At 43.6% G+C, this 57,671-nt stretch carries 45 protein-coding genes and 1 pseudogene (1 of these 46 running past the window's edge); 19 read left to right on the plus strand and 27 right to left on the minus strand.

All coding sequences use genetic code 11. The features are described 5' to 3' along the window. Window positions 1-50: 50 nt before the first annotated feature. Window positions 51-1,478 (minus strand): Cof-type HAD-IIB family hydrolase, encoded by a 1,428-nt coding sequence (locus I2D56_RS00005; protein ID WP_123159515.1) that lies wholly within the window; start codon window positions 1,476-1,478, stop codon window positions 51-53. Between the two features lie 64 nt (window positions 1,479-1,542). Between I2D56_RS00005 and I2D56_RS00010 the strand changes: the two genes are divergently transcribed. Then, window positions 1,543-2,505, plus strand: coding sequence for an asparaginase (locus I2D56_RS00010; RefSeq protein WP_195347693.1), 963 nt, complete (start codon window positions 1,543-1,545; stop codon window positions 2,503-2,505). A gap of 356 nt (window positions 2,506-2,861) precedes the next feature. Here I2D56_RS00010 and recG read toward each other — a convergent pair whose 3' ends face one another. The 6 genes from recG to manA form a co-directional block, all read right to left on the minus strand. Further along, window positions 2,862-4,877 carry an ATP-dependent DNA helicase RecG gene (recG, locus tag I2D56_RS00015; RefSeq protein ID WP_195347694.1) on the minus strand — a complete coding sequence of 672 codons (2,016 nt, stop codon included), beginning with the start codon at window positions 4,875-4,877 and terminating at the stop codon, window positions 2,862-2,864. 97 nt (window positions 4,878-4,974) lie between these two features. Next, window positions 4,975-6,102: an alanine racemase gene (gene alr, locus I2D56_RS00020; RefSeq protein WP_123159518.1), complete on the minus strand. Its 1,128-nt coding sequence runs from the start codon at window positions 6,100-6,102 to the stop codon at window positions 4,975-4,977. Beyond that, entirely contained in the window at window positions 6,092-6,454 is a 363-nt protein-coding gene (acpS, locus tag I2D56_RS00025; protein WP_195323644.1) for a holo-ACP synthase, read from the minus strand. Before acpS ends, alr begins: the two co-directional genes overlap by 11 nt. Before the next feature lie 83 nt (window positions 6,455-6,537). Next, the gene (locus I2D56_RS00030; protein WP_154853652.1) at window positions 6,538-7,569 is read right to left on the minus strand and encodes a 3-deoxy-7-phosphoheptulonate synthase; all 1,032 of its coding nucleotides are present in this window, start codon (window positions 7,567-7,569) and stop codon (window positions 6,538-6,540) included. 20 nt (window positions 7,570-7,589) lie between these two features. Further along, window positions 7,590-10,109, minus strand: coding sequence for a preprotein translocase subunit SecA (secA, locus tag I2D56_RS00035; RefSeq protein ID WP_154853657.1), 2,520 nt, complete (start codon window positions 10,107-10,109; stop codon window positions 7,590-7,592). 205 nt (window positions 10,110-10,314) lie between these two features. Beyond that, on the minus strand, window positions 10,315-11,259 hold the full coding sequence (manA, locus tag I2D56_RS00040; RefSeq protein WP_129822430.1) for a mannose-6-phosphate isomerase, class I: 945 nt from the start codon (window positions 11,257-11,259) through the stop codon (window positions 10,315-10,317). Between the two features lie 143 nt (window positions 11,260-11,402). Here manA and queG point away from each other — a divergent pair, with 143 nt between their 5' ends. Then, window positions 11,403-12,536 (plus strand): tRNA epoxyqueuosine(34) reductase QueG, encoded by a 1,134-nt coding sequence (gene queG, locus I2D56_RS00045; RefSeq protein ID WP_135782752.1) that lies wholly within the window; start codon window positions 11,403-11,405, stop codon window positions 12,534-12,536. A gap of 61 nt (window positions 12,537-12,597) precedes the next feature. Here queG and I2D56_RS00050 read toward each other — a convergent pair whose 3' ends face one another. The 4 genes from I2D56_RS00050 to I2D56_RS00065 form a co-directional block, all read right to left on the minus strand. Beyond that, on the minus strand, window positions 12,598-13,113 hold the full coding sequence (locus I2D56_RS00050; protein ID WP_048691120.1) for a phosphatase PAP2 family protein: 516 nt from the start codon (window positions 13,111-13,113) through the stop codon (window positions 12,598-12,600). Between the two features lie 45 nt (window positions 13,114-13,158). Then, a complete protein-coding gene (locus I2D56_RS00055; RefSeq protein ID WP_195347695.1) occupies window positions 13,159-13,569 on the minus strand; it encodes a peptide deformylase in 411 nt (136 codons plus the stop codon). 107 nt (window positions 13,570-13,676) lie between these two features. Continuing rightward, the gene (gene scrK / locus I2D56_RS00060; RefSeq protein ID WP_135782755.1) at window positions 13,677-14,570 is read right to left on the minus strand and encodes a fructokinase ScrK; all 894 of its coding nucleotides are present in this window, start codon (window positions 14,568-14,570) and stop codon (window positions 13,677-13,679) included. 198 nt (window positions 14,571-14,768) lie between these two features. Then, on the minus strand, window positions 14,769-16,658 hold the full coding sequence (locus I2D56_RS00065) for a sucrose-specific PTS transporter subunit IIBC (protein ID WP_195347696.1): 1,890 nt from the start codon (window positions 16,656-16,658) through the stop codon (window positions 14,769-14,771). A 380-nt stretch (window positions 16,659-17,038) separates the two neighbouring features. On the opposite strand from I2D56_RS00065, the gene I2D56_RS00070 reads away from it, so the two are divergent. Next, complete coding sequence (locus I2D56_RS00070) at window positions 17,039-18,493, plus strand: sucrose-6-phosphate hydrolase (RefSeq protein ID WP_195347697.1); 1,455 nt, start codon at window positions 17,039-17,041, stop codon at window positions 18,491-18,493. Next, window positions 18,474-19,439, plus strand: coding sequence for a LacI family DNA-binding transcriptional regulator (locus I2D56_RS00075; protein ID WP_129270095.1), 966 nt, complete (start codon window positions 18,474-18,476; stop codon window positions 19,437-19,439). The genes I2D56_RS00070 and I2D56_RS00075 overlap by 20 nt, the downstream gene beginning before the upstream one ends. A gap of 249 nt (window positions 19,440-19,688) precedes the next feature. Here the strand turns inward: I2D56_RS00075 and nusB are convergent, their stop codons facing one another. From nusB to uvrA, 5 genes are all read right to left on the minus strand, one after another. Continuing rightward, window positions 19,689-20,117, minus strand: coding sequence for a transcription antitermination factor NusB (nusB, locus tag I2D56_RS00080; RefSeq protein WP_195347698.1), 429 nt, complete (start codon window positions 20,115-20,117; stop codon window positions 19,689-19,691). Then, window positions 20,110-20,499, minus strand: a complete 390-nt coding sequence (locus I2D56_RS00085; RefSeq protein ID WP_006595687.1) for an Asp23/Gls24 family envelope stress response protein — start codon at window positions 20,497-20,499, stop codon at window positions 20,110-20,112. Before I2D56_RS00085 ends, nusB begins: the two co-directional genes overlap by 8 nt. A 36-nt stretch (window positions 20,500-20,535) precedes the next feature. After that, entirely contained in the window at window positions 20,536-21,096 is a 561-nt protein-coding gene (gene efp, locus I2D56_RS00090; RefSeq protein WP_006595686.1) for an elongation factor P, read from the minus strand. Between the two features lie 85 nt (window positions 21,097-21,181). Beyond that, window positions 21,182-22,249 (minus strand): M24 family metallopeptidase, encoded by a 1,068-nt coding sequence (locus I2D56_RS00095; RefSeq protein WP_129270093.1) that lies wholly within the window; start codon window positions 22,247-22,249, stop codon window positions 21,182-21,184. Further along, window positions 22,246-25,071, minus strand: coding sequence for an excinuclease ABC subunit UvrA (gene uvrA / locus I2D56_RS00100; protein ID WP_195347699.1), 2,826 nt, complete (start codon window positions 25,069-25,071; stop codon window positions 22,246-22,248). Before uvrA ends, I2D56_RS00095 begins: the two co-directional genes overlap by 4 nt. A 121-nt stretch (window positions 25,072-25,192) precedes the next feature. Here uvrA and I2D56_RS00105 point away from each other — a divergent pair, with 121 nt between their 5' ends. Beyond that, window positions 25,193-26,137 carry a magnesium transporter CorA family protein gene (locus I2D56_RS00105; RefSeq protein ID WP_006597173.1) on the plus strand — a complete coding sequence of 315 codons (945 nt, stop codon included), beginning with the start codon at window positions 25,193-25,195 and terminating at the stop codon, window positions 26,135-26,137. A gap of 28 nt (window positions 26,138-26,165) precedes the next feature. Further along, window positions 26,166-26,840: a DUF1129 family protein gene (locus I2D56_RS00110; RefSeq protein ID WP_048716414.1), complete on the plus strand. Its 675-nt coding sequence runs from the start codon at window positions 26,166-26,168 to the stop codon at window positions 26,838-26,840. 34 nt (window positions 26,841-26,874) lie between these two features. Here I2D56_RS00110 and I2D56_RS00115 read toward each other — a convergent pair whose 3' ends face one another. The 4 genes from I2D56_RS00115 to rpsF form a co-directional block, all read right to left on the minus strand. Beyond that, window positions 26,875-27,396 (minus strand): GNAT family N-acetyltransferase, encoded by a 522-nt coding sequence (locus I2D56_RS00115; protein ID WP_195347700.1) that lies wholly within the window; start codon window positions 27,394-27,396, stop codon window positions 26,875-26,877. A 207-nt stretch (window positions 27,397-27,603) separates the two neighbouring features. After that, a complete protein-coding gene (rpsR, locus tag I2D56_RS00120) occupies window positions 27,604-27,843 on the minus strand; it encodes a 30S ribosomal protein S18 (RefSeq protein WP_000068664.1) in 240 nt (79 codons plus the stop codon). Window positions 27,844-27,884: 41 nt separating this feature from the next. Continuing rightward, on the minus strand, window positions 27,885-28,379 hold the full coding sequence (locus I2D56_RS00125) for a single-stranded DNA-binding protein (RefSeq protein WP_195347701.1): 495 nt from the start codon (window positions 28,377-28,379) through the stop codon (window positions 27,885-27,887). A gap of 26 nt (window positions 28,380-28,405) precedes the next feature. Beyond that, window positions 28,406-28,696: a 30S ribosomal protein S6 gene (gene rpsF / locus I2D56_RS00130; RefSeq protein WP_023024266.1), complete on the minus strand. Its 291-nt coding sequence runs from the start codon at window positions 28,694-28,696 to the stop codon at window positions 28,406-28,408. 277 nt (window positions 28,697-28,973) lie between these two features. Here rpsF and I2D56_RS00135 point away from each other — a divergent pair, with 277 nt between their 5' ends. Genes I2D56_RS00135 through I2D56_RS00145 form a run of 3 tightly spaced genes read left to right on the plus strand, consistent with a single transcriptional unit; the run spans window position 28,974 to window position 31,312 of the window. Then, a complete protein-coding gene (locus tag I2D56_RS00135) occupies window positions 28,974-30,026 on the plus strand; it encodes a bifunctional glycosyltransferase family 2/GtrA family protein (protein WP_023024269.1) in 1,053 nt (350 codons plus the stop codon). Then, complete coding sequence (locus tag I2D56_RS00140) at window positions 30,013-30,915, plus strand: phosphodiester glycosidase family protein (protein ID WP_023024271.1); 903 nt, start codon at window positions 30,013-30,015, stop codon at window positions 30,913-30,915. Before I2D56_RS00135 ends, I2D56_RS00140 begins: the two co-directional genes overlap by 14 nt. Continuing rightward, entirely contained in the window at window positions 30,896-31,312 is a 417-nt protein-coding gene (locus I2D56_RS00145; RefSeq protein WP_081697810.1) for a hypothetical protein, read from the plus strand. The genes I2D56_RS00140 and I2D56_RS00145 overlap by 20 nt, the downstream gene beginning before the upstream one ends. 108 nt (window positions 31,313-31,420) lie before the next feature. On the opposite strand, the gene I2D56_RS00150 is transcribed toward I2D56_RS00145, so the two are convergent. Continuing rightward, on the minus strand, window positions 31,421-33,805 hold the full coding sequence (locus I2D56_RS00150; RefSeq protein ID WP_195347702.1) for a phosphoketolase: 2,385 nt from the start codon (window positions 33,803-33,805) through the stop codon (window positions 31,421-31,423). Window positions 33,806-34,165: 360 nt separating this feature from the next. Here I2D56_RS00150 and I2D56_RS00155 point away from each other — a divergent pair, with 360 nt between their 5' ends. Beyond that, complete coding sequence (locus I2D56_RS00155; protein WP_195347703.1) at window positions 34,166-35,137, plus strand: hypothetical protein; 972 nt, start codon at window positions 34,166-34,168, stop codon at window positions 35,135-35,137. Between the two features lie 109 nt (window positions 35,138-35,246). Here I2D56_RS00155 and hutI read toward each other — a convergent pair whose 3' ends face one another. Next, window positions 35,247-36,494: an imidazolonepropionase gene (gene hutI, locus I2D56_RS00160; protein WP_195347704.1), complete on the minus strand. Its 1,248-nt coding sequence runs from the start codon at window positions 36,492-36,494 to the stop codon at window positions 35,247-35,249. Between the two features lie 200 nt (window positions 36,495-36,694). Between hutI and I2D56_RS00165 the strand changes: the two genes are divergently transcribed. The 8 genes from I2D56_RS00165 to hutG all read left to right on the plus strand — a co-directional run bounded on the left by I2D56_RS00165 (window position 36,695) and on the right by hutG (window position 46,861). Continuing rightward, the gene (locus I2D56_RS00165) at window positions 36,695-38,725 is read left to right on the plus strand and encodes a urocanate hydratase (protein WP_195347705.1); all 2,031 of its coding nucleotides are present in this window, start codon (window positions 36,695-36,697) and stop codon (window positions 38,723-38,725) included. A gap of 81 nt (window positions 38,726-38,806) precedes the next feature. Further along, window positions 38,807-39,706, plus strand: coding sequence for a glutamate formimidoyltransferase (gene ftcD, locus I2D56_RS00170; protein WP_126404779.1), 900 nt, complete (start codon window positions 38,807-38,809; stop codon window positions 39,704-39,706). 12 nt (window positions 39,707-39,718) lie between these two features. Then, on the plus strand, window positions 39,719-40,348 hold the full coding sequence (locus tag I2D56_RS00175; protein WP_195347706.1) for a cyclodeaminase/cyclohydrolase family protein: 630 nt from the start codon (window positions 39,719-39,721) through the stop codon (window positions 40,346-40,348). Between the two features lie 52 nt (window positions 40,349-40,400). Continuing rightward, window positions 40,401-42,074 carry a formate--tetrahydrofolate ligase gene (locus I2D56_RS00180; RefSeq protein WP_195347707.1) on the plus strand — a complete coding sequence of 558 codons (1,674 nt, stop codon included), beginning with the start codon at window positions 40,401-40,403 and terminating at the stop codon, window positions 42,072-42,074. 15 nt (window positions 42,075-42,089) lie between these two features. Further along, on the plus strand, window positions 42,090-42,668 hold the full coding sequence (locus I2D56_RS00185) for a HutD family protein (protein WP_129270067.1): 579 nt from the start codon (window positions 42,090-42,092) through the stop codon (window positions 42,666-42,668). A gap of 20 nt (window positions 42,669-42,688) precedes the next feature. Then, window positions 42,689-44,017, plus strand: a complete 1,329-nt coding sequence (locus I2D56_RS00190; RefSeq protein WP_048716383.1) for an APC family permease — start codon at window positions 42,689-42,691, stop codon at window positions 44,015-44,017. Window positions 44,018-44,245: 228 nt separating this feature from the next. Next, window positions 44,246-45,787, plus strand: coding sequence for a histidine ammonia-lyase (hutH, locus tag I2D56_RS00195; RefSeq protein ID WP_048716381.1), 1,542 nt, complete (start codon window positions 44,246-44,248; stop codon window positions 45,785-45,787). Window positions 45,788-45,874: 87 nt separating this feature from the next. Continuing rightward, window positions 45,875-46,861, plus strand: coding sequence for a formimidoylglutamase (gene hutG, locus I2D56_RS00200; RefSeq protein WP_048716377.1), 987 nt, complete (start codon window positions 45,875-45,877; stop codon window positions 46,859-46,861). 102 nt (window positions 46,862-46,963) lie between these two features. Here the strand turns inward: hutG and I2D56_RS00205 are convergent, their stop codons facing one another. From I2D56_RS00205 to I2D56_RS00230, 5 genes and pseudogenes are all read right to left on the minus strand, one after another. Then, on the minus strand, window positions 46,964-49,900 hold the full coding sequence (locus I2D56_RS00205) for an AAA family ATPase (RefSeq protein WP_195347708.1): 2,937 nt from the start codon (window positions 49,898-49,900) through the stop codon (window positions 46,964-46,966). A 132-nt stretch (window positions 49,901-50,032) separates the two neighbouring features. Then, window positions 50,033-50,908, minus strand: a complete 876-nt coding sequence (gene metF, locus I2D56_RS00210; protein ID WP_048716370.1) for a methylenetetrahydrofolate reductase [NAD(P)H] — start codon at window positions 50,906-50,908, stop codon at window positions 50,033-50,035. A gap of 71 nt (window positions 50,909-50,979) precedes the next feature. Continuing rightward, complete coding sequence (gene metE, locus I2D56_RS00215; RefSeq protein ID WP_129822445.1) at window positions 50,980-53,229, minus strand: 5-methyltetrahydropteroyltriglutamate--homocysteine S-methyltransferase; 2,250 nt, start codon at window positions 53,227-53,229, stop codon at window positions 50,980-50,982. Between the two features lie 272 nt (window positions 53,230-53,501). Further along, window positions 53,502-55,111: pseudogene (locus I2D56_RS00220) on the minus strand (alpha-glucosidase). Window positions 55,112-55,224: 113 nt separating this feature from the next. Continuing rightward, window positions 55,225-56,265, minus strand: a complete 1,041-nt coding sequence (locus I2D56_RS00230) for an acyltransferase family protein (protein ID WP_195347710.1) — start codon at window positions 56,263-56,265, stop codon at window positions 55,225-55,227. Between the two features lie 120 nt (window positions 56,266-56,385). Between I2D56_RS00230 and pabB the strand changes: the two genes are divergently transcribed. Beyond that, on the plus strand, window positions 56,386-57,671 hold the 5' portion of the coding sequence (pabB, locus tag I2D56_RS00235; protein ID WP_123160589.1) for an aminodeoxychorismate synthase component I. 442 nt of this gene lie beyond the right edge of the window; only the first 1,286 of its 1,728 coding nucleotides appear in the window; the start codon lies at window positions 56,386-56,388; its stop codon lies beyond the right edge, outside the window.

The raw sequence follows: 57,671 nt of genomic DNA on the forward strand, positions 1-57,671 counted from the left end.
GCCCTACTCAACTGTGCGGAGGTGGGACGACGAAATCGAATTCTAACGAATTACCGATTTCTGTCCCACTCTCTTTTATTTTCTTCAGATTCTACTGTCTTTTCAGAGCAATGTTTTTGATAAGCTTTGATTTGCCGTTCCAGCTCTTTTTGAATAGCTGGTTCAGGTGCATACTTTTCTTCCCAGTCGTCTGGTTTTAAAATTTTATGCGTGACTTCATCAAAGTGAGCCTGACCATCTGGGAAAATTTTCCCCATATTGGCGCGGTGAACAATCTCAAAGACCTCTTCAGGATCGACCCCCATTAGAACGAAACTACCATAAGTCAGATACAGCGTATCAATCAAGGCATCGACCTGCCCTACCATGGAGATCTCGGCGGGATGCTTGCTGCGAACCTTATTCGCTGCCTCATCTAGAGCTTGATGCAATTTTTCAATTGAACGATCGAAGATTGCTTCATCCTTACTAGCTGCCCGAATAAATTCAACCAATTCTTCCTGCTTAAACATGGTTCGGTAAAGAGCCTCTTGATTGTCCCAGGCCTTTGGTTCTTCCTGAGTTTGACCATCCATGAGTTGATGGAAGGCTTTGACCTTATTAAAGTGGTCGTCGCGACTGACAAAAAGAGTCTGATCCGTAATAATTCCAAAATGTTCCAGCGCTTTTTGAATTCCGTCCTTGGTATTACTAGTCGTTGTGTGCTGAGCCACTTCTTTGACCTTGCTGGTCCCATTCCCCATCGCAATTGACAGACCGACACCCGAAAGCATCTCTATGTCATTATCAGAATCTCCAAAGGCCATAACTTGGTCCATCGAGAAGCCAAATGCTTCTCCTACAATCCGAATCCCCTCCATTTTTGAGTTATCAGGGTTGATGACATCTGCCGCAAAGGGACTAGAACGAGTGAATTTTAATTCAGGAAAAGCTTGCTCAACTTTTTGGGTGTCCTTGGGACTAGCTAATAAGAGAACCTGATAAACCGGTCCTTGAGCAATTTGTAGCAGTTGCTTTTGATCCTGAGGAACAGCCTTGCTGACTACCTTATTGAAGCCCTGACTAACTGCCTTCGAAAAACCTTTCGGTACAAAACGTGCAGACCATTGAGAAATCGGACTCAGGCCAAAACTCATAATGCGAGAGCCTTCGACTCCATCTTCTGTTCCTAAGGCGATTTCGATGCGATGTTTCTTTGCATATTCAATTAAGAGACGAAGATTCTTCTTATCAATCGGAGAGGCAGATAAAATCTTGTCCTTGGTAAAAATATACTGACCATTATAGGTGACCGCAAAATCAAAGTCATAGCGCTCGATAAAAGGACGGACAAAGAAGGGTCCTCGCCCTGTTGCCAAACCAACAAAAATTCCTTGTTCCTTTAAGGCGCGAATGGCTTTTTCAGTTGACTTCAAGACCATTCGACTATCATTGACCAAGGTTCCGTCAATGTCAAAAAAGACCGCTTTTATTTCCATGATGACTGCTTTCTTTCCGTTTTATGATACAATAAATTATAACACACATTCCAAGGAGACACACATGATTAAGAAAATTTTGGCCCTTCATACAGGAGGGACCATCTCCATGCAGGCGGATGACTCTGGAGCTGTCGTGACCAATTCATCCAACCCCATGAACCATATTGATCTGTCACTGGCAGGGGTTGAGCTTACTTCAGAAGATTTTTTAAATTTACCCAGCCCTCATGTAACTCCTCAGCACATGTTACAACTCTATCATAAGATTCAGAAAGAGGCTTCCCACTATGATGGGATTGTCATTACCCATGGTACCGATACTCTTGAAGAAACAGCCTACTTCTTAGATACCATGAACTTGCCAACTATTTCAGTAGTCTTAACAGGAGCCATGAGAAGCTCCAATGAATTAGGAAGCGACGGCGTCTATAACTATCTGACCGCCATCCGAGTAGCAGCAGATCCCAAATCACAAGACAAGGGTGTCTTGGTCGTGATGAATGATGAAGTCCATGCAGCCAAGTACGTGACCAAAACACATACCACCAATGTCAGCACCTTCCAGACTCCCACACATGGCCCTCTAGGCTTGGTCATGAAAAAAGAAGTTCTTTTCTTCAAAACAGCTGAACCCCGTGTGCGTTTTGATTTGCAAGAAATCAAGGGAGTTGTCCCCATCATTTCAGCCTATGCTGGCATGAAAACAGAACTCCTTGACCTACTAGATGTCCAACAAATGGATGGTTTGATCATTGAAGCCTTTGGAGCTGGAAATCTTCCTAAGGAAGTAGCTGAGAAACTCTTTGAATTTCAAGAGGCTGACCTTCCTATTGCCTTGGTTTCCCGTTGCTTTAACGGGATTGCAGAACCCGTCTATGCTTACGACGGGGGCGGAGTTCAACTTCACGATCACGGTATCTTCTTTGTGAAAGAGCTCAATGCCGCCAAGGCTCGGTTAAAACTCTTGATTGCCATCAATGCTGGCTTAAAAGATGAAGATTTAAGAGACTATATGGAAGGGTAAAATAAGGATAGAAGGCGTGATGGTTAATCCATCCGCCTTTTGAAGTTAAAAATAGCTTTGATGGACTGAGATAATGACTGACAAAATGAATTTTAACATGGTTCTCATAGCTAGGACCTCTTTTCTGTTTTTTAGAATTATAGGTCCACAAACTTAAAATAAGATAAAAGAGGCTGGGACAAAAGTCCTAGCCTCTCAATTGTCTTTGGATTGTCGAGCAAGACGCAGTGGTTGAGTGGCCTCTACTACGTTGATTTCATCAGCTTTTATAGCCCTACTCAACTGTGCGGAGGCGGGACGACGAAATCGAATTCTAACGGATGACCGATTTCTGTCCCACTCTCTTTTATCACTTCTTAATCCAGGTGTTCTTTCTGTTCCAAATGTAGAGACAGACAGTGCCAGCCTGGGTGTTCCCGCCAATTAGGAGTTGTCACCACCTGAACAGCTACCTTTCGCGCTTCCTCTAAGATCGGATAATCTTCAATGAGGTTGGCCACTTGAAATTCTGGTATGCCTGATTGACGCGTTCCAAAGATTTCCCCAGAGCCCCGTAGCTTGAGATCTTCTTCTGCCAAGACAAAACCATTAGTCGTTTCGGTCATGATTTTCATACGACGCTTGCCTGATTCCGTTTTGGGATTGGCAACTAAGACTGCGTAAGACTGCTTGTCTCCACGTCCTACCCGACCTCTCAGCTGGTGCAATTGGCTTAAGCCAAAGCGATCTGCATCCATGATGATCATGACAGTGGCATTGGGAACATTGACCCCGACTTCGATAACGGTTGTAGAAACTAGCAAGTCTATTTCTCCTAGCTTAAAGGCCTGCATAATAGCCTCTTTTTCTTCCCCCTTCATCTTACCATGGAGGAGGGCAATACGGGCACGATCTCCGAAGTAGGCAATCAATTCTTCCTCTAAGGCGATAGCATTTTTGAGGTCCAGTGCTTCAGATTCTTCAATCAAGGGAGAAATAACATAGGCTTGGGAACCTTTTTGAATTTCTTTAACCAACCAATCCAAAACCAAGTTTAACTGTTGGTGCTTGACCCATCGGGTGATGATGTCTTTTCGACCAGCTGGCATTTGGTCGATAATCGAAACATCCATATCACCAAAAGCAGTGATCGCCAAGGTCCGAGGGATTGGGGTTGCTGTCATCATCAAGACATCAGGATTTTGGCCCTTTTCACGCAGGATCCGTCTTTGGGCTACACCAAAACGGTGCTGCTCATCAATAATGACCAAGCCTAAATCATGGAAATGGACTCCCTCCTGAATCAAGGCATGGGTCCCCACAATAAGGTCCACTTCCCCTGCTTCAATCGAAGCCAATCGCTCTCGTCTCTCCGCAGCTTTTAAACTTCCTGTCAAAAGAAGGATTCTAAGATTAGGAAAAAGAGAGGTCAAACTTTGTAAATGCTGCTCGGCCAAAATTTCTGTCGGTACCATCAAAGCTGCTTGCTTGCCAGCTGTCACAGCAGCATACATGGCTAGTCCAGCAACGACAGTTTTTCCACTTCCGACATCCCCTTGCAAGAGACGATTCATGTGGTAAGGAGAGCGCATATCTGCTAGAATTTCCTTCAGACTCCGCTCCTGGGCTTCTGTCAAAGCAAAGGGAAGATTGGCTTGAAGAGCTTTTAGCTTCTTCTCATCCCAATCCAGTACAATTCCCTGCCCGACTGAACGATTTTCTTCCTTCAAGACCTGCAGTTGCAATTGGAAAAAGAGCAGTTCTTCAAATTTCACTCGTCTCAGGGCCTGCTTGTATTCCTCAAGGTCCTTGGGAAAATGCATAGCCCTGACCGCCTGCCTGCGAGAAAGCAACTGGTACTTGTCCATTAGGACTTGGGGCAAATTTTCTTCCAATAGTTGGTCCAAGCCTGCTTCAAAAGCTGTTTTGATAACCTTCACTAGAGCAGACTGACTCACCCCTTGAGCCAAGCGGTAGACCGGTTGAAGGTCATCTTCGACTTGCGCGAGTAGCTTCATCCCTGTCAAGGCTCCCTTGGCCTTGTCCCATTTACCAAAGACAGCCACCGTTTGCCCCAGTTCAATCTTGTCCGCTAGATAGGGCTGGTTAAAGAAACTAACTGCTAACACCAGCTCCCCTTGTTTAATGGTGAAGCGAAGACGGTTGCGTTTGTAGCCGTAATATTGAACATTGGCTGGAGTTGCGACAAGTCCAGAAACGACCGCTTTTTCTCCATCTTCCAAGTCTAAAACATTTTTTGATTTAAAATCTTCATATCGAAATGGAAAGTAGAGCAAGAGATCTTCAACCGTTTCGATACCCAATTTTTTGTATTTCTCTGCTGATTTTGGTCCAATTCCTGGTAAGACAGAGAGTGGTTGGTGTAAGTTCATTCATTCCTCCTAGATAAGAAAGGAGGCTGGGACCTCCGTCATCAACCTCTTTCATCTCGAACTTTTTATGAAAGGAAGCTAGGAAAACTTAAACAGCTTACTTCCCACTGACTTCCTTTGTTGGACGATAAACTCTTGGTACGCGATCGCTCAAGACACAAACCACCTCATAGTTGATCGTGCCTCTATAGACTGCTACATCCGTTGCCGTGATAGCTAGATCACCATCTGTTCCAATCAATACCACCTTGGTCCCAATCGGATAGCCCTTGGGTAGGCGAATGGTGATTTGGTCCATGGATACGCGACCGACAATTGGACAGAATTGACCATCAATAAGGACATGAAAACCTTGCATATCTCTAGTCCAGCCATCTGCATAGCCAATCGGAATCGTCCCAATCCACTCTTCCTCAGTAGTCTGATAGGTCGCTCCATAGCCAACTGTCTGCCCCACCTCTAGTGGCTTGACATGCACCAATTCTGTTTCCAAACTTAAAGCAGGACGGATATTGTAAGGTAGTTCTAACTCTCTTCCACTTGGATTGAGGCCATACATGACATCGCCCAGTCGGACAGCATTAAAAATGGTATCAGCATGCCATAAAGTCGTTGCTGAATTGCTGGCGTGAACGATTTCTGGAGTATAGGGCAAAAGCTCCAACAGGGTCTTAAATCGTTGCAATTGTCCTTGGAAATGACGGTCATCTTTCTCGTCAGCTGTTGCAAAATGGGTAAAGATCCCTTCCACTTCTGCCCCATGGTTTCTTAATAAGATCATAGCCTCTTGCAAGTCTTCTGCTGAACGGAAACCAATTCGTCCCATTCCTGAATCCACTTTAATATGAAGCTTCAAACCAGTCAAATCAGACTTTTTAGCTAATAAAGATTTCAACCACTCGAGACTAGCCACTGTATAACGAATTCCTTCTTTGATGGCAATCTCTATGAAATCTATTGGAGCAACTCCCAAAATTAAAATCGGCTTTTCGCCAGCTACTTGGCGAACTTCTATGGCTTCGTCTAGGTTGGATACACAAAAAACATCTACCATTGGCAATAAGCGTTCTACCACTGGCTGAACCCCATGACCGTATGCATTGGCCTTGACAACCGCAAAGGTCAAGGTCTCTTTCGGAATATGGGCCTGTATTTGTTGAACATTATAGGCAATAGCCTCTACATCCACATATGCTCGCGTTGGTCTATGTATACTAGCTTTCATTTCTTTCCTCCAAAATGACACTGGTCGAAACTAAATCGCCTGAGTGACTAATCGAAACCCATATCTTTCCACTAAAAGGGGCTTTAGAAAAATAGGGAGCTCCTTTTTGATTGGTTAGAATTTCCAGATCCTGAAATCCTACTGGACCAATTCCTGTTCCCCAAGCCTTGGAAAAGGCTTCTTTTGCAGACCATCGTCCGGCCAGGTATTCCATTTTCCGTTTCCCGGATAATTGATCGAACCGTTCTCGTTCTGTCTCTGTCAATACCTTGGTAGCAAATCTGGGATGTCTCTGGTAGGCCTCTTCAATGGATTGGATCGATTCGATATCTATCCCATGTCCAACAATCATATCTATTCCTCTTTGATAATTCTCTATCCGCAACTCCATTTAAGAAGGAAAGGGCTGAGAATATTTTCTCCAGCCCTCTCCTCTTATTCAGCTACATACTGATAAATTTCTCGTACTAAGCTTTCTGTCTTTTCCCAACCCAAGCATGGGTCTGTGATCGATTGACCAAATACTTCTGGTTGATCTTGACGACCGTCCTCTAGATAAGATTCAATCATAAATCCACGGACTACATCATGGATAATTGGATTCCAGCTACGATTTGTAAGGGTTTCTCTGACAATGCGAATCTGCTCAGCAAATTTTTTCCCAGAATTATCATGATTGGTATCAACCAGGATAAATGGATGTTGCAAGCCCAAGGCTTGGTAGCGATGCGCAGCTTCTAGTAGATCTTCATAGTGGTAGTTCGGAATATTTTTCCCATTCGCGTCTAAGGCTCCACGCAGAATAGCATGTCCGAATGGATTTCCACTTGTCTCCACAGAACGACCGTTATAGAAGAAATGGTGCCCATGTTGTGCAGCATAAATTGCATTAAACATGACCGACAGATTTCCAGACGTTGGATTTTTCAATCCAGTTGGGACTGAGATGCCACTTGCTACAAATCGATGGCCTTGATCTTCCACAGAACGTGCCCCAATGGCAACATAAGAAAGGAGATCCTCAACAAATGGGTAGGTCTCTGGATACAACAGTTCATCTGCTGTTGTCAAACCAGTCTCGGTAATCACTCGATGATGCAGGCGACGAACTGCCTTTAAGCCAGCTACAAAACTTGGTTCTGAAGCAGTATCCGGTTGATGCATCAAGCCTTTATAGCCATCTCCATTGGTCCGAGGTTTGGCAGTGTAGACCCGCATCACAATGAAGACCCGATCTTTAACTTCTTCTTGAAGGGCTGCAAGGCGACGAGCATATTCCATCACTGCTTCCTCATTATCTGATGAACATGGTCCCATCACAAGCAAAATCCGCTTGTCTTCTCCCTTTAAAATAGAGGCTAATTCACGGTCACGCGCTTCTTTGCGAGCCAGATGTTCACCTTCTAAGCGATAAAGAGAAGTTACTGCTGTTTCATCAATGATTGGGCTAGTAGCTGTAAAAGACATAGGCTGATCCTTTCATACGATTAGAGTTTTTTACCGTGGCAGTTTTTAAATTTCTTACCAGATCCACATGGACAGATGTCATTGCGTTTGATTTGACTCAAGTCGAGATCTTCTGGTAAATCAGTTTTTTGAGCGGCAATATTACGAGTCGCTGTCGTTGAAATACTGTGTTCTGTACGTGGACGCTCTTGTTCGTGGATTTGAGCTTTCATCATCAAACGAGTCACATCAAACTCGATGGAGCCAATCATATCGTTGAACATACGGAATCCTTCTGATTGGTATTCAACCACAGGATTGTTTTGTGCATAACCACGGAGACCAACAGCATTGCGCAATTGATCCAAGGCATCGATGTGATCAGTCCATTTGCTATCCACAACACGAAGAATCAAGACCTTTTGGAATTCTCTGACTGCTTCTTCATCGCGTAATTTCGCTACTTGGTTTTCATAAACCTCTTCAGCACGTTTAAACAAGTAATCAATCACTTCTTTATCAGATTTGCCTTCAATATCGCTCTCTGAAATCGTATCTTCAGGGACCAAATTGTATTTGGCAAAGTTCAAGATAGCTTCGATTCGCTCTTCCTTGCTTGAGTGGCTTGCTCCTTCAACGATCCGTTTAATCGTTCGCTTGATCATGGCCTTGATTTCTGGCGCCAAGTCACGATCCGCAGTAATCACATCATAGCGTTGAGAGTAGATAATCTCACGTTGTTCCCGCATGACATCGTCATACTGAAGGACTTGCTTACGAGTGTCATAGTTGTTCCCTTCCACTCGTTTTTGAGCTGCTTCGACTTGGCGTGTAAACATGTTAGATCTGATGACAGATTCTTCTTCGCTTAGTTTGAAGCGGTCTAGCAAGGCTTTGATACGCTCTGAACCGAAACGACGCATCAACTCATCTTCAAGAGAAAGGTAGAATTGAGATTCACCTGGGTCCCCTTGACGTCCAGAACGTCCTCGCAACTGGTTATCAATACGACGACTTTCATGACGCTCTGTACCAATGACACAAAGTCCACCGAGTTCACGAACTCCTTCGCCGAGCTTGATATCGGTACCACGTCCGGCCATATTGGTCGCGATCGTAACGGCACCACGTTGACCAGCGTTCATGATGATTTGTGCTTCTTTGTAGTGGTTTTTCGCATTCAAGACTTCGTGAGGAACGCCTGCTTCGACCAAAAGGCGAGATAGGTAGTCACTGGTTTCAACAGCAACAGTACCCACCAAGACTGGTTGGCCTTTTTCATAGCGAGCCTTTACATCTTCTACTACAGCTTTAAACTTCGATTTCAAGCTTGGATAGAGAAGGTCTGGATGGTCAATACGTGCAATCGGACGGTTAGTTGGAATTGGAATGACGCGAATGTTGTAGATTTCACGGAATTCTTCTTCTTCTGTTTTACCAGTACCTGTCATCCCTGAAAGTTTCTTGTACATACGGAACAAGTTTTGGTAGGTAATAGAAGCTGATGTTTTGGTTTCTTCTTGAACCGGCACACCTTCTTTAGCCTCAATCGCTTGGTGCAAGCCGTCTGAATAACGACGACCTTCCATGGTCCGACCTGTAAATTGGTCGACGATCAAGATTTCTTGATCCTCACTGACCACATAGTCGATATCCAAAATCATGATGTAGTTGGCACGGAGAGCATTGTCAATGTAGTGCGTTAAAGCAACATTTTCAATGTCATACAAGTTTTCAAGCTTAAAGTAGCTTTCAGCCTTATCAATTCCAGAATCTGACAAACCAATCGTTTTTGAAGGGACATCAATAATGTAGTCTTCTTCTTCCAAAGATTTCACAAAGGCATCCGCCATGTGATAAAGTTGGCTAGTTTCTGTAGAAGTCTGACCTGAAACAATCAATGGAGTACGGGCTTCATCTATTAAGATGGAGTCTACCTCATCGACCAATGCGTAGTTCAAAGGACGTTGTACCATGTTTTCGGCACGAACAACCATGTTATCACGCAAGTAGTCGAAACCGATTTCCGCGTTGGTTGAATAGGTGATATCACAAGCGTAAGCTTCTTGTTTTTCAGAAGGTGATTTTGCAGCTAGGTTGATCCCAACTGAAAGACCTAGCCATGAGTACAATTCCCCCATCTCTGTCGCGTCACGTTCTGTCAAGTATTCGTTGACAGTAACAACGTGAACTCCTTTACCAGATAGGGCATTCAAATACACCGGCATGGTCGCGGTCAAGGTTTTCCCTTCCCCTGTACGCATTTCTGGAACGTCACCATGGTGAAGAACAATTCCCCCCATGACCTGTACTTTATAAGGGAACAAGCCCAAGACACGTTTAGCACCTTCACGAACTACTGCGAAAGCTTCATAGAGGAGATCATCCAATGATTCACCATCTTGGTAGCGTTGCTTGAACTCTTCTGTTTTCGCTTTCAGTTCATCATCTGACAAGGCAGCCATTTGATCTTCATACGAGAAGACCTTATCTGCCATCTTTTCCAATCGTCTTAATTCACCTTTATCATTTTCGATAATTGTTTTTAATAAATTAGCCATTAGTTTCCTTACTTTTCAAATTTCTTAAATTTTAAACGTTCTTTTTATTATAGCACACTGTAGCTTATCCATCAAGAAATTCCATTGATTAGAAGATGGTTTCTCCCTCTTTTTCTCTTATCAATTTCACCTCCCAACCATCCATTAGAAAATTCCTAAAAACAACAAAAGGCTGAGCACTTGATGACTCAACCTTCTTTCTTCTTTATGGATGACTGACAATTAATTCCATCTCTTCTCCTGACAAGGTCCAATTCTGGATATCACTCGTTAAGATAAAGTGGTCCCCTTTTCCAATCGGATAATTCTCCCCATCTACCTGAAGACTTCCTTGCCCTGAGAGAACGCTCACCAAGCTATAATCATGGGTCTTTTCAAATCGAACTTCCCCATTAACTACCCACTTGTGAACACCAAAGAAGTCATTGGCCACTAACAAAGTCGATGACAAGTGATCAACTTTTTCCTCAACTGGTCGGCTATTTGCCGGAGCACCTAAGTTCAGTACATCAATGGACTGTTCAATATGCAACTCACGTAGATTCCCTTGATCGTCTTTACGATCAAAGTCGTAAACCCGATAGGTCGTGTCGCTCGATTGCTGGGTTTCTAAAATCAAGATACCTGAACCGATCGCATGCATGGTTCCACTTGGTACATAGAAGAAATCTCCCGCTTTCACAGGAACCCGTGCTAAAAGATCATCCCATTCTTTGACTTCGATCATTTGGCGCAATTCTTCCTTGGACTGGGCGTGATGACCATAGATAATCTCTGCCCCCTCATCAGCAGCAATAATATACCAGCATTCGGTTTTTCCAAGTTCTCCTTCATGCTCCATTCCATAGGCATCATCTGGGTGAACCTGAACACTGAGCCAGTCATTTGCATCTAGAATCTTTGTCAACAAAGGAAAAACCGGTTCTGTTCGATCTCCAAATAATTCGCGATGCTCTGCATATAGTTGGTCTAAGCCCATTCCAGCATAAGGTCCATTCTTAACAACAGAAACACCATGTGGATGGGCCGAAATAGCCCAGTATTCACCAACATGATCGCTCGGGATTTCATAGCCAAACTCATCTCGTAATCTAGTTCCACCCCAAATCTTTTCCTGCATGACGGATTGTAAAAATAACGGTTGTGACATACCTGCCTCCATATATCCTTGTATTCAATACCTTATTATACCAAATTCTACTCATTTTTGAAAGCCATGCCAAGCTGTTTAGACCCTTTTTAATTTTTTGCACGTTTTTCGCATTTTTACCAGCTTTCCGCTATAATAGGTATATGAACCTCAAAGAATCTATTATTGAATTGGCTCACTCCATTGGTATTTCAAAAATTGGCTTTACCACGGCAGATGATTTTTCCTATTTAGAAAAATCCCTCCGCCTAGCTGTGGAAGAAGGCCGAAATTCTGGTTTTGAGCACAAAAATATTGAAGAACGAATCCAACCACGCTTAAGTTTAGCTTCTGCTAAAACGATTATCTCCATTGCCGTTGCCTATCCTCACAAGTTAAAACAACAACCTCAGAAGACAGCCTATAAACGCGGAAAATTCACCCCCAATAGCTGGGGCCTTGATTATCACTATGTCTTGCAGGATAAATTAGACCGCCTAGCACGAGGGATTGAAGAATTAACCGCCGACTTCGAATACAAGGGCATGGTGGATACCGGTGCCTTAGTGGATACCGCGGTTGCTCAACGAGCAGGGATTGGCTTTATCGGAAAGAACGGCCTCGTCATCTCAAAAGAATACGGTTCTTATATGTTTTTAGGGGAGCTTATCACCAACCTAGAGATTGAACCCGATCAAGCCGTTGACTATGGTTGCGGAGATTGTAACCGCTGTGTAGAAGCCTGCCCGACTTCTTGCTTAATCGGGGATGGCACCATGAATGCCCGACGTTGCCTATCCTTTCAGACTCAAGACAAAGGGATGATGGATCTGGAATTCCGTAAAAAGATTAAAACGGTCATCTACGGTTGTGATATCTGTCAAATCTGTTGCCCCTACAATCGTGGTCTGGACAATCCGCTAGCCACTGATATCGATCCTGAATTGGCTCACCCAGAATTAATCCCCTTTATTGAGTTATCCAATGGACAATTCAAGGAAAAATTTGGAATGGTCGCTGGTAGTTGGCGGGGAAAAAATATTCTCCAGCGCAATGCTATCATTGCTTTGGCCAATGCTAATGACCGGTCTGCTATTCCTAAACTGTTAGAAATCATCGAAACCTCGCAAAACCAGATTCATATTGCAACAGCCATTTGGTCACTGGGAGAGCTGATTCGTGAAGTCACACCTGACTTGGTTGATTTGTTAACTTCCCTCAAAAAACCAAGTCCTGCGATTATAGAAGAACGTGAACGGTTCTTCCAAAAATTCCAACACCAAATCTCACATAATTAAAAACTGCCTAACTGAGTTAGGCAGTTTTTAATCATTTCTTACTTCTCTCATCCAGCCTCTATCAGAAAATTCCTAATAGAGAAAAACTGACAATTCCCCATAGGAGTGCAACGACAAATCCGACTACGACATCACGGACAAAATGGAGTCCCGCCAGAACACGAACTCCTGCCAATAGCAGAGCCAAGAAGAGACCTAGGCTCGATAGAAGAGGATTCACACCCCAAGCTACCGTCGAAATGATTGCCGCCGAAAAAACATGCCGACTTGGCATAGAACTCCCCTTGCCTTCTCTCTCTAAGAGAGGTGGAAATGCACCAAGCTCATAGGGACGGGGCCAATTGATTGCTTTTCGAATGACACTCAATAAAATAAAGCCAGAGGCTGGAACCAACAGATAGGCAAGAACAACCCAAAGCTCGGAAGCTTTCAGATAGGCTGCCCAAAGAACATAAAAGTAAAGGAGTGGCATCAGGAGGGTGACGAGGCGGTTAGCCCACTTTAATAAAGAAAGATAATAGGGATGGGACACAAAAAATGGTCTAACCCGTTCATAGAACAAATATTCTTTTTTCATCAACAATTTCTCTTCGATCGATTCCTTAATAAGCAGCAACTGGACCTAGATCAAAATCCCTTCCAGGTGATCTAGCTCATGCTGGCAGATCTGAGCCGCAAAACCTTCTAAGCTTATGAGCTGAGGCTTCCAATTCATGTCGAGATAGGAGACCTGAATCTTTTCAAAGCGGCTCGTTTTTCGGCTCCCTGCCAAAGAAAGGCACCCCTCTTCTGTCTCATAAACTCCTTCTTTCTTGACTAGAACAGGGTTAAAGAGAACCAAGGGCATCAAACCAAATTGGATAATGATCACTCGCTTGCGTACACCAATCATATTGGCCGCCATGCCAACACAGGAATCCTGGTGAGCTCGTAAGGTATCTTGTAAATCTTGCGCCAGATACAAATCCTCTTTTGTAGCTTCTTCAGATACTTGACTCAAAAAGAAGGGATTCTTCATAATGGCTTTTTCCATCTTTTCTCCTCTCTTGCTTAAAAAAGAGAAGGTCATTCATCCATCTTCCCGACGAAGAACTCCCTCCCCTAGCATTTCATGCTTTTTGTTGATTCAGCCTTACCTGATTAGTCTTTTTTGCTGACTTGTTTTGCTAAGACAAAGTTACCCAAGGTTGCTGAACCATTTCCAGCTACCGCAGGAGTCACGATGTAGTCACGAACATCTGGAACTGGTAAGTAGCCGTTCAATAATACTGTGAATTTTTCACGAACGCGATCCAACATGTGCTGTTGTGCCATCACTCCTCCACCAAATACAATCACATCTGGGCGGAAGGTTACAGTCGCATTGACAGCAGCTTGAGCAATATAGTAGGCTTGGATATCCCATACAGAGCTATTGAGTTCGATATTTTCCCCACGAATACCAGTACGAGCTTCCAAGCTTGGACCAGCCGCAAGACCTTCTAAACAGCCTCTGTGGAATGGACACACACCATTAAATTCTTTTTCAACATCCATTGGGTGTTTGGCAACATAGTAATGGCCCATCTCAGGATGTCCTACTCCACCAATGAATTCACCACGCTGGATGACACCTGCACCAATCCCTGTACCAATTGTATAGTAGACTAGGTTTTCAATCCGTGCACCCGCATTATTACGAGCGACAACTTCACCATATGCCGAGCTATTTACGTCCGTTGTAAAGTAAATCGGTACATTTAATGCACGACGGAAAGCCCCTACCACATCAATATTCGCCCAATGGGGTTTGGGAGTTGTTGTAATAAAACCATATGTTTTTGAATTTTTATCAATATCAATCGGTCCAAATGAACCAATCGCTAAACCAGCAAGGCTTTCAAATTTAGAGAAAAACTCAATACATTTATCAAGGGTTTCAATAGGGGTTGTTGTTGGAAACTGTGTCTTTTCAATGACGTTATTATTTTCGTCACCTACAGCACAAACAAACTTTGTTCCACCAGCTTCAAGACTTCCATATAATTTAGTCATATCAATCCTCTTCTTCAATTCTCTTTTTTCTATTATATCATAAAGGAAAACGGTTCACTTCTATTCCTTAAAGAAAAAACTACTCTTATTTATGTTTCAACATTAGGTGAGCAACTTTTTTATTCCAAACCTCATCTCCAAACAAAATTCAAGGACTGGAGGATACCCTAACCAGTCCTTGAGCAATCATATTTTAAATTATGCTTTTACTTCAATAATCGCATCGCCTTTAGCAACTTCACCAGTAGCTACTGGAGTTACTGAAGCATAGTCAGCTGTGTTTGTAACGATGACCATTGTTGTATCATCAAGACCAGCTGCTGCAATTTTAGCAGAATCAAATGTTCCAAGAACATCACCAGCTTTAACCTTGTCACCTTGTGCAACTTTTTGCTCAAAACCGTCACCATTCATTGAAACAGTATCAATCCCAACGTGGATCAAGATTTCAGCACCATTGGCTGTCTTCAAACCGAAGGCATGTCCAGTCGCAAAAGCAATGGTTACTTCTGCATCTGCAGGAGCATAAACGACACCTTCAGAAGGCTTCACTGCAATCCCTTGACCCATCGCACCGCTTGAGAATACAGGGTCATTCACATTTTCTAAAGCAACAGCTTGCCCAATGATTGGTGAAATAATGGTTTCATCTTGAAGAGTTGCAGGAACGGTTCCAGTCACAGCTTCCTCAACAAAACGATCTGTTGTAACACTTTCAGTTACAGTTTCAGGTTCTTCATCCTCAAAACCAAACATGTAAGTAAGAGCAAAACCAAGAGCAAATGATACTGCTACCATAAGGAAGTATTGTGGGAGTTGACCATTTACATAAAGCACTGTACCTGGAATGATTGTGATTCCACTACCAGTACCAGCAAGACCAAGAAGTGAAGCCAAACTACCACCGATAGCACCTGCAATCAATGAAAGGAAGAATGGTTTACGGAAACGCAAGTTAACCCCAAAAATCGCAGGCTCAGTAATACCTAAGAAGGCAGAAAGAGCAGCTGGGAAAGCAAGTGTTTTAAGTTTAGGATTTTTAGTTTTCACACCAACGGCTACTGTCGCAGCACCTTGAGCAGTCATGGCAGCTGTGATGATAGCGTTGAATGGGTTAGCATGGTCAGCAGCAAGCAATTGAACTTCAAGCAAGTTGAAGATGTGGTGAACACCTGATACGACGATTAATTGGTGAACTCCACCAATCAAGAAACCACCAAGTCCGAATGGCAAGTTAAGAATTGCTTTAGTTCCAATGAGGATGTAGTTTTCAACAACGTGGAAGACTGGTCCGATAACAAACAATCCAAGAATTGACATTACAAGGAGTGTTACGAACGGTGTTACCAAGAGGTCAAGTACATCTGGAACAACCTTGCGAACTGCTTTTTCAAACTTAGCTCCGACAACACCGATAATGAAGGCTGGAAGAACTGAACCTTGCAAACCTACAACTGGGATAAATCCGAAGAACTGCATTGCAGTTACTTCACCACCAGACGCAACAGCCCAGGCATTTGGAAGCGAATCAGAAACGAGCATCATACCAAGAACGATACCAACGGCTGGGTTACCACCGAATACACGGAAAGTTGACCAAACGACAAGACCTGGCAAGATGATAAAGGCCGTATCTGTCAAGATTTGAGTATAAGTCGTAACATCTTCTGGAAGAGTCACACCAAGGGCATTCAAGAGTCCACGGACACCCATGAAGAGACCTGTCGCAACAATAACTGGGATGATTGGTACAAAGACATCACCAAAAGTACGGATAGCCCGTTGGAACCAATTTCCTTGTTTAGCGGCTTCTGCTTTCATCTCAGCCTTAGTTGAAGTTGGCAATCCAAGAGCGACAACTTCATCATAGATCTTATTTACAGTTCCAGTACCAAAAATAATTTGGTATTGACCTGAGTTAAAGAAAACTCCTTGAACTTTTTCAATATTTTCGACAGCATTTTTGTCGACTTTCGCTTCATCTTTCACCATCACACGAAGACGAGTCGCACAGTGAGCAACACTGTTGACGTTCTCAACTCCACCGATCGCATCGATGACTTTTTTTGCAATTTCTGTATTTGACATTTGCAAAAATCTCCTTATTTTTTATTGTTTTGAAAACGGTTCACCCGTCTCTACGCATTTAATTGTACCACGTATCAAGAATATGTCAACCGTTTTGCAGAAAGTTTTTGGTATTTATTTGTAATTTTTGATGGTTTGAAAATAGTACTTTTTATTTTCAACCGTCCCAATGCCCGTATACCATAGAATATAGACTTACTACGGTTTTTAAATTTTCAAAAACTTTCATATTTTCATTTGTTTTCAAAAACTCAATCTAGTACTCACTACTAAATTTTATGATAAACGTTTGACATTTTTTCTCAATTCTTTGGCCAAAGTCTTGCTTTTTTTTATAGAAATCGGTACTATGGAAGTAAGAAAAATTTTGGAGGAGTCAAATGGAATGGACAACAGAACTTCGGTACAAACGGTATGAAGACTGGACCGAAGAAGAAAAGAAACAAATTAAAGAAAACATGGCTAATTCTCCTTGGCATACTCATTACCATGTCGAACCCAAAACTGGCCTTTTAAATGACCCGAACGGTTTCTCCTATTTTAATGGTAAATGGATTCTCTTTTACCAGAATTTTCCCTTTGGAGCCGCTCACGGATTGAAGTCTTGGGTACAACTGGAAAGTGATGATTTAGTTCATTTTAAAGAAACTGGTCTTAAAGTCTTACCAGACACACCTTTGGATAGCCACGGAGCCTATTCTGGTTCGGCTATGCAATTCGATGATAAACTTTTCTTATTCTATACAGGAAATGTACGAGACGAGAACTGGATCCGTCATCCCTACCAAATCGGGGCCCTTTTAGACCAGGATGGAAACCTCGAAAAAATCGACCAAATCCTCATTGATCAACCAGAGGATGCTACCGATCATTTCCGCGACCCACAAATTTTTAAATTCAAAGATCAATACTATGCCATCGTCGGTGGTCAAGATCTTGAGAAAAAAGGATTCGTTCGCCTTTACAAAGCGGTGAATAACGATTATACCAACTGGGTTGAAGTAGGCAATCTTGATTTCAACAATGATCGTACAGCTTATATGATGGAATGTCCTAACTTGGTCTTCGTCGGCGAGCAACCTGTCCTTCTGTATTGCCCTCAAGGCTTGGACAAAGCAGTTCTCGATTACGATAACATCTACCCAAATATGTATAAGATTGGGGCTTCTTTTGATCCTGAACAAGCTCGTCTCGTTGACGTATCTGAATTACACAACTTGGACTACGGCTTCGAAGCCTATGCAACTCAAGGCTTCAACACTCCTGATGGAAGAGCCTTAACGGTTAGCTGGTTAGGTTTACCAGATGTCGCTTACCCATCCGATCGCTATGACCACCAAGGAGCCTTCTCTTTGGTCAAAGAGCTAACTATTCAGGATTGTAAACTTTATCAATATCCGGTCGAAGCTGTAAAAGAGCTCCGCTCCACCTCTTCCGAATTTACAAACAAGGAAACAACCAATAATTGCTACGAGTTAGAATTAGCCTTTGAAGCTAATAGCAAAAGTGAGATTGTTCTCCTTGCAGATAAAGAAGGCAAAGGACTTTCTATTACTTTCGATATTGCAAATGGTCAAGTCATTGTCGACCGTAGCCAAGCCGGCGAACAGTATGCCCAAGAGTTTGGGACCACTCGTACTTGTCCGATCGAAAACCAAGCTACTACCGCTACTATTTTCATTGATAATTCTATTTTTGAAATTTTTATCAACAAAGGAGAAAAAGTATTCTCTGGTCGTGTCTTCCCGCATGCTGATCAAACTGGTATTTTGATCAAATCCGGAACACCTACCGGAACATACTATGAACTAGACTATGGTCGCAAAACTCACTGATGTCGCCAAATTAGCTGGCGTCAGCCCCACGACAGTTTCACGAGTCATTAACAAAAAGGGCTATTTATCTGAAAAAACTGTCTCAAAAGTCAATGAGGCCATGAGGGAATTGGGCTATAAGCCTAATACGATTGCTCGGAGCCTACAAGGAAAATCAGCCAAGTTAATCGGCTTAATCTTCCCAAAAATCAGCCATGTCTTCTATGCAGAATTAATCGATAAACTGGAAGAAGAACTGTTCAAACATGGGTACAAAACCATTATTTGTAATAGCGAGCATGATTCTGAAAAAGAACGTGAATACATCGAAATGTTAGAAGCCAATCAAGTAGATGGTATTATTTCTGGTAGTCATAATCTGGGAATTGAAGATTATAACCGGGTTACAGCTCCTATCATCGCTTTTGACCGAAACCTATCCCCTGAGATCCCTGTTGTTTCCTCAGATAACTACGCTGGTGGCGTCCTTGCAGCGGAAACCCTTGCCAAGACAGGAGCACAAAAGATTATCATGATTACCGGGAATGATAACTCCAATTCCCCAACTGGACTCCGGCATGCTGGTTTTGCTTCAGTCCTGCCAGAAGCACAAATCATTAATGTTTCTAGCGATTATTCACCTATTCGCAAAGAAATGGAAATCAAGTCCATCTTGACCCAGCAAAAACCGGATGCCATCTTCGCATCTGATGATCTAACGGCTATTTTGGTGATGAAAATCGCTGACGAACTCGGCATTGCCATTCCAGAAGACCTAAAAATCATTGGCTACGACGGGACCTACTTTATCGAAAATTATTTCCCCCGTCTCACCACCATCAAGCAACCCTTACAAGAGATTGCTCGTCTGACGGTCGACCTTCTCCTTCAAAAAATCGAAGGAAAAGATGTAAAAACAACAGGCTATTTTCTCCCTGTTAGTGTTTTACCAGGAAAAAGTGTTTAAAAGAGAGTGGGACAGAAATCGGTAATTCGTTAGAATTCGATTTCGTCGTCCCACCTCCGCACAGTTGAGTAGGGCTGTAAAAGCTGATAAAATCAGCGCAGTAGAGCCCACTCAACCACTGCGTCTTGTTAGACAATCCAAAGTCAATTGAGAAGACCGAACTTTTGTACCAGTCTTTTTCCTTATCATGATCAAGCAAAGCTCTATACTCAAAAAGAAACCACCCTCAAAGGTGGTTTCTTTTCTATCTTATTCTGCTTCCGTTACGAATTGACTTAAGACACCATTCACAAACCGAGCAGATTTCTCATCTGAAAATGTTTTAGCTAATTCAATTGCTTCATTCACTGCAACCAGCTGAGGGGTATCAAAGGAAGTGATTTCGAACACACCCAAACGAAGAATGTTTTTCTCCACTAGAGTCAAGCGTTCGACGGTCCATCCAGTTTTCAAGTGTTGGGCAATCTGTTGATCCAATTCATCCTTTGATTGACGAACACCAGATACCAAATTGAGTAGAAAAGCTGGAATTCCCACTTCCTGGTCAGTTTCCTCTTTGTCATGAGTAAAAGCAAATTGACACGCTTCTACAACATCCCCTTCATACTCTAAACTCATTAGAGCTTGAAAGGCACGCTCCCGTAGATCACGACGTGATTCAAATAAAATATCAGTCATTGAGGAAATCCTCATTAAACAAATCTTTCAAATCAGGTTTCGCTGCTTTTTCAGTCACGATTCCAACCACATGGATATTGACATCATCCAAGGTGACATCTGCCATATTGTAGACAGCTGTTTTTACTGCTTTTTGGATCGCAACCGCTACTTTAGGGACTGCTACACCATACTCTAGATAAAGGTAAATATCAACAGAGATTTGACCATCTTCTTGTGTACGAAGGTAAACCCCACGTCCTAGAGCACGTTTTGAAAGGCTATCCGATACACTCTTGTTTTCAAGAGAATGAACACCATCTACTTTTGCAGTCGCAATCGCAATAATTTTTTCTAGCACACGAGGTGCAATGACGATTTCGCCGTATTGTTCAGTTGCCATAGAAGTTCCTTTCTATCAGACCTATTTTAGAGCTGATTAGGCACGAGAAACGTAAGTTCCTTCAGCTGTATTGATAATCAATTTTTGTCCTGCTTCGATGAAGTCTGGAACGTTTACCACAAGACCTGTTTCCATTGTAGCTGGTTTACCAGAACCTGTCACTGTAGCACCTTTAATAGATGGTTGAGTTTCAGCAACTGTCAATTCAACAGTTGTAGGAACCGTCACCCCAATCACTTCACTTCCGTAGAATTGGATTTTCACTTCTGAGTTTTCAAGGATGTAAAGCAATTCGTTCTCAACATTGACAACAGGAATTTCATATTGGTCATATGTTTCAGTATTCATGAAGTAAGCTGTATCATCCATTTTATACAAGTATTGAGCTGGTACAGTTTCAATAATAGCTTGCTCAAATTTTTCTTCTGGACGGTAGCTTGTATCAAAAGTTGAACCAGTACGAACATCACGCAATTTCATACGCATGATCGTGTTTCCTTTACCTGGTTTGTGGTGGCTAGCTTCCAAAACGCGGATCAATTTTCCATCAGCTGTTTCAAAGGTCATACCAGCTTTCAACTTACTTGCTTCAATCATGTTTTCATACCTCTTTTTAAAAATATATTACTCTTTATTCTATCACAAATGCTCAAATTTCTCAAATCTGTCTCTGCAAATTTCCTTAGATCACAATCAATTCTTTCGGTGCCAAGGTCAAGACTTCACAACCGGTTTCCGTAATCAGGAGATCATCTTCAATCCGAACACCAGATAGGCCTTCAATGTAGATTCCTGGCTCATCTGTCAAGACCATGCCGGCCTTGATAACTTCTTTGGAAGTTTGACTGAAATAAGGCTCTTCATGGATGTCCAAGCCAATACCATGTCCAATTCCATGAGTAAAGTACTGGCCGTATCCTGCAGCCTCAATAATATCTCGAGGAATTTTATCAAAATCACGGAAACCGAGTCCATCCTTGGCTTCAGAAATGAGAGCTTGGTTGGCTTTCAAGACCGTTTCGTAGATTTCTCTTTCCTTGTCGCTGACATGACCTGCATAAATGGTCCGGGTCATATCACTGACGTAATGGTTGTAAAGACAGCCAAAGTCCAAGGTCAAGGCATCCCCAGCAGAGATGATGCGATCACTTGGAGTCGCATGGGGCATAGCAGAGCGCTCTCCCGCAGCGGATATGATATCAAAGGATACACCTGACGCTCCCAATTCCCGCATTCTGAAATCGAGGAAGGTCGCCGCTTCTAATTCTGTTGTTTGGCCAACCTTGATAAACTCCAGCACATCTAGGAAGGCTTGATCTGAAATACTGCAAGCCTTGCGGATGGTTGCTACTTCTGTCTCATCTTTAATCAAACGAAACTCCATTACAAAATCAGACAAGGCTCTTAGAGCGACTCCTGAGAAAGCGGTCGCTAGACGGGTATGGTAGGCAACTGTGATCTCATCCTCAAAGCCAAGTTCTTGGATCGCTGCGTCTTTGACAATTTTTGCTGCTTCTTCCAATTCATTGCGGGTTTCAACAATCTCAACAAAGGGGAAACAAGTCGCATGGGCATGAATGGTATAGCGCGAATCGGTGAAGAGGACCACGCGCTCTTCTGTCACCAAAACAGTCCCATTTGATCCCCAGAAACCTGTCAAATAGTAGACATTTTTCAAGTTGTTAATGAGGACAGCTTTTAGATCCTGTGCCTTCATTTTAGTTCGTAGATTTGTAATTCGTTGGTTCATTGTAATTTCCCTTTCAAATACTGTCCTGTAAAGCTAGCTGGGTTGCTGGCTACTTCTTCTGGTGTTCCTGTCGCAATAATGGTACCACCACCGACACCACCTTCTGGTCCTAAGTCGATGATATGGTCCGCTGTCTTAATGACATCTAAGTTGTGCTCAATAACCAAAACGGTATTGCCATCATCCACAAACCGTTCCAAAACCTTGAGCAAACGAGAGATATCCTCTGTATGAAGTCCTGTTGTCGGCTCATCCAAAATATAAAAAGACTTACCTGTCGAACGCTTATGAAGCTCAGAAGCCAACTTCATCCGCTGGGCTTCTCCTCCTGAAAGTGTCGTTGCCGGCTGTCCCAGGGTCACATAGCCCAAGCCGACATCCTTGATCGTCTGCAACTTGCGATTAATCTTTGGAATATGTTTAAAGAAATCCACTGCATCATTGACAGTCATGTCCAAAATCTGGGAGATGTTCTTTTCTTTATAGTGAACTTCTAGGGTTTCACTGTTGTAGCGTCGCCCATGGCAGACTTCACACGGTACATAGACGTCCGGTAGGAAATGCATCTCAATCTTAATGATGCCATCTCCCGAACAAGCCTCACACCGGCCCCCCTTGACGTTGAAACTAAAGCGGCCTTTTTTGTAGCCTCTAATCTTGGCTTCATTGGTTTGGGCAAAGAGATCGCGAATGTCGTCAAATACACCTGTATAGGTAGCTGGATTGGAGCGTGGAGTGCGGCCAATCGGACTTTGGTCGATATCAATCAGTCGATCAATGTGCTCGACACCTGAAATGGTTTTGTATTTCCCGGGTTTCTCTGAATTGCGGTTCAATTTTTGCGCCAGCGTTTTTTTCAAAATACTGTTGACCAAGGTGGACTTCCCTGAGCCAGAAACGCCAGTAACAGCAATGAATTTACCCAGCGGGAAACGCGCTGTCACCTCTTTTAAGTTATTTTCAGCAGCCCCTGTTAGCTCGATAAAGCGACCGTTACCTACCCGCCGTTCCGTTGGTACGGGGATAGCCCGTTTTCCAGAGAGGTACTGACCGGTGATGGATTTGCTATTGCGGGCTACCTGCTTAGGTGTTCCAGCCGCAACAATCTCGCCTCCAAAGACACCGGCTCCTGGACCGACGTCGATCAGGTAATCAGCCTCTCTCATCGTATCCTCATCGTGTTCGACAACGATCAAGGTATTGCCCAAATCACGCATCTTCTTGAGACTGGCAATCAAGCGGTCATTGTCCCGCTGATGAAGGCCAATCGAAGGCTCATCCAGGATATAGAGGACACCTGAGAGGTTGGATCCGATCTGGGTCGCCAAGCGAATCCGCTGACTTTCTCCCCCAGATAGAGTCCCGGCCGAGCGAGACAGGGTCAGATAGCTCAAGCCAACATTGTTCAAGAAGGTCAAACGATCCTTGACTTCTTTGAGAATCGGTCGAGCAATGGTCTCCTCATTCTTGGTTAATTTGAGATCAGCTACCACCTTAAGATGGTCCTCAATGGACAAGTCCGAGATTTGCCCAATATGTAGCCCCTTCTCTCCTCCTACTCGGACAGACAAGGCCTGGTCATTCAAGCGATACCCATGGCAGGTAGCACAAGTCAATTCATTCATGTAGGACAACATCTGATTGCGAGTAAAGTCGCTAGACGTTTCGTGGTAACGGCGATTAATATTGGTAACGACCCCTTCAAAAGGAATGTCAATATCGCGAACCCCACCAAATTCATTCTCATAATGGAAATGGAATTCCTTGCCCTCAGAACCATAGAAAACCAAGTGTCGCTCTTCTGGAGACAAGTCTTCAAATAGCTTGTCCATATCAATCCCAAACTGGATCATGGCCTGCTCCAACATCTGAGGATAGTAGTTAGAAGAAATCGGATTCCATGGTGCCAGAGCTCCTTCACGGAGAGTCTTGCTAGCATCTGGAACAACCAAATCCAAGTCAACCTCTAGCTTGATTCCTAGTCCATCACAATCTGGACAAGAGCCAAAGGGGGCATTAAATGAAAAGAGACGAGGTTCCAACTCAGGGACGGTAAAGCCACAAACCGGGCAAGCGTAGTGCTCTGAAAAGAGCAGTTCATTTTCATCCATGGTATCGATGACCACATAGCCATCTGCGATCCGAAGCGCCGCTTCGACCGAATCAAAGAGACGGGACCGAATGCCATCTTTGATGACAATCCGGTCTACGACAACCTCAATTGTGTGCTGTTGGCTTTTGGATAATTCTGGGACCTCTGTCACATCAAAGATTTCGCCATCCACACGCACCCGGACATAGCCGTCTTTTTGCACCTTTTCGATGATATTCTTATGCTGGCCTTTTTTCTTACGAACAATAGGCGCTAAGATTTGCAGGCGTTGGCGCTCCGGGAATTCCAAAACTTGGTCAACGATCTGCTCGACCGAAGAAGCCGTAATCGCTCCATGGCCATTGATACAGTAAGGAGTCCCCACACGAGCATAGAGAAGGCGTAAGTAATCGTTGATTTCTGTTGTCGTTCCAACCGTTGACCGCGGATTTTTGCTGGTTGTTTTTTGGTCAATGGAAATGGCTGGACTTAGGCCATCAATCGAGTCCACATCGGGTTTTTCCATATTTCCTAAAAACTGACGAGCATAGGCTGACAGGCTCTCTACATAACGTCTTTGTCCTTCTGCATAGAGAGTGTCAAAGGCTAAGCTCGATTTCCCAGAACCTGATAGACCAGTGACCACAACCAGCTTATCTCGAGGGATTTCAACATCAATATTTTTTAAATTATGAGCACGCGCTCCATGAATGACAATTTTATCGAGCATTTCTTCCACTTTTCATCAATTTATTTATCCTTCATTATATCAAATTTTTCAGCATTCTTTTATCCAAAAGCGTGCTTTTTCTGTTATAATGTTAAGGTGTAAAAAAACAAGGGGAGGCACCATGAAACAGGTCTTTTTATCAACAACGACTGAATTTAAAGAAATAGAGACACTGGAACCCGGTAGCTGGATCAACCTTGTCAACCCTTCTCAAAGTGAGTCGATGGAAATCGCTTCTGCTTTTAACATCGATATTGCCGACTTACGGGCACCGCTCGATGCGGAAGAAATGTCTCGTATGACCATCGAAGATGAGTATACCTTGATCATCGTAGACGTTCCCATCAAGGAAGAGCGGAACAATCAGACCTACTATGTCACCATCCCTTTGGGGATTATCCTAACAGAAGAGGCTATCATCACCACTTGCTTGGAAGAGTTGCCTCTCCTAGACACCTTTATCAATCGTCGCTTGCGGAATTTCTATACCTTCATGCGATCCCGCTTCATCTTCCAGATCCTTTATCGCAATGCTGAGCTCTACTTGACCGCACTTCGTACCCTGGATCGTAAGAGTGAACAGATTGAAAGTCAACTGCACAAGTCGACTCGAAACGAAGAGCTGATTGAACTGATGGAATTAGAAAAGACCATCGTCTACTTCAAGGCCTCTCTGAAAACCAATGAGCGCGTGATCAAGAAATTGACCAGTGCCACTAGTAACATCAAGAAATACCTGGAAGACGAGGACTTGTTGGAAGATACCTTGATCGAAACTCAACAGGCCATTGAGATGGCAGATATTTATGGAAACATTCTCCACTCTATGACAGATACCTTCGCATCAATCATCTCCAACAACCAGAACAATATCATGAAAACCTTGGCCATGGTGACCATCGTCATGTCCATCCCAACCATGATCTTCTCGGCTTATGGCATGAACTTTAAGAACAATGATCTCCCCCTCAACGGAGAACCTAATGCTTTCTGGCTCATTATCTTTATTGCCTTTGCCATGACCGGATCGCTCGTTGTCTACCTCATCCATAAAAAATGGTTCTAACACCTACTAATAACACTAAGGAGTATGTATGTCTCAATTTGATTTGACCCAATTAAGTAAAAAAAATCAAGAATTCGTTCGCATCGCTAAACACCAATTGATTGAAAACGGCAAAACAGAAGAAGAGGCTACTAGCCTGATTGAAGAAATTCTTCCAGCTATCTTTGAAAACCAACCAAAAGGAGTAACAGCGCGAACTCTCTTTGGAGCGCCAACTGCTTGGGCCAATGCTTTTAGTGATAAAGAACGCTACGAAAAAGAGCATCCAAAAGAGAATGATGCTCCTCATCTCATGATCACAGATTCTTTCCTTCTTGTCTTTGGTCTCTTTGCTGCCATTTCAGCCTTCATGAACTTATTTGCTCCTCAGGGAACCACTTATGGACTCCTCACATTGACTCTTGGTAGCTTGGCTGGTGGGGTTGTGCTCTATTTGATGTATTACTACTTCTACCAATACTACGAAGTTTCTAAACGTGGAATGAAACGGCCTGCTTTAACCAAGTCACTTCCTATCCTAATGTTGGCGATGATCCTTTGGGTTGTGATTCTCATGGTCACTGCTTTGCTCCCACAATTCCTCAATCCGCGTGTACCAAACTGGTTCATGCTCTTACTCGGTGGTGGTGCTCTTCTCCTCCGCTACTATTTGAAGAAAAAATACAATATCAAGAGCGCCAATACAGCACCTCAACGACGCTAAAAAGAAACGGATGAAGTTTTCATCCGTTTTTGTTTTACTGTATTTCCCTGTTCAATCTTTTTGAAAAATAGAGGACTAAGTCATCTTTGTTCTCACATGGACTGTAAGGGGCCAAGGGCTGATCCCTAAACCAAATTCCAGATCCATCTGGGATATACCCCCGTTTAACATAAAGCCTTTGAGCTGGGCCATAACCCGAGTGTAAACCAACCCCTAAAGTAACAATCTCTGACAGTAGCCCGACTCTTTTTTCCGCCTCCTCTAGGAGTTGATTCCCAATTCCTCGATTTCTAAATGGCTCAAAAACATTAAAATCAGTTAGTTCAGGATAGACTCCCACGAAAGGACCGTGCTTGGCATCAGGCAATATAGTTATATAACCTGCCACAAATCCATCCGACTCAGCTACTAATACGTCCCTCTCTCCATTCTCCTGATCCTGCAAATAGCTGGTCAAGATATCCTCTCTACCCGGCCACCCTTGATGGATAAAGGCTTGAGAGATCTCTTCAATATCAGATTTCATCATCCTTCTGATGATCGTACTTTCCTTCATGTTGCGCTCCTTGATACATTTCTCCCCTCATTATAGCATGATTAGAGCTTGGGAAAGGTCAAAGAGGTCACCCGGACCTGAAAAAAAGACCCGTAAGGGTCTCACTCGCTCTCTTGTTTTCAAGCTCATGAAAAAGAGGTCACCCGGACCTCAACTCGCTCTCACATTTCTAGGCTCGTGAAAAAAAGACCCGTAAGGGTCTTTTCTTTAATCTTCGTTTACGAAAGGCATCAAAGCCATTACGCGAGCGCGTTTGATAGCTGTTGTTACTTTACGTTGGTTCTTCGCTGAAGTTCCAGTTACACGACGAGGAAGGATTTTCCCACGTTCTGAAACGAAACGGCTAAGAAGCTCAGTATCTTTGTAATCAACATATTCAATTTTGTTTGCTGCGATGTAATCAACTTTTTTACGGCGTTTGAATCCGCCACGACGTTGTTGAGCCATGTTTATTTCTCCTTTATAGTTTTAATTCGTTAAACCCATTCTTAGAATGGTAGATCGTCATCCGAGATGTCCATTGGATTAGCTCCGAATGGATTGTCATCACGTCCAAAGTTTGGTGTTGCGTTCGATGGTTCAGATCCTCCAAAGCTTGGAGCTGCATTTCCTACAAATCCTCCAGCTGAAGCATAGCCTCCACCAGCTTGTCCTTCACGATTCGCGCGGCTTTCCAACAATTGGAAGCTGTCCGCTACGACTTCAGTGACATAAACACGTTGACCTTGCTGATTCTCATAATTACGAGTCTGGATACGACCTGTAATCCCAACTAAGGCACCCTTTTTAGCCCAATTTGCTAAATTTTCAGCTTGTTGACGCCAAATCACACAGTTGATAAAGTCCGCATCTCGTTCACCATTTTGGTTTTTAAAATTACGGTTAACAGCAAGTGAGAATGTCGCAACAGCCTGATTTTGAGGGGTATAACGAAGTTCAGCATCTCGAGTCATACGACCTACAAGTACAACATTGTTAATCATTAGTCACCTTCTTTATTCGTTAGGGCTTACGCGTCAACTTTTACGATCATGTGACGAAGAATGTCACCGTTGATTTTTGAAAGACGGTCGAACTCGTTAAGAGCTACATCGTCGTTCGCTTCAACGTTTACGATGTGGTAAAGTCCTTCACGGAAATCTTGGATTTCGTATGCAAGACGACGTTTTTCCCAATCTTTTGATTCAACAACAGTTGCACCGTTGTCAGTCAAGATAGAGTCAAAGCGTGCTACCAAAGCGTTTTTAGCTTCTTCTTCAATGTTTGGACGAATAATATAAAGAATTTCGTATTTAGCCATTGATATGTTCCTCCTTTTGGTCTAATGACCCCAAGTCTTCGCAAGGGGTAAGTGAGGTTTGCTCACAAGAAACTATTATACCAGACTTTAGGATAGAAGGCAAGTAAAAACACGTTCTCTTCATTCTTTTTAAAAAGATTTCTTTTCCTACTATTGCTCTCTATGATTTTTTACAGCAAGGGAATCTCTCCCTTTCCTTAAAGAAAACTGATATCAGTTAGCTTTAAGAAAGGGCCGTTATAATACCTTCATCACAAACAAGAAACGAGGAACGCTTATGAATTATTTAGTCATCCCCGCTTATCAACCCGATCAAAAACTTCTCAAACTGGTTCAAAAATTGAGAGAAAAATGTGACTTCTCCATTATCGTTGTGGACGATGGTAGTTCTGAGGAGTGCCAAGCTATTTTTGAAAAATTAGACGGGCTAGCTACCGTTCTTCACCACGAAGTGAACCTTGGTAAAGGAGGAGCTCTCAAAACAGCCTACACCTACATTCAAGAGCAAGGGCAATACGGGACAGTCATCACTGCCGATGCCGATGGCCAACATAAGGTATGGGATATCTTCCGTGTGGCCAATCAATCGCAAGAAAATCCGAACCAATTGATTCTAGGGGCACGCGCCTTTTCAGGCAAGGTTCCTTTGCGTTCTGCTTTTGGAAATAAGTTGACCCGCTTCTTGTTCAAGCAACAAACAGGGGTCCCTGTGACGGATACGCAGACTGGCCTTAGAGCCTTTACAACTAACATGATTCCTTTTATGTTAGAAATTGAGGGACAACGGTATGAGTACGAAATGAATGTGCTCCTTGCAGCGAGCAAGACATTTCCCATCTTAGAAGTTCCAATTGAAACAGTCTATATCAATGACAATGAAGGGTCCCACTTCCGCCCTGTTCGAGATGGCCTCATGATTTACAAGGACATGTTCAAGTTCGCTCTCTCCTCTCTAAGTAGCTTTATCGTTGACTATCTGGTCTATGCCTTTTTCCTTTTCGTGATGATGGCGGTGCCGATTAGTCTTCGGATTCTCCTGGCAAACGGGATTGCTCGTGTGACGAGCTCTATCTTTAACTACTCGACCAATAAACGTCTCGTCTTTAAGAACAAAGACAGCGTGGCCCGAACCGGAAGTGGTTACTTGGGACTTGCTATTGGACTCTTTATTCTCGATACCCTCTTGATTCGACTTTTCTATACAAGCTTCGGTCTCCATTTGCTCCTCAGCAAGGTGATCGTCGGACTCTTGCTTTTCGTCGTCTCATGGCTGATTCAGAAAAAAATCATTTTCAAGGAAAGGACTGCACCTACTCATGAAATTCTTTAAAAAATCTTATACTTACGCTGCTTGTTTTGGTATCCTGCTAACAAGCTCCTTCAGCTATTCTATGCTCAAGACCTTCGTCTTATCGGATGCTATCCAAACCGTCAAAGCAACGACTACTGATACTAAAGCTGCTAAACAAGCTGTGGCTTCTGCGACAACTACAGATAGCAGTTACTCCGATGACAATATCCAGGTAAACTTGACAGAAAAAACAGTTGAAAATACCCAGGTTTACATTGCAGATATTACGGTTAGCTCCTCAGACTATCTCAAGACGGCTCTAGCCCAAAATACCTATGGAACAAACGTGACAGCTAAGACATCTGTCACGGCAGCTGAGAATAATGCTATTCTAGCCGTCAATGGTGACTACTACGGAGCCAATAGTACCGGCTATGTCATCCGAAACGGAGTGGTTTATCGCGATACGGTTCGTGAAGACTCTAGCAATGGCGACCTAGCCATTTATAAGGATGGTTCCTTCAAGATTATTTACGAAGATGAAATCTCAGCTGAGCAATTGGTCAAAGATGGGGTCGTCAATCTCCTTGCCTTCGGACCTTCCTTGGTTGAAGATGGGGAAATTGTCGTTGATACTAATTCGGAAGTAGGTCAATCCATGTCTTCTAACCCACGAACAGCCATCGGGATCATCGATGAAAACCGCTACATCATTGTCGTCTCAGATGGACGTACTTCAGAGAGTGAAGGTCTTTCTCTCTACCAATTAGCTGAAGTGATGAAATCTTATGGCGTTAAAACAGCCTATAACCTGGACGGTGGTGGTTCTTCTACCCTTTACTTCAACGGCCAAGTTATGAACAAACCAACAACAAATGGTACTATCTCAGAAAGGGCGGTGAGTGACATTGTCTACATCGGTTACTAATCCTATCAAACAACGGTTGAAAAAAACCATCCTCTGCTACACTCTGATCTCAGCTTTCTTCTTTGTCGGAAGTCGCATCTACGAACACTTTAGTTTTGGGGAGACCTCTGCTTTCATGCACTACCTCTTCTTGATTCCTTTGATTGGTGGTGCCCTACTAGTGGCTATCCAGTTAGTGATTAAAGGTCTTTCTCGAATCACTCTCAACCTTTGGAACTCAGCGGTTGCTACGGCAACTACGGGGGCCCTCTACCGAGGCATTGTCAATCTATCGGGTCGTTCGACAACTCTGGACCAACCCTACTATTATGTCGCAGGGATCTTCCTAATTCTCGCCCTTATCAGCCTCTTCTTTGTCCGTAGCGTTTGGGTGGAAGAAACAAAATTGACTACTTAAAATTAAAAGCTCTTATTCATAATAATTGGATAAGAGCTTTTGGATCTTTTACAATACTATCTATAAAAAAAGAAACCAGAATAACTTCTGATTTCTTTTGGAATAAACTTATTTATTTACGTTTTCCCATTTCCAGTTGTGTACTTCTGGAATATCATCACCATGTTCACGGATGTAAGCATTGTGGAAGGCAATTGTTTCGTCCATTTGAGCTGCGAATTCAGCTGCTTCTGCTCCAAGAGCTGCATTGGCTGCATCTTGTGCCAAGTGGAAGCGATCCAATTCAGACATCACACGCATATCGAATGGTGTTGTGATATCTCCGTTTTCACGGTAACCATGTACACGAAGGTTATGGTTGTGACGGTTAAAGAAGATGTCACGGATCATACCTTCGTAACCGTGGAAGGCAAAGATTACTGGTTTATCAGTTGTGAAGACTTTGTCGAACTCTTCATCTGAAAGTCCACGCGCATCGACGGATGGGTGACGCAATTTCAAGATATCTACCACATTGACAAAGCGGATCTTCAATTCTGGGAAGGCCTTGTGCAAGATTGTGATGGCAGCAAGAGCTTCTAAGTTTGGCTCTGTACCTGCAGCTGCAATGACAAGATCTGGCTCTTCATCTGCTGACACAGTTGATGCCCAATCGATCACCTTGTATCCTTTACGAACCAATTCTTCTGCCTCATCAGCTGAGTAGAATTGAGGACGTGGGTGTTTTGAAGTTACGATCAAGTTTACCTTGTCTTCTGCCTTGAAGGCTTTATCCATCACTGCAAGCAAGCTATTGGTATCTGCTGGCAAGTATTCACGGATGTATTCAGGAGTTTTCTCAGCCAAGTGAGTCAAGATACCTGGATCTTGGTGAGTGTAGCCATTGTGGTCTTGTTGGAAAACAGTTGAAGTCGCAATCAAGTTCAAGGCAGGGTAGTTTTTACGCCATGTCGTGTGAGTCTTAGATTTACGCAACCATTTGAAGTGTTGAGTAATCATAGAGTCTACGACACGAAGGAATGATTCGTAAGAAGCGAAGAATCCGTGACGACCTGTCAAGACATATCCTTCGAGCATTCCTTCTGCTTGGTGCTCTGACAATTGAGAGTCAATGACACGTCCAGCGGGGCTCAAAGCTTCATCGTAGTCTGGTTTCGTACGTCCTAACCATTGACGGCTTGTACGAGTGAAGACTTCTTGAAGACGGTTTGATTTGGTTTCATCTGGTCCAAAGATACGGAAGTTATCTGGGTTCGCATCCACAAGATCTGCTGCATACTTACCAAACTCGATCATATCTTGGGCCATGATAGCACCTGGTGTTTCGATCTTGAAGGCATGTTTCTTCCAATCAGCAGTGTCCATGGGTTTGATGACACCTGCGTTTGTGATTGGGTTCATAGCCATGCGACGGTCACCTTTTGGTGCAATTTCGGCAATTTCAGGAAGTAATTTACCAGTTTCGTCGAACAATTCAGCTGGACGGTAAGATTCCAACCATAAAAGGAGGGCATCTACATGCTCCATGTGGTGAGCATCTACTGGGATTGGAACTTGGTGCGCACGGAATCCACCTTCGATTGGTGTACCTTCCCAAGCTTTTGGTCCAGTCCAACCTTTAGGAATACGAGCAATCAAGACAGGATATACTGGTTGAGTTGCTTCTTCTGCAGATCCTTTACGAGCTTCTGCTTGGACTTTCTTGATTTCTTCAATCGCTTCGTCCAATTTTTCTGCAAACAAAGCATGAGCTGCTTCGTGGTCGTCAGAAATAGCTGTTACGTCTGCAAAGATTGGTTTCCATCCAAGACCTTCAAAGAAGAGGGCCAATTCTTCGTCTGTTTTGCGTTCGAAGATCGTTGGGTTGTGGATCTTTCCACCGTTGAGGTAGAAGATTGGAAGAACAGCACCATCGTTAACTGGGTTCAAGAAGGTATTAGCCAACCAACCAGCCATCAATGGACCAGTTTCCCCTTCACCATCACCGATTACGGTTGCAGCAATCACATCTGGATTGTCCAAAACAGCTCCAGCTGCGTGAGAAAGAGCATAACCAAGCTCTCCACCTTCGTGGATAGATCCTGGAGTTTCAGGTGCCGCGTGAGAGGCAATCCCTCCTGGGAATGAGAAGATTTTACATAGGTGTTTAAATCCTTCTTCATTTTGTGGGATATTCGGATTCAATTCTGTGTAAGAACCATCTAAGTAAGAGTTGGACACCATAACTTGTCCACCATGACCTGGTCCTTCAATGTAGAACATATCCAAGTCGTATTTGTTGATGGCACGGTTCAAGTGAGCATAGATAAAGTTTTGTCCTGGTACAGTTCCCCAGTGTCCGATTGGGTGAGCCTTCAAGTCGTTTTCAACCACTTCACGTTTCAACAATGGGTTGTCTTTTAAGTACATTTGAGCAGCCGAAATGTAGTTGGCTGCACGCCACCACGCATCCACTTTATCCAAGTAAGCTTTGCTGTTAAAATCAACAGTCATATTGTCTCCTCTCAAATTCTAGCTATGATTCTGATGAATTAGAATCCAGTGCAAATATTTAGGTTATAAACATTCTGTTTCACTAACATGAAGACAGAACGAACGCGAACCAAATTTAATTCAATTCTTTTCTATTCTATCAATAATTTAGCTTTTTGTATATAGAAAAAATTAAAAAAAATATAGTTTTTTATAAAAAGTTTCAAATCTCTTCTAAAATCAAAGTATTTTTCAATCATTTTACAAACAGCTTTTTGCTTAGACCACTCAAAAAGCCTTTGAAATCAGCTATCTATAAATTTCCTTGTCACATAAAATCTTTCATGATATACTTTAGATATCAAACTAAAGGAGATCGGTATGATAAAGGAAAAACGCAATAAAGGATTTGTGTCAGGTCTGGTGCTTGCCTTTGTCTTTCTTGCATTCGCAGGATTAGTATTTTCATTATGGATGGGACGCCAGAACCCTTCTACGAGTTTTGCGGAGGCAGAAAAGTCTGGGGATCCTGTAACGATGCAAGTCTATGATATTACACGAGAACCTGTCGGAACTGTGGACAACGGCCACGTCCTCTATATCGTCCAGTACGATAACCAAAACGATGGTAAGTTTGCAGGGATCGAGGCCAAAAAAGACGATGCGACGATTAAAGAGGTCATTGATAAGGCAAAAAATGGGGAACTGCAGACCCATCCTTATCAACTAAAGGGAACGCAATTAGCCCCTTTGGCAAAGGATAGCAAAAATACGTCTCGTAACGGTCGCCTTGTCGGCTATAGCGACTACATCCATTCCCTTCTCGACCCGACTTCTGTCGTGTCACTTAATATGACGACCAGCTATTACTTAAGCCTTACAGAGTACAACAAAGACTCCTTATTCCTCTTAATTGGTTCAGCTGCTCTTGCTGGACTTTCTATCATAATGGTCGTAGCCAGCTTCTCCGTTCGGAAACGGACCATTGCTTCCTATCAGGAACTCCACCAAAACTATCCCGAACTCCAAGGAGATCTGTCCTGCCTGTCTGATGAAGCCAGCTACTACAATCAAGACTTAAAAGTTATCTTGTACAAAAATCATTTGATTACCTATTTCAGAGGAACGCAAACGATTGATTTACGAGAGGTTCAACAACTATACTTACATGTCACTCGAGTTCGTCAATCAGGGATTGCTCGCTCAATCTTCCAATTGTGCTACATCCGCAAGGACAAACCAAAGAAACAGCACCGCCTAGCCATTAAGAATAAGAAGAATGCTGAAGAACAACTCTACACTCTTTTTGCACAGGTGTCTGAGAGATTCCCAGATGTCAAGGTTGGAATTTAAAGCTTTGCAACTCCCTTTGGAAATACTTTTCTCAGCACTAAAATCCCCTCATCAGAATCAGTTGATGAGGGGATTTTTTTCTATTTAGGTCACATTTGAAACGAGAGAATCAAATAACTTTCTTACCATTTTTATAGACGTCTGTCACCAAATTAGTTGCAAAGAAATAGAAGAGATAATCTAGATTTGGTGCATCGTAAATCGTGATATCGGCCTGTTTCCCAGTATCAAAAGATCCAATGGTTTTGGCACGATCTACTGAATAAGCTGCATTAATAGTTACCGCATTGAGAATCTCAACTGGCGTCAAACGCATCATGAAGCAACCGAGGTGCATGGCAAACTGGAGATTGGCTGTCGGACAGGATCCTGGATTGCTATCTGTTGTTAGGGTGATGGCCATCCCAGCATCCAGCATCTTACGAGCCGGTGCATAGGTATCTTCCATGAGGCTGAAGGTTGTAGCAGGCAACAGATTGCCAATAACTTTTGCTGCGGCTAGTTTTTGAATGCCTTCATCGGTAATTACCATCAAGTGTTCTGCACTGGTGGATTCCAATTCAGCCGCCACGTCAACACCACCGATGGACTCGATTTCATCCGCATGAATCCGTAACTTGAAGCCCATTTCCTTGGCTTTTGACAGAAGATAGCGGGACTCATCTGCTGTAAAGACACCCTTTTCACAGAAGATATCACAAAATTCAGCTAACTTTTCTTCCTTCACTTTTGGAAGCATTTGCTCAATAATAAGGTCTAAATACTCTTGAGAACGGCCCTTATACTCTGTCGGGATCGCATGGGCTGCCATAAAGGTTGAAACCAGATCAATTTCATGGTCACGGTCCAAGGCAGCTACTACATCTAGTTGTCGTTTTTCCGTTTCCCAATCCAAACCGTAGCCGCTTTTAGCTTCAACGGTGGTCACTCCATGACGCAACATATAGTCCAACAGTCGTTTAGACTTGTCATAGAGATTGTCAAAAGATGCTTCACGAGTTGCCCGAACAGTGCTCAGAATTCCACCGCCTTGAGCGAGGATGTCTAAGTAGGAAACACCCGCTAACTTTTTCGCAAATTCATGTTCACGACTGCCTCCATAGACCAAGTGAGTGTGGCAGTCGATCAAACCAGGAGTCGCAACTTTTCCTTCACAGGATTTTACTTCCGTATGGTCATCGATCAGTTCTGGATCTGGTTGACCTGTCCCAACTGCGAGGATTTTTCCATCCTTAATAGCAATATAAGCATCGGAAAGGATTTGCGCTTCTGCCATCTCTTTTCCATAGAGGGGATGGCCTAGATCATTTGGACAAAACAACTGGTTAAAGTGGGTTAAGATTACATCAGCAGACATATGAAAACATTCCTTTCTATTTCCATTGTTATTCATTTTACAATTCTAAAGAAAAAGCGTCAAAAAAAAGTCAAAAAGTTTCTCCCTCATTATTTTTTGCTTTATTAAAAATTAAATTTATTTTTGACTCTTTATTGACGTTTCTTGGATACAATAAAGAAAATATAAATTCATAGTCTACACATAAGGAGGTTCCTACTATGTCATTTATAGACGATAAAGAAATTGCAGCTGCTATGTCTGTCAAACTTGACTTTGATGTCCTACCTGAAAAGGCAACTTTTCAAGAAGGCATCCGTCGTGCACCTGATAGAGGCTTCCGCTTAACGCAAGCTCAGACTGAGATTGCTCTTAAAAACGCTCTGCGTTACATCCCTAAAAAATTCCACCAAGAGTTGATCCCAGAATTTCTGGAAGAACTAAAAACTCGCGGTCGGATCTATGGCTATCGCTTCCGTCCAAAAGATCGGATCTATGGCAAACCAATTGATGAGTACAAAGGAAAATGCACTGCTGCTAAGGCTATGCAGGTTATGATTGACAACAACTTGAGCTTTGAAATCGCCCTTTATCCATATGAATTGGTCACTTACGGAGAAACAGGTTCTGTCTGTGCCAACTGGATGCAATACAACTTGATCAAGAAATACTTAGAAGTCATGACAGAAGACCAAACCTTGGTGGTTGAATCTGGTCACCCTCTCGGCCTCTTCAAGTCTAAACCAGAAGCTCCTCGCGTCATCATTACCAACGGTCTCTTGATCGGTGAGTATGACAACATGCGCGACTGGGAAATTGCTGAAGAGATGGGCGTTACCAACTACGGTCAGATGACGGCTGGTGGTTGGATGTACATCGGTCCTCAAGGGATCGTTCACGGTACCTTCAACACTCTCCTTAATGCTGGACGTCTTAAACTCGGTGTGCCTGATGATGGCGACTTAACTGGTAAACTCTTCATCTCGTCTGGTCTCGGTGGTATGAGTGGAGCTCAAGGGAAAGCAGCTGAAATTGCAAAAGCTGTTGCCATCGTTGCAGAAGTAGACCGCTCTCGAATCGAAACCCGTCACTCTCAAGGTTGGATTAGCCAAGTAACCGACAGTGCCGAAGAAGCTGTGAAATTGGCTCAAGCAGCCCTTGAAGCTGGTGAATCTACTTCTATTGCCTACCATGGAAATATCGTAGACTTGCTCGAATATGTCAATGAACACAATGTCCACGTTCATCTCTTGTCTGACCAAACCTCTTGCCACAACGTTTATGATGGTGGCTATTGCCCAGTTGGGATTAGCTTTGAAGAACGGACACGTCTGCTGGCAGAAGACAAAGAAACCTTCCATCGCTTGGTCGATGAAACCTTAGCTCGTCACTTCGCAGTGATTAAAGCTTTGACTGCTAAGGGCACCTACTTCTTCGACTATGGTAATGCCTTCATGAAATCTGTTTACGACTCTGGCATCAAGGAAATTTCTAAGAATGGTTTGGATGACAAGGACGGCTTCATTTGGCCATCTTATGTAGAAGATATCATGGGACCTATGCTCTTTGACTATGGTTATGGTCCATTCCGTTGGGTCTGCCTAAGCGGTAAACACGAAGACTTGATTGCAACTGACCACGCTGCTATGGAAGCGATCGATCCAACTCGTCGCTACCAAGACCGCGATAACTACAACTGGATTCGCGATGCTGAAAAGAACCAATTAGTCGTTGGTACACAGGCTCGTATCCTCTATCAAGATTGTATGGGACGTGTCAATATCGCTTTGAAATTTAATGAACTCATTCGCCAAGGCAAGATTGGACCGGTCATGATTGGACGTGACCACCATGACGTATCTGGTACAGATGCTCCATTCCGTGAAACCTCCAATATCAAAGATGGATCGAATGTTACTTGTGATATGGCCGTTCAATGTTACGCTGGTAACGCTGCTCGAGGTATGAGTCTTGTTGCTCTCCACAATGGTGGTGGTACTGGTATCGGTAAGGCCATCAACGGAGGATTTGGTCTCGTCCTAGACGGTAGTCACCGAATCGACGAAATTATCAAATCTGCTATTTCATGGGATACCATGGGAGGGGTTGCTCGTCGGAACTGGGCACGGAACGATCATGCTATTGAAACAGCAATCGAATACAACCGTCTCCATGCAGGAACAGACCACATCACTATTCCTTATCTTGCAGACGAAGATCTGGTCAAAGATGCGGTTCAAAAATTGTTTTAACATCAAAAAATAAAAATTGAGAAAGGGGAGGAGAATACATTGCCCTCCTTCCCCACTTCTCCTATAAAAAGAGGTAATCATATGGCAAAAATTGTTGAGTGTATTCCAAACTTCTCTGAAGGACGCAATCAAGCTGTAATCGACGGATTAGTCGCTACTGCAAAAAGCATTCCAGGTGTTACATTATTAGACTACTCGTCTGATGCTAGCCACAACCGCAGCGTCTTTACACTCGTTGGGGATGAAGAAAGCATTCAAGAAGCGGCTTTCCAATTGGTAAAATACGCATCTGAAAACATCGATATGACCAAGCACGAAGGCGAACACCCTCGGATGGGAGCAACAGACGTTTGTCCATTCGTTCCAGTCAAAGATATCACAACAGATGAATGTGTCGAAATCGCTAATAAAGTGGCGGAACGCATCAATCGTGAATTGGGTATTCCAATCTTCCTCTATGAAGATGCCGCAACCCGTCCAGAACGCACCAACCTCGCTAAAGTTCGTAAAGGCCAATTCGAAGGAATGCCAGAAAAATTGTTGGAAGAAGACTGGAAACCAGACTACGGTGAACGCAAGATTCACCCAACTGCAGGGGTTACTGCTGTAGGTGTCCGTATGCCGCTTGTTGCCTTCAATGTCAACCTTGACACAGATGATCTAGAAATTGCCAATAACATTTCTAAAATCATTCGCGGATCCAGCGGTGGATACAAATACTGTAAAGCGATTGGTGTTATGCTAGAAGATCGCAACATTGCCCAAGTTTCTATCAACATGGTCAACTTGGAAAAATTCCCATTGTATCGCGTCGTTGAAACCGTTCGTTTCGAAGCACAACGCTACGGGGTTCGAATCATCGGAACAGAACTCATCGGACTTGCTCCAGCTAAGGCTTTGATCGACTCAGCGGAATACTACTTGCAATTAGAAGACTTTGACTACAGCAAACAAGTCTTGGAAAATCACTTGTTGGGTTAGAAAGGGAGTTCTATGAAACTAGTTGACTTAAGTATTACTGAGTTTGCCAAGATTCTTGGTTCAGATGCCCCAGCTCCAGGTGGTGGTTCTGCTGCTGCCCTATCTGCTGCAAATGGGATTTCCCTTACAAAAATGGTCTGCGAACTGACCATTGGTAAGAAAAAATACGCTGAATTTGAAGACCACATCAAAGGGGTTCACGAAAAAAGTGCCCACCTCCAAGATCAATTACTAGAAGCTATTGACAAAGATACAGAAGCTTTCAACGTCGTATCAGCTGTCTTTGATCTTCCAAAAGAAACGGAAGAAGAGAAAGCCGCTCGTCGTGAAGCCATGCAAAAAGCTTTGAAACATGCGACAGTATCTCCTTTCTCTATGATGGAGCTCATCGTTGAGGCGCTTGAAACCACCAAAGAAGCTGTTGGCAAGTCCAACACCAATGCGGCGAGTGACCTAGGGGTGGCTGCTCTCAATCTCAAGGCTGGACTTCAAGGGGCTTGGCTCAACGTCCTAATCAACATTTCAGGAATCAAGGACCAAGACTTTGTCCAAGAATACCACGGCAAGGGTCTCGAACTCCTCCAAACAGGCTCTGACCTTGCAGATAGCATTTACCAAAGCATTTTAGAAAGCCTATCATAAACCTATCAATCAACTTTATAACTTTAATACCTACAAAGAAAGAAGGGATTCTATGGTTTTATCGGATATTGAAATTGCCAATTCTGTCCAAATGAAGCCCATCACGGAAATCGCTGCTGAACTTGGATTGACCGAAGAGGATATTTCACTCTACGGAAAGTACAAGGCAAAAATCGATAGCAATCAACTGGAACAACTAAAGGACAAGAAAGATGGAAAGCTGATCCTTGTGACAGCCATCTCTCCGACACCTGCTGGAGAAGGAAAGACAACCACCTCTGTTGGACTAGTGGATGCCCTCTCTGCTATTGGTGAAAAAGCGGTTATTGCCCTCCGCGAACCATCTCTTGGCCCTGTCTTTGGGATCAAGGGTGGTGCTGCTGGTGGTGGTTACGCCCAAGTCGTTCCAATGGAAGACATCAACCTTCACTTTACAGGTGACTTCCATGCCATTGGGATTGCCAACAACCTGCTTGCTGCCTTGATTGACAATCACATCCATCACGGCAATGAGTTAGGCATTGATTCTCGTCGCATCACCTGGAAACGGGTGGTCGATATGAATGATCGTCAACTCCGTCATATTGTCGATGGCCTCCAAGGAAAAACAAATGGGGTTCCTCGTGAAGATGGCTTTGATATCACAGTGGCTTCTGAAATCATGGCTATTCTCTGTCTCTCAGAAAATATCCTTGACCTCAAAGAACGCCTCGATCGCATCATCATTGGGTACAACTACCAAGGACAACCGGTCACAGCTAAAGAGCTCAAGGCTGGAGGCGCTATGGCAGCCGTCCTCAAAGATGCCATCCATCCCAACTTGGTGCAAACCTTGGAGCATACTCCTGCTATCATCCACGGTGGACCATTTGCCAATATTGCTCATGGCTGTAACAGTGTGCTGGCTACTAAACTAGCTCTCAAATATGCAGACTATGTCGTTACGGAAGCTGGTTTTGGAGCAGACTTAGGCGCTGAAAAATTCATTGATATCAAGTGCCGCATTGCCGGACTCAAACCTTCTGCCGTAGTCCTCGTTGCAACCATCCGTGCTCTCAAGATGCATGGTGGAGTTGCCAAAGCGGACTTGGCTACTGAAAATGTCCAAGCTGTTATCGATGGTCTGCCAAACCTCGACAAACACTTGGCCAACATCCAAGAAGTCTATGGCCTTCCTGTGGTCGTTGCCATTAACAAATTCCCACTGGATACAGAGGCAGAGCTAGAAGCTGTCTATGAATCTTGTAAGAAACGCAATGTAGATGTTGTCATTTCGGATGTCTGGGCACATGGTGGCGCTGGTGGACGCGACCTAGCTGAAAAAGTCATTCAACTAGCTCAAGAAGAAAACCACTTCTCTTATGTCTATGACGACGAAGACAGCATTGAAACGAAATTGACCAAGATTGTCACAAAAGTCTATGGTGGAAAAGGTATCAGCCTAACGCCAGCTGCTAAACGCGAACTCAAAGAATTGGAAGCTCTTGGCTTCTCAAACTACCCAATCTGTATGGCCAAAACGCAATATTCCTTCTCGGATGATGCCAAGAAGATCGGAGCACCGAAAGATTTCACTGTCAAAATCAGCAACCTTAAGGTGGCAGCAGGAGCTGGCTTTATCGTTGCGCTCACAGGAACGATCATGACCATGCCTGGCCTACCAAAAGTTCCAGCCAGTGAAAAGATTGATATCGACGCCCAAGGCAATATTACTGGTCTCTTTTAAGAAAGAGGAGGTCCTATGGTGACTATCCTTCATCTCACCCCCGCAGATTATCAGATTTCTACTTGGTCTGGTGGTCAAACCACCCAACTCTTCCTCTCTCCAAAAGAGGGAAGTTATCCAGATCGGACCTTTGACTTTCGCCTCTCTACTGCAACGGTGGAGGTTGAAAAAAGTGATTTTACTGATCTCACTGGCTACCACCGAATCTTGATGCCTCTGACTTCATCGATTACACTCACCCATCAACATAAAGAAGTTGTTTTGAAGCCATTTCAAAGCTACTTCTTTGACGGGGGAGATCCCGTATCTAGCCAAGGGACCTGTCAAGATTTTAATCTAATCTATAAACCTTCTTATCAGGGGCATATGAGTGCTATATCCCCAAAAGAAAGTGTCACGAGCCAGAGTCGCTATCAATTGATCTATGCTCTCTGTCCACTAACACTTGAATGGAAAAAGGGACAACTTTACTCCCTCAAAACTCACGAGCTCCTGTTTATCGAACAAGCATCTCCTCTTCAAGAGATGACAATTACGTTTTCACCCCTTCAGTCTGGGAAGCAACCGATTGCTATCTGGACTGCGCTAAGATAATGTTTTAAAGGAGAGACATTATGAACGGAGCACATAAACAGTCGATTGAGGAACAAGAAAAAGCGAAATTCAGCTTTAGCGGTGCCACTCTATACGGTATCAATGCCGTGATTGGGTCTGGTATCTTCCTCTTGCCCAAAAAGATATATTCTGGCCTCGGACCAGCTTCCCTGGCCGTCATGTTTGGAGTAGCTATTCTTGTCATGCTACTATCAGCCTGTCTGGCTGAAACGGCTGGCTACTTTGATAAAAACGGTGGAGCCATGCAATACTCAAAAGCAGCTTTCGGAGACTTTGTCGGCTTTAACGTCGGGATCCTCGGATGGGCCGTTACCGTTATCGCTTGGGCTGCTATGCTAGCTGGTTTTGCTAAGATCTTCATCATTACCTTCCCAGCATTCGAAGGCTACAACCTACAGATTAGTATCGTTATGTTGGTTCTCTTGAGTCTTATGAACATCGCCGGTCTGAAAACATCGAAAATGTTCACACTGACAGCTACTGTTGCAAAATTAATCCCAATTGTCCTCTTCTCACTCTTCGCCATCTTCTTTATTCCTGGTGGAGTAAGCAAGGGCAACTTCACACCTTTCCTTCAATTGGAAAGTGGATCAAATCTCTTTAGTGCTATTTCTAGTACCGCTGTTTACATCTTCTATGGATTTATCGGATTCGAAACCATGTCCATCGTTGCAGGGGAAATGCGTAACCCTGAAAAGAACGTTCCTCGTGCTATCTTGGGATCCATCAGTATCGTCTCAGTTCTCTACATGTTGATCATCGCTGGAACAATCGCTATGCTTGGTGGAGGCATTATGGGAACCGAGGCACCAGTACAAGACGCATTTGTTAAAATGATTGGCCCTATCGGTGCCCCTCTTGTCTCCTATGGTGCTCTCATTTCAATCGCCGGTCTCAACATCGGTGAATCCATTATGGTTCCTCGTTTCGGTGCTGCCCTAGCAGACGAAAAACTCTTGCCAGCAGAACTTGGAAAAACAAACTCCAAGAATGCTCCTGTCATTGCCATTATCATTTCCGGTTTCTTTGCATTCTTACTCTTGTTATCTGGATCTTTCGAATCCTTAGCAACTTTCAGTGTTGTTTTCCGTTTCTTCCAATATATTCCGACTGCTTTGGCAGCGCTCAAACTCAGAAAAATGTACCCAGAGAAAAAGGTTACCTTCCGAGTGCCATTCGGTCCAGTTATCCCAATTTTGGCTGTTGTCATCAGTATCTTGATGATTGCAGGGGATAATCTAATGAACTTTGTATGGGGAGCTATCGGTCTAGTAATCGCTAGTGGACTTTACTTTGTTTTCCACGGTGACAAACTAGCTAAAAAATAAAACAGTCCTCACCAATTCTATTTACACATTAGATGGGAACTTAGGAGGAGCAAAGCATTCCTTTGCTCCCTAGCCCATCTAAGAAGCCACGAATATCAAACCTGAGCTCTTTTCTCTAAGACTTCTTTCAATCCTTCTAAGAATCATAGACAATGGGCTCACGTTTGGTATTCAAACCGAAGTAAACAAATCTACTTCTACAGAACAATTCATAATCGGAGGTTTTATATGACTCAATTGATTCATTTAGATGGTAACAGCTTAACACTGGAAGAGGTCATCGCCGTCGCTCGGCACGGTGCCCAATGTGAGTTAGACGAAGCAGCCAAAGAAGCTGTTATCGCATCTCGTAAAATTGTTGATGATATCGTCCGTGAAAAACGTGTTGTCTATGGTGTGACCACTGGATTTGGCTCTCTCTGTAATGTCAGCATTTCTCCAGAAGATACTGTCCAACTGCAAGAAAACTTGATTCGTACCCACGCATCTGGTTTTGGTGATCCACTTCCAGAAGATGCCGTTCGTGCTATCATGCTCATCCGGATCAACTCGCTCTTAAAAGGCTATTCTGGCATTCGTCTGTCAACTGTTGAAAAACTATTAGAATTGCTTAACAAAGGAGTGACTCCTTATATTCCAGAAAAAGGATCACTCGGAGCTTCCGGAGACCTTGCCCCCCTTTCTCATATGGTGCTCCCAATGTTGGGACTTGGACACGCCTACTACAAAGGTCAACTCTTGAGCGGTCAAGAAGCTCTCGACCAAGCTGGTATTGAAAAGATCCAATTGGCTGCCAAAGAAGGGCTTGCTTTGATCAATGGTACGACTGTCCTAACCGGTATCGGCGCTCTTGCGACTTATGATGGTATCCAATTGCTCAAACTGTCTGACATTGCCGGTGCTCTTTCAATGGAAGTCCACAATGGTATTACCAGCCCATTTGAAGAAGACCTTCATACTATCCGTCCTCAAAGTGGACAATTGGCAACCGCTCGTAATATCCGTAACCTCCTTGAAGGAAGCAAAAACACAACTGTTGCGACCCAACAACGGGTACAAGATCCTTATACACTCCGTTGTATTCCTCAAATCCATGGAGCCAGCAAAGACTCTATTGCTTATGTAAAAACAAAAGTTGAAATCGAAATCAACTCTGTGACAGATAACCCAATCATCACCAAGGAAGGACACGTCATCTCCGGAGGTAACTTCCACGGTGAACCAATGGCACAACCATTTGACTTCTTGGGTATTGCCCTTTCTGAGATCGGAAACGTATCTGAACGTCGGGTGGAACGCTTGGTCAACAGCCAGCTTAGTAAATTGCCATCCTTCTTGGTCAAACACCCTGGCCTCAACTCAGGCTTCATGATTACGCAGTATGCTTGTGCTTCTCTTGCATCTGAAAACAAAATCTTGTCTCACCCAGCCAGCGTTGACTCTATCCCATCTTGTGAAAACCAAGAAGACTTCGTCAGCATGGGAACTACAGCAGCTCGTAAAGCAGCAGAAATCCTTAAGAATTCGCGCCGCATCGTTGCTACTGAAATTATGGCAGCCTGCCAAGCCTTGGATCTCAAACCAGAAAATCATGAACTTGGTAAAGGTACAAAACCAGCCTATGACATGATTCGCAGCAAGGTGGCCTTCATTGAATTTGACAAGGACATCGAAATCTTCGAAGAACTCAATAAAGCATCTGCTGTTGTCGAAAGTGAAGAATTCTTAGCAACCATCGAAAAAGCAGTTGACTTAAGCATTCAATACTGATACAGTAAGGATACAGCAGAAAAAGGCTGAGAAAATTTCTCAGCCTTTCCAATTCTAGCCAAATACCAACAAACGGAGGCATGTAACGTGCTTAGAGATTATTACCCAACGACTTACAGTTATTACCAAGGCAGTATTGAAGACAATCCTTATACAGCCAAATGGGGAATGCTGACGAAGTTTTTGGATTTGAATGATGAAACCTTGACTCCTTTTGAAGAAGTCACCTTTGGAATCCTTGGTTTTAAAAGCGATAAAGGAGTCTATATCAATAACGGTCGCGTCGGTGCTGTCGAAAGTCCTAATGCTATTCGCACCCAGCTCGCCAAACTTCCTTGGCACTGGGGCACCAACGTCACAGTTTTTGATGTCGGAAATATCGATGGCCCCAATCGTTCTCTTGAAGATTTGCAAGAGAGCCTCTCTCTAACTGTCAAACGGATGTTGGAGCTAAATATTCAACCAATCGTCCTCGGTGGAGGGCACGAAACGGCTTATGGTCACTACCTGGGCCTCAAATCCTCCTTGCAACCAGATGAACAATTGGCTGTCATAAACCTAGATGCTCACTTTGACCTGCGTCCTTACGACCAAACTGGTCCCAACTCTGGAACAGGATTTCGCCAAATGGCAGACCACGCAAAAGAAGAGAGCAAAGATTTCCCTTACTTGATTTTGGGCATCCAGGAACACAGCAACAACCTGTTCCTATTCAACTATGTGGCAAAAACACCAAGCATTGATTTCTTAACAGGACAAGATCTCTTCCGGATGAGCCACCAGGCCATTCTTGATCGGATTGATCAATTCTTAGAAAAACAGACAGCGGTCTACCTCTCTATCGATATGGACTGCTTTGCCGTTGGTTCTGCCCCTGGCGTCAGTGCCATCCAGTCACTTGGTGTGGATCCAAAACTAGCCCTAATGTTGCTCCAACACATTGCTGCTAGCGGCAAACTGATTGGATTTGATATTGTGGAAGTTTCCCCTCCTCATGATATTGACAACCACACCTCCAACCTGGCTGCAACCTTTATCTTTTACTTGACCCAAATCTTGTCCCAACAAAAATAAGATGCAAAACCTCTCTAACATACAAAAGGCTTATCAACATCCATCCCTTGGGTGTTGATAAGCCTTTTTTTATTCTTCCTTCGTGACACTTGATGAGCTATACTAGAGGACTTTTAATCTCTTGAGGAAGGGACGGTCTCTATACGGAGTCAGATGTTGCTCTGCCAGTTTCTTGTAGTAGCCCTTATCTTCTTTCAAGAAAGAGCTCAAAGCAGGAACCGGTTGCTCTCCTTGTTCCTTCTGGGCCGCCAAGAAGGCTAAGAGATAACAAACCATCCCCTTGTCTCGCGCATTCGTCGTTTGCTTCATGGTTCCTTCTTTACGAGCCAGATAAGTTGCCACCTTCTCTTGCTCGCCAAAATGACAGGCGATTAAGGATTGATAAAATTCGAGCAATTCTTCCTTCCAAGGGAAGCGAACGCCGGACAAAACCTTTTGAGCCCTGTCAAAATAGAAGCGGGCTTGGACCAAATCTCCCTTCCAATAGTAGGCAATCCCAAGATCAATTTCAAACACCACTCGGACTGAATCAACAGATTGATCTCCCACCAAGCGTAGGACCTCTTCCAAATGGGTGACAGCTACTTGAAAATGCCCTCTCACTTGCTCTATTTCAGCCAGGTAGGCTAAAGATGCTGCAATTTGAATGGCATACTTGGCCTGCATGCTATTGGTCAGACTAAAGCAATCAATGGAGCGATAGAGGTGGCGGGTTGCCTGCTCCTCATCCCCTACCATCAAATGGTACAAACCCTTCAAACGTAACTGAATCGCAATCGCTTCATGGTTGTTGGCCTGAATCGCATCTTCTAAAGCCAAATCTGTGTAATAGGCCATTTCAGAAATATTTTCTGTTTGAATGCAATAATAAATGATTTGCCGGTACCCTTCTAAAAGAAAGTCGAGCCGTTTGAGTTCCCGCGCATAGGAGATGACCTTTTGAATATCATGAATCCCCTTTTGGTACTCACCACTTCGAATGAAGTAGCGCCCCTCTAAATACAAGTAGCGCAGTTGCAAATACTTGTAGTCTCTATCTTTTTGGTGTCGTGAAAAAAGCTGATCCAGTTCTCGACGAAGACGAGAGAGTTCCCCAAAAATATCCAAATGGCTATTTTCACCATCTGATACTCCCCCTTCTTCTCCCTTGGAGTATATTGGGAATAGTTCATGTTCTAGCTGGAGGATTTCTTCCAAGTAGGTTAGCTCAAAGGATAGGGAACACAAGAGATTTTGGGACTGCTTGTATTGGTAAGCTATTTCCTTATAGAAGAGCAGGTCTGTCGAATCTTCTAAGGTTTCTTCCAGTTTTTGCGCGATTTGTTGATGGAAGAGACGCCGTCTGGCTGGTGACAGGAGTTGGTAGAAATACATGGCTACCAATTGCTTGCAAAATTGGACTAAGAGATCCTCCCCCTCCTCCACTATTGAGATGATTCCTCTTTGAGCTAAAGGATCTAATAATGCAGTTAAAACAGAAAGATCTGTAGCTGTCAAATCGGCCAAGATAGACATGGATATCGGCTTATGAAAACAAGACAAATAATGAAGAAGGGACTCCTCTTCACTGCTCAAGTCACCCAGCTCTTGAGACAGATAGGCTTGAATAATATCAGGTAAGGGCTCTAAACTTTCCTTCTCTTTCCACTCTTCTATATAGCTGGACAACAAGAAGGGACTACCTTCACTCCACTCCATCATTTGCTCGATCAGGGCTGGTTCTATCTGCCCCAGTTGCCCTTGTAAGAGTGATCGACTTTCACTCGGATCAAAATTGGTCAACTCTAGCTGGGACAACCGTCTCTCGACTTTTAAACTCCCAAAGAAGGTGACCAAGAATTCCGGCAAAGGCCCCTCAGCTGTAACAATCAGTTGCCATCTTTCCCCGCTACTTTTCTCCTCCAATTGCTTTACTTTATTGAATGAGGCCGCATCCATCCACTGAGCATTTTCAAGCAGAATCAGGAGAGGTTTTTCTTGGCTGAGTCTTTGAAGGTGCTTCCGGACAGCAGGGAGATTGTCCGCTTTTCCTAGAGGAGGAGCTTCCAAGCCCCCGCTCACTTTCTCTAGGGAAGCTTTGAGGTCGTCCCAGATCCCTCCTTCTTCTTGGCGACTGCCGACTTTGCCTTCCAGCTTGACAAAGCTAAAACTACGATTGGACAGCAAGACCAATTGACGCAATAAACGTTTTTTGCCTGTTCCAGATTGCCCCATGACCAAGAGAGGGCCAACCGCTTCCCCCTTCTCTACTAAGGATAGGTATTCTTCCAGTTGGGACAGTTCTTGTTTGCGACCAAAGAAAGGGAGTTCTCGGACATTCACACGATTGCTCTGTTTATGGGTTCGCTTAGCTTCCAAAACAGAATGATACAGTTCTTCTATCACTCGACTAGGACGAACATTCAGCTCACGATCCAATAAATCCACCAGCTTGTAATAGGTCTCAAAAAATTTCCCCAGCTGGTGATGAACTCTATAATACTCCATCAAGAGCTGGTAGTTCTTTTCTTCAAATTCATCCAGCTCTACTAAATGGTGGAGTAAGGACTCTATACCAGGGTCTCCCAGCCCCTCTTTGTCAATCTTTTGATAACAGCTTTCAATATAGAGTTGCTTATAAGCGCTCCGTTTACGGGAAGCCCACTGGTCAAAGTCCTCATCATCCTTGACGTAGAAGCCTTCCAGAAAATCTCCCTGATAAAGATGTAAATTGCTTATCGGATCCCTTTCAAAAAGCTGGACATCCAAAGAAAGATTCAGCTCAGAATTAAGGGCCAAGCTACTCCTACTTGGAGAAACAATGACATCTCCTTCAAAGATTTTATTAGCTTGGTAAACAGTATTCCGTAGATTTTTCCGAGCGACTTGGTTTTCCTTATCCCCCCAGAGAATACCCGCAATTTCATCACGGTTAACCTCACCCGATACAGCTAAGTAATAAAATAAAGCCTCCATCTTCGAGAAGGAGAAACGGATGTCTTTCTGTTGGAAAACAACCTTAGGGGGTCCAAATAACTTCAACGTGAGTTCTCTCTTCATTGCAAGCGCCTCCAAAATCTTCATATTAATACTATAAAAAAAAAGTTGCCATTTAGCAAGCGATTGGTCCAAGTAAAAAAGAGACTGAGAAAATTTTTTCTCAATCTCTACAATTCCTGCTTAGACTGTTGATTAAATCACTTCCAAGTTTGGTTGGTGTTCAAATAACGCTTTTGTTGCATGGTGGACATGATAGGCTACATCTTCATTGTTCATGGTGTAGAGATGGACACCGGCAACATCTTGTGTGACCAAATCAACGATTTGATCCACCGCATAGGCTAAACCAGCCGCACGAAGGGATTTTGGATCATGTTCATACTTATCCAGAATGGCTTTGAATTTCCGTGGGATATGAACATTTTCACAAGTCTTCAACAAGCGAAGGGCCTGGTTTCTGTTAAGAATTGGCATCACCCCTGCATGAATGGGAACATCAATTCCCGCCAAGGTACACTTATCTTGAAAATCGTAGAAACGCTCATTGTCAAAGAAAAGCTGAGTCACTAGGCTCGAACATCCAGCATCCACTTTCTTTTTCAGATTTTGAATATCTGAAATTTGGTTTGGCGAATCTGGGTGACCTTCTGGGTAACAAGCACCGATTACATCAAAGTGAGGAGCTTCTGTTTTAATAAATTCAATCAAGTCCGTTGCATAACGAAAGTCTTTTAAAGGCTCAATACCAGGAATAATATCACCACGAAGGGCCAAAATCCGATGAACCCCTACTTGATCTAATTCATGAAGGGTATCTGCTACTTTTTCCTTGCTTAGATAGATGGCAGGTAAGTGGGCAATGGTCGGAATAGACAATTCATTCTGAATATGATTGGCTAAAGCAACCGTCGTCTCTTTGATATTGTATTTATTATTGCTAGCTGTCACACTGATAAAGTGTGGAGCTAATTCCTGCATATTTTCCAAGGCACGTAAGAGCTTGGCATTGCCTACTTCAGGATTTGGAGGGAAAACCTCAAAGGAGAGCGACGGTGTTTGCTTAGTCATCAAATGTATTCCTTTCTTGATTGAGCAATTCTTTTTTTGCTATCGAGCAAGCTTAGGAATTTCTACTTGCTTTATAGCGCTTTACGAGCAGCTTTTGCCGCTTCTACAAGACGGATCAAGCTTTCTTTTGTTTCTTTAATTCCACGTGTTTTCAAACCACAGTCAGGGTTGATCCAAACTTTTCTGCTTGGTACTTTGGCAAGGATAGCTTCGATAGTGTGATCGATTTCGCCTTCGTTAGGCACACGAGGTGAGTGGATATCGTAAACCCCAGGTCCAACTTCTGTTTGGAAGTTTTTCGCTTTGAGTTCGTCCAAGATTTCAAGGTTTGAACGGCTTGCCTCAAATGAGATGACGTCTGCATCCATGTTGTCGATGGCTGGGATAATATCTGTAAATTCTGAGTAACACATGTGCGTGTGGATTTGTGTGTCTGGTGCTACTGTTGAATGTACCAAACGGAAGGCTGGAATAGCCCAGTCAAGGTAGTCTTCGTACCAGTCACTACGACGAAGTGGCAATTTCTCACGAAGAGCAGCCTCGTCGATTTGGATAATCTTCACGCCTGCAGCTTCAAGGTCAAGAACTTCATCCTTGATAGCAAGAGCGATTTGAAGAGTAGAATCCTTGATAGAGATGTCTTCACGTGGGAATGACCAGTTAAGGATGGTAACAGGTCCAGTCAACATCCCTTTAACAGGTTTGTCCGTACGGCTTTGTGCGTAGCTAGACCATTTAACAGTGATTGGGTTAAGACGAGTGACATCACCCCAGATGATTGGTGGTTTAACCCCGCGCATACCATATGATTGTACCCAACCATTCTTAGAGAAGAGGTAACCGGACAAGTTTTGACCGAAGTACTCAACCATGTCATTACGCTCGAATTCACCGTGTACAAGCACGTCAAATCCAACTTCTTCTTGCCATTTGATCCATTCGTCGATAGTTTCAGCAAGGAAGGCATCGTATTCTTCTTGTGACAATTCACCCTTACGGAAAGCCAAACGTTTCGCACGAACTTCCTTGGTTTGAGGGAATGAACCGATCGTTGTTGTTGGAAGGGCTGGAAGTTTGAAGGCATCTTCTTGGATAGCTTCACGTTCTGCAAAGGCTGGCAAACGAGTGTAGTCTGCATCAGTCAATCCAGCGATACGCGCACGAAGCTCCGCATTTGCTCCGACACGTTCTGTCGCAAAGAGTTCTTTGTTTGCTGCAAGAGCTTCTTCACCTTGACCATTGCGGATAGCATCCAAGTCACGAAGTTCTTCCAATTTTTCAACAGCAAAGGCAAAGTGATTCAAGATAGCTGGTTCAAAGTCTTCATTGGCAGTTGTAAATGGCACATGAAGCAGTGAGCATGAGCTAGTCAAAACGATGTTTTCAGCTGGTACTTGTTTCAAGATTTCCAAGCTTGCTTCGTAGTTGTTGCGCCAGATGTTCTTACCATTGACAATCCCTGCATAAAGAGTCTTGTCAGCTGGGAAGCCACCTTTAACGAGTTCAAGAGTTTTCTTCCCTTCAACGAAGTCCAAACCAATCGCATCTACTGGCAAATTCACAAGGTCAGCGTAGATGTCACGTACATCACCAAAGTAAGTTTGGATCAGAACCTCAAGACCTTTCTTGTCAGCCAAGAGCTTGTTGTAGAGGTTCAAGAAGAGCGCTTTTTCTTCAGCTGATAAATCTTTAACAAGAGCAGCTTCATCCAATTGAATACGAGTTGCACCAAGCTCAGCCAATTTAGCAAAAACATCTTGGTAAGCAGCCACTAAGCTATCAACGAAGTCTTCTGCCTTCACGCCTTCTTCGAAGTCTGATAATTGAAGGAAAGTGAATGGTCCAACCACAACTGGACGAGTGTCAAGACCCAAGTCTTTCGCTTCTTGGTACTCATCAAAAATCTTGTGACCAGCCAATTTGACTTCTGTTGTTTTTTCAAATTTTGGAACGATATAGTGGTAGTTAGTGTTGAACCATTTCTTCATTGGAAGAGCACGCACATCCCCTTTTTCTCCCTGGTAACCACGCGCCAAGGCGAAGTAGCGTTCAAGGTCAGACAAGTCCAAGTTTTGAACCGATGCAGGAACCACGTTGAAAAGGAAAGCAGCATCGAGGAAGTTGTCATAATGAGAAAAGTCATTTGATGGGATTTCAGTGATCCCTTTTTCTTTGACAATGTTCCAGTGTTTGGCACGCAATTCTTTTGCAGCGTCCAACAAATCTTCAGCTGTAATTTCGTTTCTAAAATATTTCTCAGTTGTAAATTTTAGTTCGCGGAATTCACCCAAACGAGGGAATCCGATGATTGTAGTTGACATGTTTTGTCCTCCAAAAATTCAAGTTGAGTCTATCTTATCAGAAGAAGCCCCTTCTGTATAATTGCTTTTCAATGGTTTATGGTATAGCCAGAAGCTATAACCTTATAGATCAAGGGTTTCCGCCTCTTGCCATTGACCAGAACTAATAGTCCTTATAAAAAATAACTATAAGGCTTCTACCAGACAGACTGAGCCTCCTCCCATTGGACAGACCTCGTCCCCTCTAAAACAAAAAAGAAGCTATCCGCTTCTTTTTTTGTAGAAACTTATGCTTAAGTTAGTTGCACACAAAAAGCATCCCAAGGTTCCAATACTTTTGTCTGTTTGACCTGCTCTACATTGGTATTGCTAATGAGGACCTCCTGATAGTCTTGCTTCAGTTCAAAGCTCTGAACTTGACTAGACAAATTGACCACAATCAAATAGCGTTGATTCCCATTTACTCGTTGTTAGGCAAAGACCTGGTCGACTGTATCCACTAGCTCAAAGTCTGCCGAGATCAACCAGTCTTGCTCCTTACGGAGGGCAACTAATTGTTGGTAGGTATAAAAAATGGATGAGGGATCAGCCAAAGCCGCTTCTACATTGATTTCCTGATAGTTTGGATTGACAGCTAGCCATGGGCGACCGGTTGTAAAACCAGCCTGTGGCAGCTTGGACCACTGCATAGGGGTTCGAGCATTGTCCCGGCCAATATGCCGGATCTGGTCCATAATGGTGTCGAGGTCTACTCCCTTTTCTAGGCTTTCCTTAGCGTAGTTAATAGATTCAATATCTTCGATTTCGTCTAGGCTCTTAAAAGGATAGTTGGTCATGCCAATCTCTTCCCCCTGGTAGATATAAGGTGTCCCTCTCATCAAATGAAGAAGAATGGCTAGGGCCTTAGCGGACTTCACCCGGTATACTTGGTCATCTCCCCAGGCAGAGACAATCCGAGGAAGGTCATGATTGTTCCAAAAGAGGGAGTTCCAGCCTTCATCCATGCCCAGTTCCGTCTGCCACTTGTAAAAGATTTCTTTCAATTTAGGAACATTGAGCTTCTTCGCATAGTGCCATTTGGGCTGACCCTCTTGGAAGAGAAGCCCAATGTGTTCAAATTGAAAGACCATCGATAATTCTTCATTGTCAGGACCAGAGTATTGCTTAGCAATCTCAGGTGTCGCTCCCCAGGTCTCCCCGACCGTCAACAAATCCTTATCTCCGAAGGTTGTTCGATTCATTTCTTTCAGATAGGGGTGGAGCATAGGACAATTGGCTACGATCTTCTGATCCGGAATTTTCCCAATCATGTCGATGACATCCATCCGAAAACCACCGATCCCCTTGTCAATCCAAAAATTCATCATGTCGTAAATCTTCTGCCGAAGGCTCTCATTTTCCCAATTCAGGTCCGGTTGCTTCTTACTAAAGAAGTGCAAATAATATACTGCTGGGAAGCTGGATCAAATTCCCAAGCTGAACCACTGAAGTTCGAGAGAAGATCATTGGGTTGGTCCCTCCAAATATAGTAGTCCCGCTCTGGATTGTTTGGATTTTCTTTCGCTTCGATAAACCAAGCATGCTCATCCGAGGTATGGTTGACAACCAAATCCATAATAATCTTAATATCGCGCTTTTGCCCTTCCGCAATCAGCTTCTCCATATCCTCCATGGTCCCAAAGATAGAAGCAATATCCTCATAATCAGATATGTCATAGCCATTATCATCCATAGGACTTTAGTAAACAGGAGACAGCCAAATGGCTGTAATGCCTAGTTTCTCCAAATAATCCAGCTTACTGATGATCCCCTTGAGGTCACCAATTCCATCCCCATTGCTATCTAAAAAACTCTTGGGATAGATTTGATAAATCACAGCATCATGCCACCTTTTTTTCTTCATGTACTTCTCCTTTTTGATTTTACTTGTAATCCCTTTCAACATAACCAAACTTGAAAGAAATTGCAACTCTTAGTAGCTCTATCAGTCTCCTTTAAAATAAAAAAGAAGTCACTTTAGAAAACTTCCTTTTTTAACCTTCTCATCCTCTTTTCATTTTGCCAATTGTGATAAGAGAGCATGGCCAACCCAAAGAGATGGCTTCCAAACAAGGCCACCACAAAAATCAGCTTGCCTCTGTCTGGATAGGAAAGTGGGAGATTGCTAAAACCATAGCGAGCCCACTCGATGAAGATTGGATGCGAAAAGTAAAGCGCCATACTCATCTGTTTTAAATACTGTAAGTCATAAGATTTTAAAAAGGACGATTTTAGGCAAGCATTGACCAAATAGACCGTCACAAAAGGAAGAAGAAAGAAAAAGTTCTTATCCATTCCTTCATGTTGAAAAATAACTACGCCTTCTAAACAGAGGAAACCAAAAGTCAGAGCAAGCTTTTGCCAACGGTGAACCCTAAAATTTTGTGAATGAAAATGATCAAACAGATAGTAACCCATATAGATAAAAATAGGCGTGTAAAAGAATCCATTTCGAGCAGTGAAAAATAAGTTGCTGTAGAGCTGGTAGCCCTTGAGAAGACTCGTGGTGTCTAGATAAGCCGAATAGGTCTCAACCAAGCCCCAGCAATAGAGGAGCAAGCTGATCACCCCCGCCCAAACCATGCCCAAGCGTTTGACCAGTTGATTGACCAAAAACAAACCTAGCAAAAAAGCTGGGATATACCAGAGTTGGTAACACATCCCCAAATAGACTAGAGCGATGAGGACGCCAGCTGGAAAGAGAGATACTGGGAGGTTGAGACTAGAAAAAAAGACCCAGGCATAGGGAAGATAGACACAACTCCAAAATAAATAGGTTTTTACGATTTTGACCAGATAGGCCTTCATTTTCCTTGCATCTCTTAGTGATGGCTTGAGGAAAAAGCTGGCACAGACGATAAAAAATGGCACCGCTAGCCGTCCAAGGATACTCTTGAGACCAAAATGCACCGACTCATAGGAAGTTAAGCGACCACTATGCACCAAAATCACTGCAATCGCAAAGAGGTATTGAAAAAGACTAATACTGGAAGTGTTATAGAGGGAATTCTTTTTCATGGTCCTACTCCTTCGCCAAATGCAGATTCTATGGTTATTTTAGCATGAAAGAGAGGACCAAGCAAGGAATCCTTGCCTCCTTATCTACCTTTTTTCCTCTATTTTTGATATACTCAAAGCATGCACAAACAAACGATTATTGATTTTAAAGAGCTTGGATTGCGACAGCTTTTCACCAAGCCCATAAGGGAATTAAAAACCAGAGACCTCGACCAAGTAGAGACTCTTCTGAGAGAGGCGGAAGCCTATCAGGAGGCTGGTTATTATGCCGTAGGCTATGTCAGTTATGAAGCCGCTCCTGCTTTTGAGAAAAAATTAGCCGTCCACCCAGCACCACTCATGGGAGAGTATCTCCTCTATTTCACCATTCATGAGGAGGTCGAGACCCTTCCTTTCCCAGAGGACTATGAGGCTGTGGACCTACCTGCCAATTGGAAGGAAGAGGTCGAGGCGCCTACCTATCAAGAAGCCATTGAGACCATCCAGCACCACATCCGTCAAGGAGACACCTACCAGGTCAACTATACCGTCCAGCTTTCTCAAGAGCTAGAGGCTGATCCTTTGGCCATCTATAATCGCTTAGTGGTAGAGCAAAAGGCCCATTACAATGCCTTTATCCAGCACGATGATGTGTCCATCCTCTCTATCAGCCCTGAACTCTTTTTTGAACAAGAAGATCGGCTATTGACCACGCGCCCCATGAAGGGGACGACTCGTCGTGGCCTCACCAACCAAGCCGATCTTGAAGAGGCAGCTTGGTTAGAAGCGGACCCCAAAAATCGAGCGGAAAATATGATGATTGTAGATCTCCTCCGCAATGATATGAACCGGATTTCGGAAATTGGAAGTGAGCAGGTGACCCGTCTCTGCCAAGTTGAGCAATACTCTACCGTTTGGCAGATGACGTCGACCATTAAAAGTCGCTTGCGCCCAGAGATCGACCTGGTTCAAACCTTCCAGGCCCTCTTTCCTTGTGGTTCGATTACAGGGGCACCGAAAATCTCTACTATGGAAATTATTCAAAAGACAGAGGTTGCTCCTCGCGGAGTCTACTGTGGAACGATTGGGATCCTTCTTCCAAAAGGGAAACGGATCTTCAATGTGGCTATCCGAACCCTTCAAATGCAAGGCACCAAAGCCATCTATGGCGTAGGAGGGGGCATCACTTGGGACAGCAAATGGAAATCCGAATACCAGGAAACTAAGCAAAAGTCTGCTGTTCTCTACCGTCAAGAGCCTCGATTTGATCTCTTGACAACTGGTCGTATCCACCAAGGAGAGTTGACCTTCCTGAAGCAACACTTGACCCGTTTGCGAGAGGCCAGCCGCTACTTTGCCTATCCTTATAATGAGCAAAAGCTCTTGAACAAACTTCAAGAAGAGCTCACTCATGTTGATTCTAGCCT

The organism is Streptococcus australis, from assembly GCF_015553625.1.
GTDB classification, from domain to species: domain Bacteria; phylum Bacillota; class Bacilli; order Lactobacillales; family Streptococcaceae; genus Streptococcus; species Streptococcus australis_B.

Bases quoted from the DNA above. Each gene is read 5' to 3' on its own strand.
- I2D56_RS00005 (WP_123159515.1), bottom strand. From the start codon at position 1,478: ATGGAAATAAAAGCGGTCTTTTTTGACATTGACGGAACCTTGGTCAAT.
- I2D56_RS00010 (WP_195347693.1), top strand. From the start codon at position 1,543: ATGATTAAGAAAATTTTGGCCCTTCATACAGGAGGGACCATCTCCATG.
- recG (WP_195347694.1), bottom strand. From the start codon at position 4,877: ATGAACTTACACCAACCACTCTCTGTCTTACCAGGAATTGGACCAAAA.
- alr (WP_123159518.1), bottom strand. From the start codon at position 6,102: ATGAAAGCTAGTATACATAGACCAACGCGAGCATATGTGGATGTAGAG.
- acpS (WP_195323644.1), bottom strand. From the start codon at position 6,454: ATGATTGTTGGACATGGGATAGATATCGAATCGATCCAATCCATTGAA.
- I2D56_RS00030 (WP_154853652.1), bottom strand. From the start codon at position 7,569: ATGTCTTTTACAGCTACTAGCCCAATCATTGATGAAACAGCAGTAACT.
- secA (WP_154853657.1), bottom strand. From the start codon at position 10,109: ATGGCTAATTTATTAAAAACAATTATCGAAAATGATAAAGGTGAATTA.
- manA (WP_129822430.1), bottom strand. From the start codon at position 11,259: ATGTCACAACCGTTATTTTTACAATCCGTCATGCAGGAAAAGATTTGG.
- queG (WP_135782752.1), top strand. From the start codon at position 11,403: ATGAACCTCAAAGAATCTATTATTGAATTGGCTCACTCCATTGGTATT.
- I2D56_RS00050 (WP_048691120.1), bottom strand. From the start codon at position 13,113: ATGAAAAAAGAATATTTGTTCTATGAACGGGTTAGACCATTTTTTGTG.
- I2D56_RS00055 (WP_195347695.1), bottom strand. From the start codon at position 13,569: ATGGAAAAAGCCATTATGAAGAATCCCTTCTTTTTGAGTCAAGTATCT.
- scrK (WP_135782755.1), bottom strand. From the start codon at position 14,570: ATGACTAAATTATATGGAAGTCTTGAAGCTGGTGGAACAAAGTTTGTT.
- I2D56_RS00065 (WP_195347696.1), bottom strand. From the start codon at position 16,658: ATGTCAAATACAGAAATTGCAAAAAAAGTCATCGATGCGATCGGTGGA.
- I2D56_RS00070 (WP_195347697.1), top strand. From the start codon at position 17,039: ATGGAATGGACAACAGAACTTCGGTACAAACGGTATGAAGACTGGACC.
- I2D56_RS00075 (WP_129270095.1), top strand. From the start codon at position 18,474: ATGGTCGCAAAACTCACTGATGTCGCCAAATTAGCTGGCGTCAGCCCC.
- nusB (WP_195347698.1), bottom strand. From the start codon at position 20,117: ATGACTGATATTTTATTTGAATCACGTCGTGATCTACGGGAGCGTGCC.
- I2D56_RS00085 (WP_006595687.1), bottom strand. From the start codon at position 20,499: ATGGCAACTGAACAATACGGCGAAATCGTCATTGCACCTCGTGTGCTA.
- efp (WP_006595686.1), bottom strand. From the start codon at position 21,096: ATGATTGAAGCAAGTAAGTTGAAAGCTGGTATGACCTTTGAAACAGCT.
- I2D56_RS00095 (WP_129270093.1), bottom strand. From the start codon at position 22,249: ATGAACCAACGAATTACAAATCTACGAACTAAAATGAAGGCACAGGAT.
- uvrA (WP_195347699.1), bottom strand. From the start codon at position 25,071: ATGCTCGATAAAATTGTCATTCATGGAGCGCGTGCTCATAATTTAAAA.
- I2D56_RS00105 (WP_006597173.1), top strand. From the start codon at position 25,193: ATGAAACAGGTCTTTTTATCAACAACGACTGAATTTAAAGAAATAGAG.
- I2D56_RS00110 (WP_048716414.1), top strand. From the start codon at position 26,166: ATGTCTCAATTTGATTTGACCCAATTAAGTAAAAAAAATCAAGAATTC.
- I2D56_RS00115 (WP_195347700.1), bottom strand. From the start codon at position 27,396: ATGAAGGAAAGTACGATCATCAGAAGGATGATGAAATCTGATATTGAA.
- rpsR (WP_000068664.1), bottom strand. From the start codon at position 27,843: ATGGCTCAACAACGTCGTGGCGGATTCAAACGCCGTAAAAAAGTTGAT.
- I2D56_RS00125 (WP_195347701.1), bottom strand. From the start codon at position 28,379: ATGATTAACAATGTTGTACTTGTAGGTCGTATGACTCGAGATGCTGAA.
- rpsF (WP_023024266.1), bottom strand. From the start codon at position 28,696: ATGGCTAAATACGAAATTCTTTATATTATTCGTCCAAACATTGAAGAA.
- I2D56_RS00135 (WP_023024269.1), top strand. From the start codon at position 28,974: ATGAATTATTTAGTCATCCCCGCTTATCAACCCGATCAAAAACTTCTC.
- I2D56_RS00140 (WP_023024271.1), top strand. From the start codon at position 30,013: ATGAAATTCTTTAAAAAATCTTATACTTACGCTGCTTGTTTTGGTATC.
- I2D56_RS00150 (WP_195347702.1), bottom strand. From the start codon at position 33,805: ATGACTGTTGATTTTAACAGCAAAGCTTACTTGGATAAAGTGGATGCG.
- I2D56_RS00155 (WP_195347703.1), top strand. From the start codon at position 34,166: ATGATAAAGGAAAAACGCAATAAAGGATTTGTGTCAGGTCTGGTGCTT.
- hutI (WP_195347704.1), bottom strand. From the start codon at position 36,494: ATGTCTGCTGATGTAATCTTAACCCACTTTAACCAGTTGTTTTGTCCA.
- I2D56_RS00165 (WP_195347705.1), top strand. From the start codon at position 36,695: ATGTCATTTATAGACGATAAAGAAATTGCAGCTGCTATGTCTGTCAAA.
- ftcD (WP_126404779.1), top strand. From the start codon at position 38,807: ATGGCAAAAATTGTTGAGTGTATTCCAAACTTCTCTGAAGGACGCAAT.
- I2D56_RS00175 (WP_195347706.1), top strand. From the start codon at position 39,719: ATGAAACTAGTTGACTTAAGTATTACTGAGTTTGCCAAGATTCTTGGT.
- I2D56_RS00180 (WP_195347707.1), top strand. From the start codon at position 40,401: ATGGTTTTATCGGATATTGAAATTGCCAATTCTGTCCAAATGAAGCCC.
- I2D56_RS00185 (WP_129270067.1), top strand. From the start codon at position 42,090: ATGGTGACTATCCTTCATCTCACCCCCGCAGATTATCAGATTTCTACT.
- I2D56_RS00190 (WP_048716383.1), top strand. From the start codon at position 42,689: ATGAACGGAGCACATAAACAGTCGATTGAGGAACAAGAAAAAGCGAAA.
- hutH (WP_048716381.1), top strand. From the start codon at position 44,246: ATGACTCAATTGATTCATTTAGATGGTAACAGCTTAACACTGGAAGAG.
- I2D56_RS00205 (WP_195347708.1), bottom strand. From the start codon at position 49,900: ATGAAGAGAGAACTCACGTTGAAGTTATTTGGACCCCCTAAGGTTGTT.
- metF (WP_048716370.1), bottom strand. From the start codon at position 50,908: ATGACTAAGCAAACACCGTCGCTCTCCTTTGAGGTTTTCCCTCCAAAT.
- metE (WP_129822445.1), bottom strand. From the start codon at position 53,229: ATGTCAACTACAATCATCGGATTCCCTCGTTTGGGTGAATTCCGCGAA.
- I2D56_RS00230 (WP_195347710.1), bottom strand. From the start codon at position 56,265: ATGAAAAAGAATTCCCTCTATAACACTTCCAGTATTAGTCTTTTTCAA.